Raw genomic sequence first — 56,319 nt, forward strand, 5'->3', positions numbered from 1 at the left:
CGGACGTGCTGGGCGTATGTTAGCTGCAGTTCTGAAACCAAGACAAGGAACGAGCCGAGGCATTGCCTTTCGAACTCCCGATGACGAAATGCAATTATCATGAGGCGCGAGTGGGCTGGGGAACTTGCAACTCTCAGATGCCAACGGAAACAGCAGATTCGGACGCGAATGCGGCTTGATACACCCTGTTTTTAGTAGGGTCTTGTTATTGAAAACTGGACTTTTTTCAGCGTCGCCCTCGTGGTAGAGTACGCGTCCGGCTTTAACGACACCTTTCATCAAGAAGGCTCCGGGCAGATGCCGACAACCTAGGCCAGAAGTAGAACAGCGCTGATATCACATGCTGGTCGATTGGGTTTATTGGCTGCATTAATCAGGAAATTACAGATTTACGTCTGGGGAGGGTGCGGTTGCATGGATTCCGTGCGCCGCCATCCGTGTTTTTACATTTACGAAACGAGTTATGGAGAACTGAATGCCACTAACTATCGGAGTGCCACGAGAGGTCTTTGCGGGAGAGAAGCGCGTTGCGACCGTCCCCGAAGTCGTCGAGAAATTGATCAAGCTGGGTTTCACGGTTGCCGTTGAATCAGGCGCCGGGGATGAGGCGAATTTCAGTGACGACGTTTACCGCGCCGCCGGTGCAGAGATCGTTGAAGGAGCGGCCAAATTGTGGGCCGCATCCGATATCGTCTTCAAGGTGCGCGAACCGAGCGCGGATGAAGTCGGCTTGATGCGTGAAGGGCAGACGTTGATCAGCTTCATCTGGCCGGCTCAGAACCCGGAATTGATGGAACAGCTGTCGGCCAAGAAAGTCAACGTGCTGGCCATCGATTCGCTGCCGCGCATGCTGAGCCGGGCTCAGAAGATGGACGCGTTAACCTCCATGGCCGGCGTCACCGGCTACCGCGCCGTTATCGAGGCGGCCAACGCCTTCGGCCGCTTCTTCAATGGTCAGATCACAGCTGCGGGCAAGGTTCCACCGGCCAAGGTATTCATCGCCGGTGCTGGCGTGGCCGGCCTCGCGGCAATCGGTACCGCCGTCGGATTGGGCGCCATCGTACGCGCCAACGACACGCGTGCCGAGGTGGCCGATCAGGTCATATCGATGGGCGGTGAATTCGTCAAGGTCGATTATGAGGAAGAAGGTTCCGGTGGTGGCGGTTACGCCAAGGTGATGAGCGAGGGCTTCCAGCAGGCTCAGCGCGAAATGTACGCCAAGCAGGCCAAGGAGGTGGACATCATCATCACCACCGCGTTGATTCCCGGCAAGCCCGCACCGAAGCTGATTACCGCCGAAATGGTTGAGAGCATGAAGCCAGGCAGCGTCATTGTTGACCTGGCGGCCGAGCGAGGTGGCAACTGCGAGCTGACCGAGCCCGGCCAGGTCGTCGTGAAACACGGCGTGACCATCGTCGGCTATACCGACCTGTCCTCGCGCCTGGCCAAGCAGTCTTCGACGCTGTATTCGACCAACCTGTTCCGTCTCGCCGAGGAGCTGTGCAAGACGCAAAGTGTAAAAGAAGACGGCACCATTGACATCAATATGGAAGACGAGGCCATCCGCGGCCTGACCGTAATCAAGAATGGCGAAGTCACTTGGCCGCCCCCGGCACCCAAGGTGGTTGCCGCTCCGCCGGCAGCAGCGAAACCAGCTGCGGCTGCACCGGCCGCGAAGAAAAGCGGTGGTCATGGCAAAGCAAGCGCCCCGGGATCAGCAACCAGTACCACCGTCATGTTCCTCGTTGCTGCGGTGCTGTTCTGGTTCGTCGGATCGAGCGCACCCCCCGCCTTCCTGGCGCACTTCACCGTCTTCGTACTGGGATGCTTTATCGGCTATATGGTGGTGTGGAATGTGACCCCTGCGCTGCATACGCCATTGATGAGCGTTACCAATGCGATCAGCAGCATCATCGCCATCGGCGCCTTGATCCAGATCGAACCCGGAGGCTGGATACGCTTGCTGGCGGTGGTGGGAGTTGCACTCACCGCGGTAAATATGTTCGGCGGCTTCGCCGTTACCCAGCGCATGCTGCAAATGTTCCGTAAATAAAGGGAGACACGAATGTCTGCTAGTCTAGCCACAGTCTCCTACATAGGAGCAACCATTCTCTTCATCCTCAGCCTTGGCGGGCTGTCCAATCCCGAGACTTCGCGTCGCGGCAATCTCTACGGCATGATCGGCATGGCTATCGCCGTTCTGGCGACGGTCTTCGGTCCGCGTGTCACGATGGGCGGCATTCCGTGGATTATCGCTGCCATGGTCGCGGGTGGCACCGTCGGTTTGTATGCGGCACGTACCGTGAAAATGACCCAGATGCCGGAGTTGGTTGCTCTGATGCATAGCCTGGTCGGCCTTGCCGCCTGCCTGGTCGGTTTCGCCAGCTATATCGACCCGTCATCGGCGATGCATTTGGTCGATGGGAACATGGTTCCGTTAAGCGAGGCCGAAAAAGCCATCCACGAGATCGAGATCTATGTCGGAATCCTGATTGGCGCCATTACCTTCTCGGGTTCGATCATCGCCTTCGGCAAACTCTCGGGCAAGATCGGCGGCAATCCCATGCTGCTGCCGGCACGCCACTTTATCAATCTTGCCGGTCTGCTCGTGGTGATCTATTTTGGACGCGAGTTCCTTCACGCCACGTCGATATCTGACGGCATGCTGTCGCTGGTCGTGATGACTTTCATCGCGCTGCTGTTCGGCGTCCACATGGTAATGGCCATCGGTGGTGCCGACATGCCGGTCGTGGTTTCCATGCTCAACAGCTATTCCGGCTGGGCCGCTGCTGCTACCGGCTTCATGCTGTCGAACGACCTGCTGATCGTCACCGGCGCACTGGTAGGTTCGAGCGGCGCCATTCTGTCCTACATCATGTGCGCTGCGATGAATCGCCACTTCATCAGTGTGATCGCAGGCGGCTTTGGTACCACCAGCGGCGCAGCGCCGGCGGCGGGTGCGGAACCTGCAGGCGAAGTGGTGTCGATCAGCAGTGCTGAAACCGCTGAACTGCTGAACGAAGCCAAGAATGTGATCATCATCCCGGGTTATGGCATGGCCGTTGCACAGGCCCAGCACACGGTGTATGAAATCACCAAGCACTTGCGTGAGAAGGGCGTCAATGTCCGTTTCGGTATTCACCCGGTTGCCGGGCGTATGCCAGGACACATGAATGTGTTGCTGGCCGAGGCCAAGGTTCCGTACGACATCGTGATGGAGATGGACGAACTCAACGACGACTTTCCGAAAACGGACGTGGCGATGGTGATCGGTGCCAACGACATTGTGAATCCGGGAGCGCAGGATGACCCGAACAGTCCGATTGCCGGCATGCCGGTACTTGAGGCCTGGAAGGCAAAGACATCCATCGTGATGAAGCGCAGCATGGCGTCGGGTTATGCCGGCGTCGACAATCCCTTGTTCTACAAGGAAAACAACCGTATGCTTTTCGGTGACGCCAAGAAGATGCTGGACGAGGTTCTGGTCGTCTTGAAGGGCTGATTGACTATATCGTCGGTTGCATATTAGGCTGCGACAGCACCCGTTTGCGCGGGTGCTGTCAAGCGTCTGAGATCGGTCGAGTTTTGCCCAAGAGGGTGGATACAGGGATCAAATGCTTTTCTTCAGGGGGTAGCATGGAGGTCAGGGAAGTACTGAAGGTCAAGAATTCTGCGATATTTGCAGCGCATCCGGAATCGCTCCTCTCCGAAGCTGTCATCATGATGGCCGAAAACGACATTGGCTCGGTTGTCGTGATGGATGACGGGAAACTGGTGGGAATGCTGACTTTCCGTGAGGTGCTTCAGGTTTTGGCCAAACGCCAGACCGAACGCCGTAGCGGCCCCACACCGCCAATTGCTGAGATACTGGTCAGCGAAGCCATGCACATCGACCCGGCCACGACCGAACCTTCGATGGATGTTGATGAATTGCGCCGACTGATGATCAACACCCATTCCCGTTACGTGCCGGTAATGGACGGCGACACCATGACCGCAGTCGTTTCATTCCATGATGTCGCAAAAGCAGTGCTTGAGGAGCGCAACTTCGAGAACAAGCTGCTGAAGGCTTATATCAAGGATTGGCCAGAGGAGTAGCTGCGCGTCAGCAGTACTGGTCCAACTGGTCTTTCACGTGTCTCCGACAGCAAACAAACGCCGGTGTTCCTTTATTGCATACCGGTCCGTCATTCCGGCAATGTAATCGGCTACCCTGCGAATCTGGAATGGGTCTCCGGCTGCCTGATACTGCGGCGGTAGTAAGCGTGTGTCGCTTGTGAAGGCTGAGAAAAGATCACGGATGATTCGTTGTGCTTTGCCGGTCATGCGCAAAACACGAAAATGTTGATAGAGGTGCCTGCGCAGGAACTGCTTGATCTCTAGTTGCGCTGCGTGTAAACCCTCCGAAAACCCGACCAGTGGCGTTCCCAGTCTTACGTCGCCGAGATCTTCCGGTTTCTGCCGGGCAATGTTACCGGCTGTCGTCTCGATAAGATCGCATACCAGAGCATTGATCATGCGGCGGATTGTTTCATGCACGAGTCGGCGCTCACCAAGGTTTGGATAAGAGGTTTTCACTTCAGCCAAATGGCTGGCGAACAGGCTGACGCCTTCCAATTGGTCGAACAAGATCAGACCTGAGCGCAATCCGTCATCAAGATCGTGGTTGTTGTACGCAATTTCGTCGGCAATATTGCATATCTGCCCTTCCAGTGAAGACTGCGTACGGTTTATGAAGCGCTCACCCAGTTCGCCAAGACGACGTGCCTTTTCCAGAGAACAATGCTTGATTATGCCTTCGCGTGTTTCGAAACATAAATTAAGCCCGTCAAAAGCAGCATAACGTTCTTCAAGCAGATCAACGATACGCAAACTTTGCAGGTTGTGCTCAAAGCCTCCGTGACCGCGCATGCATTCATTGAGCGCATCCTGTCCGGCGTGGCCGAACGGGGTATGACCAAGGTCATGCGCGAGAGAGATCGCCTCCGCCAGGTCCTCATTGAGGTCCAAAGCACGGGCGATGCATCTGGCGATCTGAGCCACTTCAAGGCTGTGAGTCAAGCGCGTCCTAAAAAGGTCGCCCTCGTGGTTGACGAATACCTGCGTCTTGTATTCCAACCGCCGAAAGGCGGTTGAATGCACGATGCGATCACGATCACGCTGGAACTCGTTGCGATGCGATGGCGGTTCGTCCGCGTGCTGACGACCCCGCGAGTTCGCAGCCGATACCGCATAAGGGGCGAGGTCAAACATCGGTGGAGCGTGAAGTGATGGCTTTGCCGATCTCTGTTGGCGACGCCATATCGCTGACCACGGCTTGTCCGATTTGCTTTAAGAGCACAAGCCGCAGTTTCCCGTCCTGAACTTTCTTGTCGTGTTGCATCAGTTCGAGATAACGATCTGCACCCATTGCAGGGCCAAAAACGGGCAATCCAGCGCGTTCGAACAGATTTTCAATACGCTTCAGGTCATCCAGGTCAATCCAGCCGAGCTGACGTGAAAGTTCCGCTGCCATCATGGTTCCCGCTGCTACCGCCTCGCCATGCAACCATTTGCCATACCCCATCCCCGTTTCAATCGCGTGTCCGAAAGTGTGGCCCAGGTTGAGCAATGCGCGCTCGCCGCGTTCATGCTCATCGGCAACGACAACTTCAGCCTTGTTTGCACACGAGCGGCAGATGGCATACTCCAGTGCCCGTGGCTCTCGTTCCAACAAGCGTTCGAGATTGGCTTCAAGCCAGACCAGAAACGGTAAATCCCTGATCAAACCGTACTTGATTACCTCTGCCAGTCCCGCCAGAAGCTCACGATCTGGCAAAGTATTCAGACAATCAGTATCGGCCAGTACAAGCTTTGGCTGATAAAAAGCACCAATCATGTTCTTGCCAAGTGGATGATTGATAGCCGTCTTGCCGCCAACGGAAGAATCGACCTGCGAAAGCAAGGTTGTAGGCACTTGAATAAACGGCATACCGCGCTGGTAGCAGGCTGCCGCAAAGCCTGCCATATCGCCGATCACGCCACCGCCCAGGCCAATCAACGTGCTTGATCGCTCACAACGCCGCTCAAGAAGGACATCGAAAATTGTATTCAACGTTTGCCAGTTCTTGTGCTGCTCGCCATCGGGCAGAATGATTTCAGCGATGTCAATACCGGCATTACGCAGAGGAGTCGAAAAACGCTCCAGGTAAAGCGGCGCTACAGTTGTATTCGTGACAATGGCAATTTTTGGCGAACGAAGAAAGGGGAGAAGAAGTCCGCCGTTCTCAAGAATGCCCTGCCCGACAAGAATCGGGTATTCCCGTGAGCCCAGCGCAACCGTCAGTGTTTCCATCGTTCCCCAACTTCCCTGGTTAATAGCTGCAAGACGCCGTGAGCATTGGTTCTGCTGCAGTCAACGACCAGATCCGCCACTTCCCGATAAAGCGGGTCACGCTGCGAGTAGAGTTCCTCCAGCTTGAGCAAGGGGTTAGCGACTTGCAGCAATGGCCGGTTGCGATCATGGGAAGTGCGCTCCCACAAAGTGTGTGGCAAAACGTTGAGATAAACGACGAAACCACTTGCCCTCAAGTTGGTCCGGTTCTCCGGATGCAACACTACACCTCCCCCGGTTGCGACGACACGATCACTCAAATGCGACAGGTCAGCGATCACTTGGGCTTCTCGCTTGCGAAAACCTTCTTCCCCTTCGATTTCAAAAACTGTCGGAATGCTGACTCCCGTACGCGCCTCAATCTCATGGTCTGAATCGATGAACCTGAGCCCCAGACGCTTGGCCAGCGACCGGCCAACGGTCGTCTTACCGGCTCCCATTAGGCCGACCAGATAGACATTCCCAGTGCCGTATTGTTTTTCCACGATTGCATTCTACAGTACCGGGTACGCTAAGAAACGACACAAAAAAGCCGGCATCAGCCGGCTCACTTGTCCTTATTGAAAGGGTCAGCGTACCGCGAGACTTTCTGCAACAATCCTCGGCGTAATGAAAACCAGCAACTCGGTCTTGTCATCAATCCATTCACGATTCTTGAACAGCCAGCCGATGTAAGGCAAATCTCCAAAGAACGGAATGCGCTGAGTGTTGTCACGAACTTCCTGAGTATAGATACCTCCGATTACCACGGTTCCACCATTTTCAACCAGCACTTCGGTCTTTACATGCTTGGTGTCGATGGCGACTCCGGCGCCGGTGGACAAGCGCGTATTTGGAGTGTCCTTGTTGATATCCAAGGTCATTGTGATCTTGCCGTCAGGTGTGATTTGGGGCTTGACCTTCAAAGACAGATTCGCCTTGCGGAAAGTAACACTGGTAGCACCAGAACTAGTCGCCTGCTGGTAGGGGATCTCAACGCCCTGTTCGATTATTGCTTCCACCTGATTGGCGGTCATCACACGCGGACTGGATATAACCTTGCCCTTTCCATCAGATTCTAATGCGGATATCTCGGCATTCAGGAACACTGTCTTGGCGGAATTAAACAGGATCATGGAAAAAACCCCCGCATTTCCAGCACGCGGAGTCGCTGGCAGATTTACGGAGAGCGATTCTGGAAATAGGGGAACCGTACTGATTTGGCCGGTATTGAAGCCAGTATCCGACAAGCTGCCACCGCCAAGCACATTGACTTTGCTACCGGTATTTCCCCCGCTCGTGTCGTTATATCCGAGACGGACCCCAAGATTCTTTGCAAAGCTATCACCCGCCTCGACGATTCTGGCTTCGATCATCACCTGTTTTACCGTCAAATCGACTTTCGCAATCAGCAGCCTGACGTCCTCCAGTCTGCTGGGTGTGTCCTGAACAAAAAGGATATTGGTACGCGCATCAACGACTGCACTTCCTCGTTTGGACAACATGCGCTGATTAGGATCGGTAAGCAATTTCTGAATTGCTTCCGCCTTCTGATAATTCAGCTGGTAGCTTTCGGTTCGCAACGGCTCCAGATCGCCGATCTGTGCCTTCGATTCAAATTCGAGTTTTTCCTTGGTGGCTATTTCTTCGCGGGGCGCAATCAGGATGACATTGCCGTTCTTCCGCATATCGAGGCCTTTTTGCTGGAGGATGATGTCCAGCGCCTGGTCCCACGGCACATCTTTCAGAATCAACGTGATCGACCCACCAACCGAATCACTGACAACCATATTCATACCGGTAAACTCGCCGATAACCTGCAACAGGCGCCGCACCTCGACGTTCTGGAAGTTCAGCGACAGCTTTTCCCCCTGATAGCCACCTCGTGAACCCTGCACCAGTTTATTGGGATTCTCGATGACCGGCTTGACTTCAATTACAAACTGATTATCTGTCTGGTATGCATTGTGTTCCCACAAACCGCGTGGGGTAATGGTCATTCGCGCATTGGCACCCTGTTGAATCGTGTTCAGTGAAACAACAGGCGTTGCGAAGTCGGTTACGTCCAGTCGCTTGCGCAATGCATCGGGAACACTGACTTTGACGAAATCAACGACCAGATTTTGCCCCTGCTGACGAATATCGATTCCCGCATTCGGGTCACTCAGATCGACCGTTATGCGTGCCTCGCCTTCCTTCCCACGACGAAATGCAATATCACGAATACTATTTGCGGCCTGTTCGGGATGAGTCTGGGAAAAGTGCTCAACTATAGGGACTCCACTCGCTTTTGCACTTGGAACCAAAGTCAGCAGCAGGCTGTTCCCATCGATTTTCGACTCGTAAGTCATCGCCTGATTGAGATTCAACACCAAGCGTGTGCGGTCTTCGGCCTGAACAATATTGGCGCTTTTCAAATCACCTTCGTTATAGGTTTGACTGTTCTTGCCGAGACCATTGACCGTGTTCGCAAAATCAAGGGCAATACGTGCCGGCTTGGCCACGCTGAAGCCGGGCGGCAAAGCGTTAAGCGGTTCCTTGAAAACCAGCTTCACGTTGAGCACACCGCCCTGTTGCGCGACGGTCATGGATTCGATTGAATTCGGCTTGGCTTCCTGTGCATTGACTGTGGCAATAGCCAGTAACAGCCCGCCGACAAAGCTGAGCAGGTAACGTTTAACTTGTTTCACTGTATTCCCTCCTGTCCCTGCAGCAATAGCGAGCTTTCTCTTTCAACCCAGTCTCCTGCAGAATCCTGAATCAGTTCCTTCAAAGTCAATTCAGATTCCAAAATCTTGGTGATCACCCCGAAATTCTGCCCCATATAATTCCCAACCCTCACCTGATACAAGGAGCCATCAACCAAAATGATGGCATACGATGTCTTCTTCCTGCTCATCACACCAACGTATTTCAGCGACTCCAGTGGGAAAGACTCCAATGGCTCACGTGCCCGATCCATGTCTGGCTGTAATCCACCGCCTCCGCCCTTCCTCTGATCCGGCCCGATCCTGGCTGGCTTGAATGGGTCCATTAGGTTGCCCACATCGTAAGGCACTGGTTCATAAGGCTTGACCTGTGGCAGGGGAGGGATGCTCCCTTTTGCATCTTTGGCAGCCTCATTCATCCACTGACGCAGATCCTCGTTATCCCCTCCGGAGCATGCCACCAAGGCAAGGCTAGCCAGTGCGACAGCGATAGTCTTCATTTCTTTTGACCTTTGGCGGCTTGAGCCGCTTTCTTTTTGGCGGCCAATTCCTCCTCGTCAAGGTAGCGGAACGTCTTGGTAATTGCGTCCATGACCAAACTCCCATCTTTAGTCTTAGGATCTGTAGTAATGGAGATGTTGTTCAGGGTTACGATCCTCGACAGCCTGCCGATATCTCCGGCAAAGGCGCCAAAGTCATGGTAGCTCCCGGTTATTCGAACATTGATGGGCAATTCAGCATAGAAATCCTTGCTGACTTCCTGGCCTGGCTTGAATAGTTCAAACTGCAGCCCGCGCCCCATTCCGGATTGGTTAATTTCGATCAGCAAGGACTCAACCTCGGATTTGTCGGGCAGTTGTTTCAGGAGGGCACCGAATGAACGGTCGATCTCACTTAATTGCTGGGTGTACAAGGCCAGATTAACCGACTGCTTCTTCTTCGCGACAAATTCATCCTTGAGCTTCAACTCATCCGCTTGCCGGGTCTCAAGAGTCTCCAACTGATCGTTCCATACAAACCACCAGCCTGCTACTAGTGCTGCAACGAAAATGCCAATCAATACCGCAATTCGTGGTGCGATGGGCCACGCGCCCACATCCTTGGGGTTCAGGTTCCGGAAGTCATCAAGAAACGCATTGATGTCAATTTTGGCCATGGAGGGGGCTTTCATTTCTTACCTCCATCATCAACAGGGGTTCGTTTCAGGGAGGCATTCAAAATGAATTCGTTCAGGCGTCGCTTGTCAACGACCGACGCCTTGATCTCGATTAACCGGGGCTTTTCAAGCCATGGAGAAGCCTCGATATTTCGCATCAATGTGGAAACTCGTGCACTGGATTGTGCATATCCTACAAGCGAGATATTGACACCCACCTGTTTTACCGAGCGCACGTACACACCCTCAGGCATTTGTTTTACAAGTTCACTTAACAGGCGCACGGCCTCAGCTCGGTCTTGCTGCAAGGACTCAATGATTTGCTTGCGCGCGAGCAAGGCCTGTGTTTGTTCTTTCAGGCGTTTGATCTGATCGATTTCTTTATCAAGAACGGCGATCTCCTGCTTAAGGAACGCGTTCTTGGCTTCTTGTGCAGTGATGTAGCCTGCGATAATCGAATAGACGAGAAAGACGACCAAACCGGCAAGGACTGAAACCAAGCCCAGTAGCCCATAAAACTGATCGCGTCGTGCCTTTCGCTTTTCTTCCCGATGCGGGAGGAGATTGATACGTATCATTCGTCAAACCTCCGCAGAGCGAGACCGCACGCAGCCATCAGCGACGATGCGTCCACCAGCAGGCTCTTGGCGCGCACCCGATCGCTCAAAACCATATTGGCGAAGGGGTTGGCAATAATTGTGTTGATTTGCGTCCGGGACGCTACCACTTCGTCTGCCCCCGGCAGGACAGCACATCCGCCAGCAAGCACAATGTGATTGATCTGATTAAATTGGGTCGACGTGAAGAAGAACTGTAATGCACGCGACACCTCCAAAGCCATGCTCTCCACGAACGGCTGAAGGAGTTCGGCTTCGTAGTTGTCCGGTAGATTGTTCCGCCGCTTCTCAGCCTCGGCCTCCTCAAAGTTCATGCCAAAAAGGCGGGCAATGTCCTGTGTCAGCTGATTTCCGCCAAACGCCTGTTCACGAACATAGAGTTGCTGGCCGTTGCGTAGTACGGTCAAGTTCATCACGTTGGCTCCAACGTCGACCAACGCAACGATTTGCCCGTTACCACCGTCAGGGAGTTGCTTTTCGATCAACTCAAAAGCGGAAAGCACGGCATAGGACTCGACGTCCATGACCACCGGTTTTAGACCGGCAGACTCCGCTACGGCAACTCGATCCTCAACTTTCTCCTTGCGTGACGCGGCAATCAGAACCTCGATTTCATCCGGGGAAGACGCTGCCGGGCCGACAACCTGAAAGTCGAGGTTTACTTCTTCAAGGGCAAACGGAATGTACTGGTTAGCCTCGGATTCAACCTGAACCCCCAGCTCTTCCTCACGCTGACCGGCGGCAACAATGATCTTCTTGGTAATCACATGTGAAGCCGGGAGCGCAATCGCGACATGCCTGGTCGAGGTCGCAAGCTTCTTCCAAGCCCGACGCACAGTCTCTGCAGCTGCTTCGAGATTGACAATATTGCCGTCAGCGACAGCATCTCTTGGGAGCACTTCAATTGTATACCGCTCAACGCGGTACCCGCTCTTGCCATCGCTCGCGAGTTCAACCATCTTGACAGCCGATGAGCTGATATCAAGACCGATCAGGGAGCGCGCCTTAGGATTAAAGATCGATAGATCGAGTTGCAAATTGCCACCCCCCGCCGAAAAAACCCTTGAATAATTTGTAGTTAGCGTGTTTACAGATAATCTACTTTAGATGCTAGCAACAAGTATCCGGCGTGTAAAGCCATTTTTTTTCGCTATTTTTGCTCTCTGCCACAGTACTTGAGGCAACGTTTATAATGTCGCGCTACGTCTTTACTCCCGGCCCCGACCTTGCCTAACGTTTCCCGCTGGATCATCTATCCTGTCCTTTTCATTGCTGGCCTTGCAGCGATGGTCATCGCCATGGCCGCCGTAGTTCTGATTCTGACCTACCCAAACCTGCCTTCGCTTGAAATCCTGACTGACTACCGGCCGAAAATTCCTCTACGTGTTTACACCGCTGAAGGTCAGCTGATTGGCGAGTTCGGCGAAGAACACCGTGAGGTTGTACGGTTTCAGGACGTCCCTGACGTGATGAAGCAGGCCATTCTGGCCGCCGAGGATGAGCGCTTCTACCAGCATCGCGGTGTAGACGTTCTGGGCATTGCACGTGCCGCATTGAGCAATTTGACCGGCGGGGGCAAACGGCAGGGCGCTTCGACCATTACGCAACAGGTTGCCAAGAACTTCTTCCTGTCATCGGAGAAAACTTACACCCGCAAGCTGTATGAAGCGTTGCTTTCCTTCAAGATAGAAAACAGCTTGAGCAAGGATCAGATCTTCGAGTTGTATATCAATCAGATTTTTCTTGGGCAGCGTGCCTATGGCTTCGGCGCCGCGGCCCAAATCTACTTTGGCAAGCCTTTGGCTGATCTGTCAATCGCCGAAGCCGCCATGCTGGCCGGACTACCTAAAGCGCCATCGGCGTTCAACCCGGTGGTCAACCCCAAGCGTGCCCGTTTGCGTCAGCAATATGTATTACGACGTATGCTCGAACTGGGATTCATCGATCCCAAGCAACACGAAGCCGCCATGAAACAGGCGCTGGTCGTCAAGCGCGATACCACTGTATATGCCGTTCACGCCGAATTTGTCGCTGAAATGGCGCGGCAGTTGGCTGCCGAGCGTTTCCCTGACGATGTCTACTCGCGCGGTCTGAGCGTCTATACGACGATCCTCAATGGCGATCAGGAAGCCGCCTATCGCAGCTTGCGGCGGGGTGTGTTTGATTATGATCGTCGTCATGGCTATCGTGGTGCCGAAGCCTATGTTGACATGTCGGGCATCAAGTCCGAACAGGATGAAGCACTGGACGAGGTGCTTCAGGACTTCCACGACTCGGAGGATTTGCATCCGGCCGTTGTTCTGCAAGCTGATGCCAAGCAGATCCGAGCCTACCGACGCGGCGGTGAGATCGTTACCATTGGCGGCGACGGCCTCAAGTTTGCCCTCCGCATGATGGACGACAAGGCGCCGCCGAACAAACGACTTCGACGTGGTGCAGTAATTCGTATCCAGAAGGATGACAACGGCAATTGGCGAATCACTCAGATGCCGGAGGTTGAGGCCGCCTTCCTGGCTACTGACCCCCGAAATGGTGCAATACGTGCTCTGGTGGGTGGTTTTGACTACAACCGCAACAAGTTCAACCATGCTACCCAGGCCTGGCGGCAGCCGGGATCGAGTTTCAAGCCATTCATTTATTCGGGTGCACTAGAAAAGGGCTTTACTCCGGCATCGATCATTGAAGACGCACCGATCAGCATCCCCGCCTCGGTCACGGGTAGCCAGGCCTGGGAACCGAAGAACTACGACGGCAAATACGCCGGGCCGATGCGGATGCGTACGGCACTGGCCAAATCCAAGAATATGGTTTCGATTCGCCTTCTGCAAGCCAGCGGAGTCAATTACATTCAAGACTACGCCACGCGATTTGGATTCGATGCCGACAAGCACCCTCCCTACCTGACCATGGCCCTTGGTGCTGGTGCGGCCACCCCCTGGCAGATGGTTGCCGCCTACTCTGTTTTCGCCAATGGAGGTTATCGGATCCAACCTTTTATCGTGCGTGATATCCGCGATGATAAGGGGCAGGTGCTGGCCGAGGCACAACCGATCACCGCCGGCGATGAATCGTTAAGAGCCATCGACCCACGCAATGCCTATCTGATGGACAGCATGCTACGAGACGTGACCATCTATGGTACGGGCGCGCGCGCGTCGGCCACACTCAAACGTCGTGATTTGGCGGGCAAGACTGGGACGACCAATGAATACGTCGATGCCTGGTTTTGCGGCTATCAACAAACCGTTGTCGGTTGTTCATGGATCGGTTTTGATCAGCCCAGGACACTGGGAAAAGGTGAGACCGGCGGCTCGGCAGCGCTGCCGACCTGGATCGGCTATATGGCCGTTGCGCTCAAAGATGTGCCCCAGACCTTCATGTCTCAACCTGATGGATTGGTTGCGCTCGAAATAGAAAACCCGGGCAAAGGCCCGGCCAGGGAATTCTTCTACAAGGAAAACGTTCCCCCAGTGATCGAAATCGAACCGCCCCAGGATCCAGACGATGTGCCGATCGATTGATCCGAGGGGCTAATTCAGCTGGACAGGTTCGCCGGCCTGTGCTGATACCAGTTTCGCTAGCGTAGCCATGAGGTCGGTACCGTCGCGTGTATCTCGCCAGTTTTGGCCGTCCCATCGATAGTGAAAGCCTCCCGAGCGGGCAGCAACCCAGAGTTCTTGAGCCGCGCCATGACGGTTGACGATGATCTTGCTACCGTCGGCAAATTCGATTTCGAATACGCCGGCACTGACCATTGCAAAATCGAGATCAGCGCCGCTGGACTCAAGTCCGTTCTCGATTCGTGTCAGCGCCAAATCGGCAAGTGTATTGAATTCGCTATCATTCATCTGTGCTACCATTTTCCATTTGCGGGTACTACAAACATGCGCCGATTTCTCACGCTCACCGTTCTGCTGGTTACGTCCGCTCTTGGCGCGTGCGGTACGCGAGGATCGCTGTATCTACCGCCGCCGCAATCCTATGCTCCCGATACGCCAGCACGCGTTTCCGCGTTATCGTTGCAGATCACGCCATCGCTGACCCATGCCGATCTTAGCACGGCAAAAGAACACGTTTGATGGATGCCTTTTCCCTGAGCAATGGGCAATTGCTGGCCGAATCCGTTCCGCTTGCCGACATTGCAGCGCGCTTTGGCACTCCGTGCTACGTGTACTCCCGCGCTGCACTTGAAGCCGCGCTCGATGAGTTCCAGCAGGAGTTGACTGGTATTGACTCGCTGGTCTGCTACGCGCTCAAAGCCAATTCCAGCCTGGCCGTACTCAACATCTTCGCGCGTCGTGGCGCCGGATTCGACATTGTTTCCATTGGCGAATTGCAGCGTGCTCTCGCGGCCGGTGCCGATCCGAAAAAGATTGTCTTCTCTGGCGTTGGCAAATCAGCCCCCGAAATGGCCTATGCGCTCGATACCGGCATTCTCTGCTTCAACGTCGAATCGGCGCCCGAGCTTGACCGACTCAATGAAGTGGCTGGCGGTCTAAAGAAGAAGGCGCCCATCAGCCTGCGCGTCAATCCGGATGTCGATGCCAAAACGCATCCTTACATTTCGACCGGCCTGAAGGAGAACAAGTTTGGCGTTGCGTACGAAGACGCCCTGGAGGTTTACCAGCACGCTGCCTGTTTGCCGAACCTTGAAATCACCGGTATCGACTGCCATATCGGGTCACAGTTGCTCGACCCGGCCCCCTTTGCCGAAGCACTCGACAAGCTCTTGCTGCTCATTGATCAGCTCGCCGCCAGAGGCATTCACCTGCACCATATCGACCTCGGCGGGGGCCTCGGCATCCGTTACAAGGACGAAGAAGCGCCCACCGTCAAGGACTATCTGCGGCCCTTGCTGCAAGCACTCAAGGATCGGAGCCTCAAGATACTCTTCGAGCCCGGACGTCGCCTGGTGGGAAACGCCGGAGTTCTGCTCACGCGGGTTGAATACCTCAAACCAGGCGAAGCGAAGAATTTTGCCATTGTCGACGCCGCGATGAATGACCTTGCCCGACCGGCACTCTACGATGCCTGGCATGACATCGTTGCGGTATCACCACGCAGTGTCGCTCCCCGCGACTGGGACATCGTCGGCCCAATTTGTGAATCGGGCGATTTTCTCGGTCGTAACCGGTCGCTGGCCATCGAGCCCGGCGACCTGCTCGCCGTCATGTCTGCCGGCGCCTACGGCATGGTCATGAGTTCGAACTACAACACCCGGCCGCGGGCCGCCGAGGTCATGGTTGATGGTACAGAAGTCCACCTGATACGCAGGCGCGAGACTGTTGAAGAGCTTTACGCTCACGAAACATTGTTACCGTGAAAACCGTCCGTATCACCTTCCGGTACGCCTTTCTTTCCGCCGGCCTGGTGATTCTGACTGCATGTTCGGAAGGCGATACGGAGAAAAAACCGCCGCCGCCCGTTCCCGTTATCGCCGTCAAGGCGACTGAACAGGATATTCCGGTAGGTTTACGAGTCGTTGGTCGGGCCGAAGCCTTTGCGAGCGTTGTCCTGAAATCACGCATCGATGGTCAGGTTGCCGAGGTGTTGTTCACCGAAGGCCAACACGTCAAGCAGGGTGATATCTTGATCCGGCTTGATCCCAGCGATTTTTCCGCCCGGCTCAGGCAGGCTGAGGCAAGCGTTGCCCGGGACGAATCCCTGGCCGCCAAGACACGCGCGGATACCCAGCGCTACATGGCGCTTAAGGATCGCAATTTTGTCTCCGCAGAGAAGGTCAACGAAATCCGCACCAATGAATCGGCCGCGGCTGCCAGCCTGCGCGCCAGCAAAGCCGCGGCGGAATTGGCGCGTCTGCAGCTCTCCTACGCCACCATTCGCGCTCCGTTCGATGGTGTAGTCGGCGCTCGGCTGGTCTTTCCTGGATCGTCGGTCAAGATCAACGACACGACCCTGGCCGTCGTTAACCGCGTACGGCCCTTGCTGGTCAGCTTCTCCGTGCCCGAGAAATACCTGCCTCAACTGAGAGCGGCGCTGGGTCACGGCACGGCAACACTTGACGGCCTGAGGATTGAAGTCAACGTGCCGCAAAACGATTCGCAACGCTTCGTGGGAAGAGTGCGCTTCCTTGACAACACCGTCGATAGCGCTACCGGCACCATCCAGATGAAGGCTGAATTGCCCAATGACGATGAAACGCTCACTCCGGGGCAATTCCTCAATGTCACACTGCTGCTCCAGACGCTAACGAAGGTCGTTGCCGTACCCGACGAAGCGATCCAGCAGGGCGCAAGCGGCAACGTTGTCTTTGTTGTCAAGGATGATGGAAGCGTCGAGGTTCGTCAGGTCGAAACCGCAGCTTCGGATGGCGGCATGACGGCAATCGGTAAAGGCCTGAATGTCGGCGAGACGGTCGTGACCGATGGCCAGTTACGGCTGGCGCCTGGAACGAGAGTCATCGTCAGGTATGCTGACGAACCTGGCTCGGCTGAAGCTTCGGGCAAGCCGGCAAATCACTAGGCGGTTGCCGCGTGAATCTTCCCGAACTCTGTATCCGTCGCCCGGTCATGACCACGCTGCTGATGGCAGCGTTCGTCATTTTCGGCATCATTGCCTACCGCGCACTGCCGGTTTCCGAGCTGCCCAGTGTCGATTTTCCGACCATCTCCGTCACTGCCGCACTCCCCGGTGCATCGCCGGAAACGATGGCCGCCGCTGTTGCCACGCCGCTGGAAGGCCAGTTCTCGACCATTGCCGGCCTCGATTCGATGAATTCAACCAGCGCTCAGGGCAGCACCTCAATCACCCTGCAGTTCACGCTTGATCGCAATATTGACGCCGCGGCCCAGGATGTCCAGTCCGCCATTGCCGTCGCGTTGCGCAAATTGCCGCCGAACATGCCGGCACCGCCCTCGTTCCGGAAGGTCAATCCGGCCGATTCACCCATTTACTACATTGCACTGGCCTCGCCGACGCTACCACTGCCGCTGGTCAACGAATATGCCGAGACGCAACTCGCCCAGCGCATATCAACGATCAGCGGCGTTGCGCAAGTACTGATTTACGGTTCGCAGAAATTTGCCGTAAGAATCCAGGCAAACCCCGACCAGCTCGCCGCACGGGGTCTGGGTATCGATGAACTTCATCAGGCCGTAGCACAGGCGAACGTCAATCAACCCGTTGGGCTTATCGACGGCGAACGCCGCACGTTTGCCATAAAGGACAACGGGCAACTCGATAACTCCGTCGCTTACCGACCGCTCATTGTCGCCTGGCGCAACGGTGCGCCGGTTCGACTGGAAGAAGTTGCCACGCCGATTGACAGTGTCGAAAACCTGCGCCTTGCCAGCTGGAACGTCGACAAGCGCGCCATTGTCCTCGCCATTCAGCGTCAGCCAGGCGCCAATACCATCGAAACCGTCGATTCGATCAAGCGCATCCTGCCCAGTTTTCAGGCAAAGCTGCCGGCGGCAATCAGCATGACCACCCTCTATGATCGAAGCGTCTCGATTCGCCATGCCATCGAAGATGTCCAGTTCACCCTGATTCTCGCGGGTTTTCTGGTCATCCTCGTGATCCTGCTCTTTCTGCGCAATCTCTACGCAACGCTCATCCCCGCGCTGGCGTTGCCCATCTCGGTGATCGGCACGTTCGCCGTGATGTCCATGCTCGGATTCAGTCTCGATAACCTCTCCTTGCTGGCGCTGACCCTGTCGGTCGGCTTTGTCGTTGACGACGCCATAGTCATGCTCGAAAACATCGTTCGCCACATCGAGCTGGGTGACTCTCCGATGCACGCCGCCATCAAGGGTTCGCGGGAGATTGGCTTTACCATCATTTCGATGACCGTCTCACTGGTCGCCGTGTTCATTCCGGTGCTGTTCATGGGCGGCATCGTCGGTCGGTTGTTGCACGAATTTGCCGTCACCATTTGCGCTGCCATTCTCGTATCCGGAGTGGTTTCGCTTACCCTCACGCCCATGATGTGCAGTCGTTATCTAAAGCCATCGAGAACCGAGGATCACGGCCGCCTTTTCCGTGCCTTCGAGCAATTCTTCGCAGCGCTGCTCGCCGGCTACGAGAAATCTCTGCGCCAGGCGATAGCGCACCCTCGGCTGGTTGTTGCCGGGTTTGTGGCCACCGCTGGTTTGAGTGGCCTGCTGTTCTCGATGGTACCCAAGGATTTCATCCCCAGCGGCGACAGCGGGCGAATCATTGCCTTTACCGAAGGCGCGCAAGATGCTTCTTTTGCCTCGATGGTCGAGCATCAGCGCGCTGTCGCCGCAATCGTTGCCGAGGATCCGAATATCCAGTCATTCATGTCGTCGATTGGCGGTGGCGGCATCCGACCGACGTCCAACACCGGCACCATCTTCATGATTCTCAAACCGAGTGGTGAGCGCACACTCTCTCCGGACGAGCTGATTGAGCAACTTCGACCCAGGCTGGCGACCGTGCCGGGCATCAAGGTCTATATGCAGAACCCACCGGTCATCCGCATCGGTGGCCTGATCACAGCCGCGCAATACCAATACACACTGCAAAGCACGGATCTGCACGAACTCTACCAATGGACGGAAACACTGCTCGGCCGGATTCGTCAGTTGCCGGGTTTTGTCGACGTGACCAGCAACCTCAACAACCACAGCCCGGTCGTCTCGCTTGATATCGACCGCGACAAAATCACAACACTCGGTCTCACCTTCAGTCAGGTCGAGGATGCCTTGCAGAGCGCCTTCAGTGCGAGGCAGATTTCAACCATTTATGGCACCGCCAATCAGTATCAGGTCATTCTCGAGGTCGCGCCCGAATTCCAGAGCGACCCATCGATGCTCTCCCGTCTGCACGTTCGCGCTTCAAGCGGCAAGTTGATCCCACTCGATACCATCGCCGGTATCAGTCGCAAGACACAAGCCCTGACGGTCAATCATCAGGGGCAACTGCCCGCAGTCACCCTGTCCTTCAACCTTCTGCCCGGCATCTCTCTGGGTGAGGCGGTTACGCGTATCAAGGCGCTCGAACAGGAATTGCGTATCCCGGCATCGCTCAACACCAGCCTGCAGGGCACCGCTCAGGCTTTTCAGGCTTCGTTGCAGGGGCTGGGTATTCTGCTGTTGATCGCCATTCTGGTCGTCTATATCGTCCTCGGCATCCTTTACGAGAGCTTCATCCACCCGCTAACCATACTCTCCGGGCTGCCTTCTGCCGCACTTGGCGCACTGATTACGCTCATGGTTTTCCGCGTCGATCTCAGCCTTTATGCGTTTGTCGGCATCATCATGCTGATCGGCATTGTCAAAAAGAACGCCATCATGATGATCGACTTCGCCCTCGATCAGCAGCGCAGTTCGCAACTTCCAGCGCATGAGACAATATTCAATGCCTGCCTGATCCGCTTTCGACCGATCATGATGACGACCATGGCCGCGCTGGTTGGCACGCTACCCATTGCCATCGGCTTCGGCGCCGGTGCCGATGTGCGTCGACCTCTGGGCCTTGCCGTCGTCGGCGGTCTGCTGCTTTCGCAATTCCTCACCCTTTACCTGACGCCGGTGATCTATGTCTACCTTGACCGATTCACGCCCAAGGGCACAGATTTGCCCGCAATGCCTGAAACTCGATGAATTCGGGCTTCCAACACTATGCCTGCACCTGAAAGACTGCCGCTCCCAAGCCTGCGTATCGACAAATGGCTGTGGGCCGCGCGCTTCTACAAGACACGCTCAATGGCCACGGAAGCCGTTCATTCCGGCCACGTCAAACTCAACGGGTGCGGCGTCAAACCGGCGCGCGAATTGCGCATTGGAGACACGCTCGGTATTACCGTTGGCGATACACTCTGGACGATCACGGTTTGCGGCTTGAACGATCAGCGCCGTCCGGCCAGCGAAGCACAGCAGCTCTATGCTGAGACACCGGAAAGTGCCGCACACCGCAACGCCGAGAGGGAATCCAAACGGCTCGCCCCCACCCCCGGTAGTGATCTGCGCGGTCGCCCGAGCAAGAAGGCACGACGGCAGATCAGGCGATTCAACGAAGAGTACTGAAGTGACGATTGTCGATGCGCCGGCTCACGGCTCTTTGTGCAATTCATCTCCGCCAAGCGCATAACGGCGCATCCGTGAAATCAGCAGCGGCGACAGCAGCAGAGAGACCACGATTACCGCGACCGCAAGCTGATAGTTTTCCTTCGAAATGATCATGGAAGACGCACCCACCGCAGCCAGCACAAAACTGAATTCACCGATCTGGGCCAGAATTGCGCCAGTGTAGAGACTGTCTCCCCAAGTCTCGCCGAGTATCTTGAATACCGTTGCATTTATCGCCATGTTTACCGTCAGCGCAATCAGCGCCAGAGAGAGGACTTTGCCCCAGTGGTGAAGAACGAAATCGATATCCACCAACATGCCGACGGAAACAAAGAACAGTGCGACAAACACTGTTTTGAATGGCTCAAGACTATGATGCACCCACTTCGCCTCCTTGGCTGCCGCAACCACGATGCCGGCGACGAAGGAACCCAAAGCCGAAGAAAGCGAAAAGAGTCCGGTCAGCAATGCCAGTCCGAAGCAGAGCAACATCGCACCGAACACCTGCAGTTCGTGATCCTTCTTGACCGCGTCGCCGATCAGGGGAATGCGGAAACCAGGCCGGATCACAATCCACGCGCAACAAGCGATCAGCAATATTCCGCCGATGACCTGCATGGTCATTTCCATCCTCGACACCTTCTCGCCACTGAGGATGCTGACAACGATCAGCATGGGAATGACGGCAATATCCTGGGCCAGAAGTACGTTCAAGGCATTCTGCCCGTGCCTTGTTTCAAGCTCCTTGCGGGCTTGCAGCAGATTCAGCACGACCGCCGTGCTGCTTAACGAGATGATGAAGCCGAGCAAAACGCACAGCACGAACGGCCAGTCAAAAAAGTGACCGATGGCGGTGGTCAGGGCGACGCTGACGACGATCTGCATGAATGTGCCAAGCAGGGCCACCCGCCACCTGGCGATCACCTTTTCCGGCGAGACCTCCATGCCGATGAAGAACATCAGCATCACGACGCCGAATTGACCAAGCCGGTCCAGCACCTGCTGATCGGTAATCGCCCCGAATAGCGACGGCCCAAGCATGATGCCGGCAATCAGGTAAGCGATTACATTGGGCTGACGCAGTTCGTGCATCAGCAGGCCAGCCAGGAGAATGGCCACGATGCTGCCAACCAGTTCTGGCATGAAGGGGTCCATGTGCATATGTAATCCTCAGTTGTTTCTTGTCTCGCTGGACGAAGGCCGTTTTCTTTGAGCCCTGGGAGGGGATTGTGCCGACCGGGGCCAGGACGTGAGCGTCGCGACTGCAGCAGCGGGATCATTTTCACCGCCATGTTGCAAGAGATTAAAAGTCTGGTCCCGGTCGATTGTACCGCGATGATTTTTTGCTGATCCATTTGACAGCGCTGAAAGGGCCACAGATACTCCGTATGTGGCGATTCAATGTCCTTTCGGTGTATTGCACTGGTTTGCGTGAACGTCGGCCCGCCAAGCGAAAATATCACGGCGCCGTGACGTTTCGATGAGGACTCGGGGATGGTGGCTTTCTATCATCGTTCATGCGAGCTCATTGCTTCGGGCTCGATTCCCAACCTGATACTTTTCACCAGGAGAGCCCCATGAACCTTATTTCTTCCACTTCTCTACGGCGGGCCGCTGGCATTGCGGCGCTCGTGCTCAGCGCCACAACCAGTGCGGCTCAGCTCAATATCCTCGTCAAGGTCGAAAACCTCGCACCCGCCAACAGCATCAGTTTCGCCCCACTGCACGTCGGTTTCAACAACGGCACTTTCGACTCCTTCAACAACGGTCAGGCGGCCACAGCAGCCATCATCTCGGTGGCGGAAGGCGGCAGTGGCTCGGCTTGGCAACCGGCGTTTGCGGCGGCCGATCCGTCGGCGACCCGGGGCACGATTGGCGGACTGCTGCAACCTGGGCAGACCAGCAGCTTTTCATTTCTGGTAGATACTGCGCTTAACCGTTTCTTCACCTTCGCCTCAATGGTCGTGCCAAGCAACGATTTTTTCATCGGCAACGATTCGCCAACGCAGTATCAGTTGTTCGACGCCTTTGGCACCCTGGTCATTGGATCGATCGTGCAGAAAGCCAGTGATATCTGGGATGCCGGATCCGAGCTGTTTGACCCGGCTGCCGCAGCCTTCGTCGGCAACAATGACTTGCGCACCGACCAGAACGGCGACGTCAGCTTCAATTTCGCCGAACTTGCCGGGTTCGACGGCCTGACCACGGCTACAGGCTACGTGTTCAACAGCGCGCTGACCGCCGATACTGACGTCTATCGTATTACGTTCCAGGCTGTTCCCGAGCCGGAAACCATTGCTTTGATGGTGGCTGGCTTATTGGCCGTCGCTTGGATCTCACGCCGTCGCCGCGGGCAGTCGTTCGAATCGGGTAGCGAATTGGTGTGAAGTCGAGCGCCGGATCTTCGACTCCTGCAGTGCTCCGGTGCCACTACCGTGTGGTGCCGGTTTCGCGGTGAACGAACAACTGCTGCTCGTCGAGGACGATGATGCCATTTCCGGCGCTCTGCGACTTCATCTGGAGGAAGCCGGCTATCGCCTGCATCGCGAATCCGACGGACTGCGCGCGATGGCGGCGATTGATCGCCAACGCTGGGACATGGTTCTGCTCGACTTGATGCTGCCTGGCGCCGACGGCTGGGAGGTCTGCCGTCACCTGCGCGCGCGCCACGCAGATGTGCCGGTGATTATGCTCAGCGCCCGCTCGGCCGAGGCACATCGTGTGCTGGGCCTGGAACTTGGTGCCGACGACTACTTGGCCAAACCGTTCTCGATGCTGGAACTGGTCGCGCGCGTGCGCGCCCTGTTGCGACGTATCGAACAGTTGCGTTCGTCGCCGGCTGCTGCATCCGAGGTCGGCTTCGGTCCCTTCCGGCTTGACACGTTGCGGCGCGAGCTCCTGCGCGGTAACGATACCGTGCCACTGACGTTGCGCGAATTCGACCTGCTGCATTTTCTGGTGCGCCACCCAGGACGCGCTTTCAGCCGCAACGAGTTATTGCAACGCGTGTGGGGTGCCGCTTTCGATGGCTACGAGCACACCGTGAACTCGCACATCAACAGGTTGCGCACCAAGATCGAGGACAACCCACGTGACCCGCACCGCATCGTCACTGTGTGGGGCGTTGGCTACCGCTTCGACGCGAATCCGTCATGATCGGCGGCCGCTCGTTCACCACCCGTCTGACGCTGGCGCTATCGCTGCTACTGCTTGCATATGGTGCTCTCGTTGGTCTTCTTGGGCGGCATGTTGCCGTGGAGTATGAGCACGAATCACTACAGCGGCTGTCGCATGGGCTGGCCAAGCACATCGTTGAACACTGGCCGGAAATTGCCGTGGCCGACCCTGACCAAGCGGATCGCGCCGCACGGGAGTCGCTGCTGTCCATGTTGATGGTGGTCAATCCGGGAATCCAGGTCTATGTGCTTGATGCTGACGGTCGTGTTCAGGCCTACATCGGCGATCCCGGCATGGTGCGTGAGAAACAGGTTGACCTCGGCGCGGTACGCAGCTTTCTGGCTGGCGCTGCCTTGCCATTGCGCGGTACCGACCCGATGGGCACAGGCATACCGCGCATCTTCAGTGCGGCGATGTTTCCCCCGCGTGCCGGCGATGTGCGTCCGCCCGGATACCTGTACGTCGTGCTTGACGGACAGGCCCGCGTTCATGTCGCCGGACAGTTGAGCCTGCGCCGGGTCTGGCAGGGGGCAGGACTCGTCGCGGCAGCTGGCTTGTTGGTGACGCTGTTGCTCGGATTTTTCGCCATGCACCGGCTGACCTTGCCCCTGCACCGTCTGGCCAATCGCATGCGCGACTACAGCGTGCGCACCCTGCAGGCAACTGCGGCTGGACGCAGCCAATCTCGAACTAACGGTGACGAGGTCAGCGCGATCGGTTCTGCGTTTGACGAGATGACGCAGCGTATCGAGGCGCAGACTGCTCGCGAACAGCAACAGGCCAGTGCGCATCGCGAGGTGATGGCCAGCGTTGCGCATGATATGCGGACCCCGCTCACGGCGCTTCATGGCCACCTCGAAGCGATGGCAGGACAGGCGCTCGTCGAACCGGAGCAGCGCGATCGCGTACTTGCTGCTGCATTGGCGCAGAGTGACAAAGTGCGTCGACTGTCGCAGCAGCTCTTCGAACTCGCTGCCCTGCAATCCACCGATCAGGTGCTGCACCGCGAGCGTTTCAGACTCGACGAGCTGGTGACGGATGCCGTGCAGAAGTACGATCTGGCCGATGGGCCAGCGCCCGTCACTCTGCGCGGTGCGCCCCCCGGACCTCTGGAATTCGAAGGCGACTTGCAGCTCATCGAGCGGGCGCTGACCAATCTGATCGACAACGCCATGCGGCACGCCCCGACCACCTCACCGATTCACGTCAGTGTCAGCCGGGACGGCGCGCAGGCCAATATTCTAATCGAGGACAACGGACCCGGGCTGCCGGACGAATTGTTCAGCCGCCTCGAACAGGGAAAGTCATTGCGCGACCCGCCGGTCAAACGCACCAGCGGCGGCATCGGTGGGCTGGGCCTGGCCATCGCACAACGCGTAGCGGCGCTGCACGGCGGCAGCCTGCAGCCGCTGCCTTCGCCACTCGGTGGCACCCGGCTTTGCCTGGCCTTGCCTCTGGCGGAATAATCCACCCCTAAAAATCGCAGATCGGACTGGAAAGACCGCTGTGGCGGCCGGCAATCTGCGGTATCTGGCCTTCATTTGACGGCAAACGTGGAAAGCGTTGCAGGCCGGCCGGGTCTTGACGTGCCGCTTGGCGGCGACGCATTCGCGGTACGTCACGCGCAACAGCGGGGCAAGCTTGTGATTGTCAGAATACGTTCTTTCGGATAGGTTGCGCTTGGCACTTGTCAATCGTGTCATGTGTCGTAGTCAAAAGGGGGAGCGATGACTGAATTCTCCGGTTTGACCTTGTCGGTGGATGACAACCGTCTCATTGCGTATATCAGCGCTTCCGAAGCACGTGCATTTCTCGAACCGGATTCCCTCCGAGCACTGCTGGCGGAAGCGGGTTTTGGAAGCTGGCATCTTTCCGAAGGGGCGTTGCAGGCACTGATCGAGCACTTCAATTCATCGACGAGCGAATTGAAATTGCCGATTGGTGAACGCAGCGATGCGAGTTTCAAGCTTGAGATGGCGCAGGATGCCATGCAGGTATGGGCGGATTTCATTCCCTCCTATGGTGGAATAGCACTCGATCCGAACGACGTATATCAGGCTCTCGAGGAAACCGGAGTTGTCGTTGGTATAGATTCGTCGGCGGTGAGTGCGGCCTGCGCGTCAGATTCGGCCGAGCGAATACTGGTGGCAGCCGGGCAACCGGCAGAAGACGGTATAGACGCTCATTTCGAGATGTTGGTGGCTGATACGCGCGATCGTACGCCGCAGGTGAGCGAGAACGGCTTGATTGACTTCCGCGAACTGGGAGCGATTCCAATGGTGACCGCCGAACAACCACTGATGCGACGCATTCCTCCGACGACCGGAACAGCGGGGCGCAATGTTCGTGGCGAAGTCATCGAACCCGTGCCAGGTCAGGATGCGCTGTTTGACGAAGGACTGATCGGCGCCTATGTCGACAAAGAAGATGCCAACCTGTTACGGGCAGTGTTCAGCGGTCAGCCGGTGCGCGCTGGCAATGGCGTGAACGTCGAGCAGGTTTTGAACATTAGCCATGTCAACATGGCTTCTGGAAATATAAGCTTTGACGGAACCGTAAACATCGAGGGCGATGTGTCACCGGGTATGAAAGTGCATGCGTCCGGCGATATCGTTGTTGGTGAGGTGGTTGATGGCGCCGAGCTGGATGCTGGAGGCGACATCCGCGTCGCTGGCGGAATAATTTCCCAGGCTCGCGTGCATGCAGGGGGTTCCGTTTCCGCGCGCTTTGTCGAAAGCGCGCATGTATTCTCCGGGACCATCATCGCTATCGATGATTCGGCTCTGCAAAGTGAGCTGCAGGCCAACAACCAGATTGTTGTTGGCGTCAGTTCGCCGCAGCGGGGACGTCTGGCCGGTGGATCGGCAAAGGCAATGATGTTGATAAAAACACCGATTCTTGGATCGCAGACTGGGGGCGTAACCCATCTCGTTCTTGGCGTTAATCCGGTGCTTGAAGCGCAATATCAGGACCTGTTGAAGGTCATCGAGAAGCAGCGGGAAGAGGAAAGCAAGCTTGAGATGCTGGTCAAGCACCTGACCAAGATCGGCGACAAGAACGGCATGCTGGAACGCGTCAAAGCGTCCTGGGAGCAGGCGATCAAAGCCTGGGCCCAACTCTTGCCGCAACGCGACGAACTCGAACGGCAACTGGCGCTAATCGCCGGTGCGCGGGTTGAAATCGGTTTGAACGTGGTGGGCGCCGTCGATATACTGTTTGGCAAGAAAGTATCGCGATTGCGCAAGACCTACGAAACGGGATCCTTTTCGATTGAAGGCGATCGCGTGCTCTTTACCGACCCGGAGGGCAACGTCTCGCCGGCCGCATAGAGGGCAATCGCGGCCAGCATCCTGTGGTATCTGGCCTTCATTTGACGGCAAACGCGGAAAGTGTCACAGGGCGGCTAGCACTTGGCGCGCAGCTTGGCGGCGATGTATTCACGGTGCGTCACGTGCAATAAAGAAGCCACCTTGCTGATCAAGTGGTTCTCGTGGCTGTCCAGATGGCCATCAGCGTAGGCGACCTGCCACATACTCTCGATCACGCGCACTTTCTCCTCGTGTGTGAAGCTGGCATTGATGCTGTTGGTAAAGCGGTGGTAGTCATAGGCGTCTTTGGCGGATTGCTCCGCGACTTCAAGCAGGCGGTCCGACTCGTCGTCCGCCAGCGCAAATTTTGCCTTCAGCGCCGCCAGTACGGCTGTGCGTTCGGCCGCTTCGATGGCCGGGTCCGCCCGCATGACTTCCACCAGCAGAACAGCGGTGGCGAGTTGCAGGGCATGTTCGCGCGCCCGCGGCGAGGAGTCGGGGGAATCACCGGTGAACGAGTCAAACAGGTCTTTGAGGGTTTTCAGCATGAAGGCATCTTGGAATTGGTTCAGTGGGGTTAAGGCATCTGATTGGCTGCCCGAGTCGAGACATGCCATGGGGTCCAAGTATCCGCAGCCGTAGCGCGCCGGTCAATGCCTGATGGCTTTGCCCGGTTCTGACCCGCTGCTTGAACGTAAAGATTGCTGTTGTCGAGTCCTGATTCGAACAGTATCTTGAAGATGACCCAATAAGCGCCATACTGAAGCTTTACCCTGCCTCACAAGGAGACCGCCATGAAGATTGTCAAACTTGTCGTTGCATTGACGCTCGCGTTGCTTGTCCCGGTGGCCTCGGCCGCCGACGGACTGGTTTCCGTCAAGAGCCCATACAGCGCCAAAGAGACGATGAATCGACTGGAAGAGCTGGTGAAAAAACGTGGCCTGAAAGTCTTCGCACGTATCGACCATGCCGCTGGCGCCGCATCGATAGGCAAATCACTCCGTCCCACTGAATTGCTGATCTTCGGCAACCCCCAGGGTGGGACGCCGTTCATGGAATGCGCGCAGTCCGCCGGTATCGACCTGCCGCTCAAGGCGCTGGTCTGGGAAGATGCCTCATCCCAGGTTTGGCTCTCCTACAACGCCCCGGCTTTCCTGGCCAAGCGGCACGATGTTGCAGCCTGTCCGGTCGTTGAAAATCTCAGCAAAGCTCTGGCAGGTATCGCGGAAGCTACCGTCGCCAAGTAGCCTGCTGGCGCTTGGACACGCGCCTCAAATACAGTCCGATTGCCAGGTGCGTTTCCGTTCGAACATGTCGTGATCGCTACGCTTGATCAACTCGTCGGCATTGTCCCCATCGTCGGGATAGAAAGCCATGCCTACCGAGCCACTCATCAGCACGGCTTCGGGGAGTGAAGATACGTCTACCGTTTGCAGGGGTTCGCGCAGCAACTCCTCGATGTTGTGCCTTATCTGCTCTGCAACCTGCCGCGATGGAATGTCATTGATCATCAGCAGGAATTCGTCCCCTGCATAGCGAGCCACCCGATCACAGGCGCGCGACGCCTTGAGCAGGCGATTGCCGATTTCCATCAGCACGCGGTCGCCTGCATCGTGACCAAATCGGTCGTTGATCAGTTTGAAATTGTTCAAGTCGACGAACAGCACTGCAAACGGCATCGAATCGCCGGTTCGACGGGCTTTCTCGATGCGGCTGCTGATGCTGCGGATCATCACATCCCGATTGCCGAGACCGGTCAGCAGATCCGTTCGCAGCCGATGCTGCATATGACGGAATGTGTTGGCCAGCACGCCTATTTCGTCGTTGCGGTGCACATCCAGCGGCACCTCCAGCCGTCCCTCACCCACGTCTTGCGCGGCCTGCGTGAGCCGTCTGATATCGCGGCCGACCCAGCCCAGGATGCTCAGGCCAATGGCCACCGCCGCAAGCGCGCCGAACACGCCAATCACCACTGTGCGCTGCACGTTGGCCGTAACACCCTGCATGAAATCGCTGCGTGGCACCGCAACCACAATAATCCAGTCCAGCCCGGCATCGTCTCGCACACGGTCCAGGGCAAGTTCCACCACCTGATCGTTCGGCCCGGCAAAGCGCTGGGTCAGCGCACGGTCGATCTTGTTGCCCGTAGCGGCAAAGCCGAGCACCTGCGCGTAGGCTGCGCGTTGAAGTTCGTTGTCGCTGTCGGACGCATTGATGCGGGCATTAGTGCCATCCGGATGGGGCATCGTGTTGGCGCTGCGCGACGAAGCAATCAACTTGCCGTCCGGCTCGATGATGAAGGCTACCGCGTTGTCGCTCAGGCTGAGTTTACGGACGAAGTCGTTGAGCCGTTTCAGCGACAAGTCTGTCGCCACCACTCCCTGCAATCCACCTTGTGCATCCAGCACGCGCCTTGCTCGAGTAGCCACCAACTCGGCAGTGGTGAAATCAATGTAGATCGACGTCCAGGTGTGCGAGAGATTATCTTCGCCCGACTTGTACCAAGGCCGCGCACGCGGCTCGTACATTTTTTGCTCTGTGGTCGGTTCGGACGGCACGCCATTGATGCCGCTAAAGCGGAATTTTTGGCGAGGTCGGTCAGCTTGGAGTTTGAGGCGCAATTCGGCATCTTGCACATTGAAGCGCCACAAACCAAAGAACTGGCCGTGGCGGTTTCCGTAGTAGACGTAATTGTTCGGGTCGATATGCAGCGAGGTCGCTATCCAGAAACGGGTGCGCAAAGCCGGGAGATCGGCGTCAATCGTGTCTGGTGCGGGCATGCCGTTGGGAAAAGCGGCCTCGAGCGCCGCGGCTGAGCCGACGACATGCCGGTCAACCGCCTGTCCGATCCTGGCCACCGTTTCCAGCAGCAGATGATGGGCTACCGTATCCACGGCCTGGCTGCCGGTACGGTAAGACAGAGCACCTATCAGCACGGCGACACCGAATACCAGAGCGATGTAGGGCAATGTCAGCCACTGGCGCAACGAAAGAAAGGAAAACAGCCTCATCGCAAACGGGAGAGATCGGGAAATGAAAGCAGGCTGTGGAGGCTAGCACAGCAGCACCAAAACAGGAAGATCGTATTACGTTTCGATTACACCCGGTGCGGCCAGCCCTCAGCCACTATTGACCCCCATCATAAGCTGCGACGGGCTGCCGAGCGACCCGCCAACCTGCCGAGAATGCTGGTCGAGCCCTTCTCACAGCACTGGCCTTGCGGGTTGTTCTGTCATAACCTGACTATACTGAGCCTGATAAATTCTGTTTACTTCCGTCTGTGAGGCCGCTCCGGTTTGAAGATTTTCTTGTCCTATGCTTCGAAGTATCGTGCCATCGCCGACGACCTGTGCTGTCGTCTTCAGGCCGTGGGGCACGAGGTTTTTTTCGACCGCGAGGACTTGCGGGCAGGGGCCAGCTTCGACGATCGCATCCGCAGCGCCATTGAAGACTGCGAGCTGTTCATTTTCCTGATCTCGCCGGAAGCGGTGGCTGCAGGCCACTACACGCGCACCGAGGTGAAGATCGCCAGCCGCAAATGGCCAACGCCCGGCTGGCACGTGTTGCCGGTGCAGGTGGCGGAGACGCCGCTGGCCGATATCCCCGCCTACCTGCGGGCACTGACCATCATGCAGGCGGAGGGCAACCTTGCTGCTGAAGTCGTGCTCGAAGTCGAGGACCGGGTTCGGGCTAACTCGGTGGAACCACAGCGTCCCGAGCCCAAGCCGCCGAATTTGGATTCGGCTCCGGATTCCGGGCCAGCGCCATCGGAACCCGCCGGAGTGCACTACCGTTCGATGCAGCTTCGCTTCGCACGCGATACTGCGGGCGGATACTCGATCGCTGTACCAGAGGCGCCCGGCGGCGGACGCGATGCCCAGTCTTTCGCTCTCGACACGCCGGCGCTGGAAAGCGCCCTTTGGTCCGGCGCGCAGCCCATTGTCGGCTCGGCGCGACGCTCGATGAACGATGCCGAGATTGACGCACTGCTTCCGGCAGCGACGAACGCCCGCGAAGTCGGTCAGGCCTTGTACGCCGCGCTTTTTGCTTCACCATTGCGCGCCTGTTTTGAAGAGAGCCTGCGCGCCATCGACCCGCAACGCGGCGAAGGCCTGCGCTTCGTCATCAACACCACCGATGCGCCCGATCTGGCGCGATTGCCATGGGAGTTTCTCTACAGCCCGGCCAAGGACGACTTCCTTTTCTCCGACCGCATGAAGCCGGTGGTGCGCTGGCTCGATGTGGACGAGCCTCCGCCCACCCTCGCGGTCAAGCCCCCGCTGCGCCTGCTGATCGCCATCGCTGCACCTGCCGACCGCCCCGGCCTGAAGGTTGGCGAAGAAATCGCCCGTCTTGACCATGCTCTTGACGAGCTGACCTCAAGCGGCAGGATCGAGACCGTACGACTTGACCACGCCACGCTGGAAAGCCTCGACAGCGCCCTGCTGCAGACGCGCCCCCACATATTGCATTTCATCGGTCATGGCGATTTCGTCGGTGACGAAGGTATGCTGGTGCTCGAATCGGACACCGTCCCCGGCACGGCCGATACCATTGCCGGGCGGCAGTTCGCGGTGCTGCTGCGCAATCATCTGACCTCGCTGCGGCTGGTCTTCCTCAATAGCTGCATGGGCGCCACGTCGTCGAGACGCGATCCCTTCGGCGGCGTGGCGCAAAGTCTCATCCGCCGTGGCATCCCGGCGGTGATCGCCATGCAGTTCCCGATTCCGGACAAGGCCGCGGTAGCGCTGGCCAGGCATTTCTATCGCTACCTTGCCGCCGGCCAGCCGGTCGATGCCGCCCTCACTTCGGCGCGCGCCTTTCTGTATGCGCGTGGCTTCGCGGTCGAATGGGGCGCGCCGGCCCTGCATATGCGCACACCCGACGGACGGCTCTTCGACCTCGCCGCCGCGCCGCGCACGCCAGCCGTCGCAAGGATGGCTCCGGCCGACGAACCGCAGTCTGCGGCTGCGCCGCCGCAATCCCCGCCAACGAGCGTAACGCTCTCGCAACCCGTTTCGGACGAGGGCAGCAAGCGCCGCAACGCACTCGCGGCAATCGTCGGTATCGCATTGCTCGGTACGGCAGCGCTGTGGTTTACGGCCTCAAAGGAATCGACACCGGAAGCGGATCAATTGCCCGGGCCGCCGGTGCTTGGCGCACCTGCACCGATGCCCGCACTGCCTGCACCAATTCAAGCCAGGCCAATCGATCAGGCAATGGCACGCCTGCAGGCCGGAGACAGCGCCGGCGCAGCCGAATTGCTTCTCGGAATCATCGGCCAGGATCAAGCGGCGCTCACCCGCGAGCGTCTCGGCGCGGCGCACGCGCCACTCGCGCAAACCCTAGGCGATGCTGCCGAACGCGCGTTCATCGCGGGCGACTTCGACCTTGGCCGCCGTCTTGTCGACCTTCTGGGTGCAATGTCGCCCTTCGACGCGGCACTCGACGCCCGCCTGCGCACTCAGATCGAACCGTGGCTGGCGGAAGCTGCGGTTGAAGAAATCGTCGTCGAAGCACCCGCTGCGGCAATCGCAGCAGCCGGTATCGACATCGGCGGGTTCATGGTCTACACCGTGCGCCGTGGTGACACCCTATGGGGCATCGCGCGCAGGCTGACCGGCGACGGCCGCAACTGGCCACAACTGCTGAGTGGCCACTACCGCGCGGTTGAAGTGGGTTTGGCCGTCGCTAGTCGGATTGCCGATCCCGCGCGCATCCGTCCCGGCCAGAATATCTTGGTACCGCTGAGCCCGTCGGCCGGCTTCCGAGCGGTCGAATATCATGTCGCCCGTGGCGAATCCCTCTCGGCCATCGCCTTGCGCATCTATGGCGACGCGCAAATGTGGCGGGCCATCTATCGCGACAACGAGCGGCAGTTGCCGAACCCCGACCTGATCGAGCCGGGACAGGTATTGATCCTGAGACCGCGGGTGCCGCAATGAGCCTGCAATCCGTACGTGATTTCTTTTCCGCCCGCAACATGGACATGTCCATCATCGAGCTGGAGGTCAGCACCGCCACCGTTGAACTCGCCGCGCAAGCCCACGGCGTGGAACCCGGCCGTATCGCCAAGACGCTCTCCTTTCGCTTGGGCGATGGTCGCGTCATCATTCTGGTGGCACGCGGCGACGCACGCATCGATAACCGGAAATTCAAGGCCGTCTTTGGTAAGGGAAAGATGTCACCGCCGGAAGAGGTTGTCGCGCTTACCGGTCACCCCGTCGGCGGCGTTTGTCCGTTTGGTCTGGCGCAGCCACTACCGATCTATCTGGACAAGTCATTGCAGGATTTCGATGAAGTATTGCCCGCTGCCGGCGCTATCCATACCGCTGTGCGGATCAGCCCGGCGCTACTGGCCGCAGTGACCGACGGCGAGTGGGTTGATGTCTGCCTGCTGCGCGGTCCCTGATTCCGCTGACTTGGCAATGACTATTCGGTCAAATTCGGACGATCCAGCCCACTCAAAGCCCCAACGCCTGGCGGGTCATGCGGTAACCTGACTCGATCAGCTGGTCGACGGTCTGTCGCGAAAAATCATAGTCTTTCGATGAAGGTTCGCCTTCGCTGTTTTCCCGGACAATGCGGGTGATTGTCATCGGCGCGTCTTCGCCCATCATTTCGATGAAACGTGGCCGATGCCGGAGGCGGGCAACGGTATCGGCAGGCATTTCGGCGACAATTTCATCGACCAGTTTCCGGAAGTCGCGAATCAGGTCGCGAGTCTTCACGTCGCTGCGGATGCGTTCGCAGTAGAGTATTTCGCTTTGCCTGGCCATGGCTTCCGCCAGATTGCCGGGCAAGGCAGTTCTCGTGCCGGGAAACAGGTCGATGATGAAGACGCGCTTGCCGGCAGAACCGCAGCGTTTCACCACTAGGTCCAACGGCGAATTGCTGACGATTCCCCCATCCCAATAGTGTTTGCCATCGATAGTCGTCCACGGGAATCCTGGCGGTAAACTGCCGCTGGCGATGATGTGTTCGGGGGTCAGGTCGTCAACGTAGCTGTCGAAAACAACGAGTTCGCTGGTCTGGATATCGACCGCACTCACCATCAGCCGGACCGGGCTCGATTTCAGCTTGCTGAAATCAACGTACTTTTCCAGCAGTTTAATCGCCGGCGTTGTGTCGTAAAGGCTGGACCAGTGGCTTGGCATCTGTTCCAGACTGAGCATCGGCATGAACCAGCGCGGCCTGAAGAACTGGGGAACGCCAAACATGGCGATCAGCCCGCAAGCGACCTGCTGGCGTAGACTCTCGTCCGGCAAGTCAGGCGACAGGGTGCTTATATCGTTCCAGAAAGACGCCAGTGCATCGGCGGCTCGATCGGGGTTGCCGGCAATGATTGCGCCATTGAAGGCGCCAATCGAGACGCCGGCGACCACATCCGGGCGAATGCCGGATTCTTCCAGCGCTCTCACTGCGCCACACTCGAATCCACCAAAGGCACCGCCGCCCTGCAGAATGTAGATCGTCTGGTTGGGGATATGACTCAGCTGGTAGTCTGGATCTGACAGACTCGGTTTGCTGGACTTGAGATTCACCCGATGCTTGATGAGAAGTTCAACAACCTTGGTCTCGTCCGTCGGCCTGCCGAGGGAAAAGAGGGCGCGGGGCACATCGTCCCGCAGATAGAAGGCTGCGAACGATCCGGCCTGTAAGGATCCACGCTCGACTTTTTCATCCCCGGATTCGAAAAGGCCCAGCAGGTTAAAGCTCAGATCGAACATCTGACTATAGAAATAGGGGACCTCGTCGTAGGGGAGGCGTTGGCCGAGCATGTTCCGGGCCGCCAGTTTTCCCTGCTTGATGGCATTGTCCCAGTGTTCGATACGGTGCTGCCGGTTGAAAACCGGGTCGAAAAAGTTCGCGACATCACCGGCAGCAAAAACATTGGGCTGCGTGGTTTGCAGAAAGCGATCGACCACAATACCGTCGCCAACCTCGATGCCGCTTCCCCGCAGGAAACCTGTTTCAGGGCTCACGCCGGCGCCGATCACCACCATATCGCAGGCAATGGTTCTGCCGGCCTGAGTCACCACCGCTTCAACTGCAGCTTCGCCTTGGAACATTGCCGGCGCGTCACCGACGATAACCTCGACCCCTTGCGCTTCGAAGGCGCGCTTGAAAAAGGACGACATCTCCGGATTGTGCAATTTATTGAGCAGCACCCCGCGCTCGATCAGGGTCACCGCCAGGCCTCTTTGCCGCAGTGACGCGGCAACCTCCAGGCCAATGAAGCTGCCGCCAATAACCACGGCATGCTGTCCCTTGTGCGCACTCGAACGGATGGATTCGGCATCGGTCAGCGAGTAAAGATGAAAAATGCCAGGAAGCGCCGCACCGGGCAGAGACAAACGGCAGGGCGATGCGCCGGTCGCGATCAGCAACTTCTGATAGTGGATCTTCTTTCCAGGCAAGGTGTGGAGCATCTGCCGCTTTGAATCAACTGCCGTGACGGGACTATCCAGGGCGAGATCAATGTCCAGTTCGCGGTACCTGGTCTGGCTAAGAATGAGCCGGGGCGGCGGCGCCCGCTCGGCAGTAATGGCAAGCTTCGATAGCGGTGGCCGTTGATAGGGGAGATGCCGTTCTGCTCCCAGGAGGAGAATGCCTCCCTCGGCGCCCTCGGCTCTCAAGGTTTCCACGGCCGTAGCACCGGCCAGCCCGCCACCGACGACGACAAAATCGAAACTCCGTGTCATGTATGAATTCTCGCTGATCTGCTTGCCGTGTCATTGGGGCGTAATGTCACCTGCGCACCAAGAATGGATCAGGGCTGCGCCTCCACCTCATCGAACATCAACCCGCTGCTTCCTTCTCCACGGCCAACCTCGCGTCGACGGCGGGTCCATATGTAGGTTGTTCCGTTACTGCTGCATGCCAGTACGCGCTCGCGCAGCAGGCGCACACCCTCGCGAGGGACCTCCTCCTCGCGGATGACGCCGCCGGGCGCGGGTAGCAGCAAGCCACGCGGAACCCTGGTAGACGGCGCAAGCAGCGCGAGCCGCAGCCGACGCGGTAGCCCGGATTCCAGCTCCAGCGGAAACCAGTGCGGCGGCGCGGCAGTCATCAGGCGATAGGCAAGTGCAGCGTCGGCCACCGGGGCACGCTCGGGCGCCGGTGGAGCGGTTTCCGCCCGTGGCTTGGCACGGCCATCTCCGCCTTCCGTCGCATACTCGATCGCCCAGACAAGATTCGCCATCTCGTCGCGCATGAGTCGAACGTCCTCGATCACCGGGCCGATGAGCGGATGACCAGCGACATGGGGCAGCACCAGCGCCGGCACGCGGCCGCCATCAGGTGTCGCCGGCGTCATGAAGCTCCAGCCTGGATCGTTAGCGCTCGGTGCGCGCGCGGCGCTTGCAATACGCGTGGCAAGGCCGAAATTATCCTCGACCTCGAGCGAGACAACCTCGGCTACGACACCGATCGGCATGCGTACCGGGACCATGAACATGTCGTTGGCGTAGACGAGGCCGAATTCCAGCAGCGCCATGCGCGCCAGATCGGCGGTCGAGGCATCGATGGCGCCCAGGTCGATGCCCGCATCCTCCATCTCGAAATATCGAGGGAGCGGCATGCCGCGGAATCGTACCGGCGTGGGGAGGGTTGTGATCGTCAATGACGCCGGCGGCGGCGCGTTCGCCGGAACGGCAACGGCGTCGAAGCTCGCCCAGCCCACTCGCCCACCGCGTTCGCTTTCCGCGACCAGCGCGTGCGACCAGCTTGGCGCGAGCAGGCGCGCACGATATTCGAAGCGCTCGGCGTCCCAGGCGTCATGACCGGCACCGGGTTCGGCATGTACGGCGGCCAGCCACTCGCGCCATGCCTGTAGCGCGGGCTTGAGCTGTGCGGCGTCGGTGTCGGAGAGCCCGAGCCGAGTCAACGTGCAGCCGGGCGCTCCGGCGTCGTCGTGGCAGGCCTTGCCGTCGGGCAGCCGTCCGGCTGCGACGCGCGCCAGCGCTACAGCCTGCGGATCGAGCAATGCCTCGTCGCCGGTCGGCACCGCCAGAGGATACTCGCGCGCGATTTCGCCGATCAGCGATATCAAGCCGGCTTCGCGCAGCCGGTGCACGAGCTCGCGCCCCACATCGATGCGTTGGCGCATCGTCCATCGCGACGCCGCCAGAGTGACCTCGCACTCGATCAGCATATCGAGCGGCGGTCCCGCCGGATCGAGCTGCACGCGCCGACCTGTAGCCAACTCAAGTTCCGCGAAGGCGTGGGTGCGTAGAGTCGCACTGGCCAGGACCGGTGTACCCGCGTCCTCGCCGTCGAACTCGCCCATCACCCATTGCCGGGCCAGCAACCAAGCCGGGTCGTGCACGGCCGCAGCCAGACCTGGCGTCAGGTCGTCGCCACGCGTGCGTGGCTCGATGCGAAGGTAGAGTGAGTTCATGGCGCTACCGGCGTCGTCCACAGATCGGCGAGGCTGTCGGTCCCGTCGCCGTCAAGCAGCAGCAAGGCAGGCAGCAGCGCGCCCGCGCGGGCGACCAGGTCGGGGTCGACGGCACGCAGCTTGGCAAGCGCGAGCGCCTCAAGTAAATGGGCGAGCACGTCATCCTCGGTCCAGGTTTCACGCGACGCCTCGGGCACGAGCAGCAGCATGGTGTTAGGTGCGGCTTGCGAGGCGGCGGGTGCGTCGAAGACGATCGCAGTGTCGAGCTCGGCTTGCGGTACGACCTCGTTCCAGGCGTCGATGAACAAGCCCGCGACATGCTTCGTATGCGCCAGGTCGAGCGTTGCGGTCTGTGCGACGACATAGGACGTCCGGGAGGGTGCGGTCGGGCCAGGCAAGGCAGTCCAGCGCTCGCCGGGCGCCAACGGGTGCTGCGCCACGGTGAGGACGTATGCCGAGCTCCGGGCACCGGAGAGTGCGTCGGCCTGGCCGAGTACCGCATCGAGGCGTGCCACCGGCTCGCGCACACTCGCCACCCGGGCGATGAAGGCGCGAATATCCGGTGGCGTCGCGGCAATCGGGGCCGCGAGGGCGATAGCGAGCATGGCGCCGTCGACTGCGAGTCGTGCAACGACGATGATTTCCGGTCCGGCAAGAACGCGCATGCGTTCGGCAACTGTTCGCGCCCGGTCGCCGGCCTCGGCAATGCGTCGGTCCAGCTCACGCAGTACCGACGCAACGGCTGCGGTGAGCGCACCAGCGCTGGGAATCGCGTCGATACCGAAGAGTTCGGCGGTCTCGAGCGCTTGCAAGCGCGCGGCGTCATTACCGGCAGCGGCGAGCGCGTCGCGTGCCGCCACGGCCTGCCCGTTTAGAGCCGAAAGCCGTCTATCGAGCTCATTATCCTGGTCGAGAGCAAGGCCCACAGTCTGGCCCAGCGCATCGAAATCGGCTGGCGCTAGAGCGCGCGCGCCACCGAGCATGCGGCGGAGCGTCGCAGCGAGCTCGATGACCTCGGCAAGGGACCAGTCGCCGGAACGGCCTGCGCGCTTGTCCTCGGGCTGCAGTGTCGGCGCGCCGACACTGGCGGCGGGACGTTGCGATTCAAGCAAGTCGAGAAGGCGCCGATCCAATATGGGCGTCTTCATCAGGACGATATCTATTGCGCCAAGTCCGCGCTGCGCCATCGCGTCCGCGAACAGTGCCGCAAGCGTTGTCGTCACCGGTATCGCCGTACCGTCCGCGAGCGCGAACGTCGCTCCGATCACGATTGACGACGGGTCGGGAAGCTGGCGTTCGAGCCAAGCCTCAAGCGCCGGTTCAGCCGACGCCCGCGGAGTTGCCATCCAATGGGAAATGCCCGCCTCGCCGGGCTCGAAGAGCGCCAGGACCTTGTGCGTCGTGGCGATGCCGCGCTGACCGATACGTGTGACCTCGATCTCGTCCGGCACGGCGACCGGTCCGCCCGAGAGCAGGTCGCTGGCGGCACCGGCGCGCATCGGCGTACCGGCGAGCATGTGGTGCACAGCCTCGGCGAGCAGAAGATCGGCAAGCGCATCGATCCGCTCTGCGGCGTCGTCGAGGATCGGCGCGATCGCGTTGCGGCCTGCGGTATCGAGCGAGGCGAGCCGTGCTGCGTCGGGTTGGCTGGCGCCGTCATAGCCGGCCAGGCGCAGCAACGCGAGGCCGTCGACGACGTTGTCCGCCGCAACGTTTTCCGCTTGCAGCCCGCTCGCCTCGCGCTTGTTGGCGACGAGCGGGGCTACGGCGCGCACGCGTGCGATCAGGGCCGGTGCTGTGCTCGCGAGCCGGCGCTCGATGCGATAGCCGAGCAACGCGCCCAGCGGCTGGCCAGCGCGCAGGCCTTCGAGCAGCTCCAGCGCGCCACGGACGCGGGCAGACGACAGGTCGACCGCAAACGCATTGCCGTGGCCCTGCACCCGATGCGCTTTGTCGGCGGAGAGCAGGACCGCAGCAGTCATCGCGTGCTGGGTGCTCGGGGCATGAACGTATCCCGCAATCTGCGACGCACTGCCGGAAGGAAAGGTGTCGAGCCAGCCGAAGGCGCCGACGACGATTCCCGGCTTGATGGGCGGTGCGCCGCCGACCGAGGTCGCGCCATCGCTGCGTAATTGGTCGAGTCCCGCGATGGCAAAGCCCGTATACCAAGCGTCCAGCCGGTGGGTGAGCAGCCCGAGCACGGCACCCAGCGCGGCCTCGAGGCGCGCCGGCGATAGCCGGGCGAGGCGGCCCATGTCTTCCCGCAGCTGCCAAAACTCGAAGGCAGCCGGTACCGGTTGGAGACCGTTGTCGAGCAGGAACGCGATGGTGTTGGTGGAATCGGATGGCGCGGGGGATCGCAGCCGAGCCTCCATCGTTCCGAGCGGTGCCAGCGGATCGTCGAAGATGGGCACGGGACGGCCATTGGCCAGTGCGTCGTCGATCATCCATTGTCGTGCAGCGCGATCAGCCGTGTGCAGGATCGCTTGACGCGCCAGCTCGTAGAGCAGGGTAAATGGGCGCGGTGGTCCACCAATGCCATCGAGCAGCTCGAGCGTCATCAACGGCACGGGCGCCACTGGATGCGGGTTGGTGAATTCTGGCCACCGCAACGCGCGGAGCTGTAACACCGCCGCTGCGTCGCCGACCATCGCCAAGGTGAGCGGTGCCACGTCGCTAAACAGGCCGGCCATGCCGATCGGGGTAATCGTTGGTGAAGGATCGCCGAGAGCCGCGAGCAGACCACGGACCTTCTGGTGCGCGGCAAAGGTTGTTTTGCGGTCGTGAATATCCATGCTCGGCAACACGGCCGAGAGCAGCGCCGGATCGAGCACGGCGCGGACACCGAGGCTGCGCACGTTGGCATCGAAGCGAAGAATCTCAAGCAGCCTCCGGCCAGGATTACTCATCACCGGATCGCTGCGGCGCGGTTCGGACACGCGCAGAATGTCGGCGAGCGCCGGCTCGAAGACGTGTGCGCGCAGCCGATCGAGCAGATCGAGAAGCGCCGCCGGCTCGGCATCAAGGCGGGCTCGATCGGCGATTCGCACCGGCAGTACGCCATAGGGCTGCGCTCCGATGCGCAGCGTGGCGAATGGGCCGGTGGCGCTCACTTGCTCGCGCATCACGCCGAGCGAATAAGCGATCGATTCCGGCGCGACCGAGGGTGCGAGCATTCGTTCGATGGCATCGGTTGTGGTCGATGCGAGCAGACTGCGCAGCAGGCGCTCATGACTCGCCAGGTCGTCATCCGAGCCGGCGAGCCGGCCGAACGTGCCAGGCGGCAGGCCGAGCGCGCGATCCAGGCGGAAGCCTGCTGTTTCAGCACCGTCGAAGCTGCGCGGCGGCCCTCCCGGTTCCCAAGATGTGCTGCGCCGCTGCGCGCGACCACGGTCGAGGCGATAGGCGAGTTCGTCGCGATAGAGGTGATCGGCATCCGGATGTGCGCGATACTCGGTCCGCTCCTCGCCGAGCGCGTTGGTCGGCGAGCCCGGGACCATTAACGATACGCCGTTGGTGCAGCGATGCGCATCGATCAGCCGCACGAATTCGCCTGACTGAGCCGACGGATTGATCGTTGCGCGAACGCCGACAGCGACGAGCCGCGTCACCCGCTCGCCCGGTGAGAGCGGGATTTCGAGGGCCATGCCAGCATCGAGCGCGGCCTTGAAATCATGCAGCCAGCGCGCACCACCACCGAGCGGTTGTCCCGAATCGGCATCGTCGCGCATTGGGTCGGCTCCAAGCACCAGCGGTTCGCGCACTAGGTTTGGCGTGACGCTGCGAATCGGCGCGTTGCCGGGATTCGTCCAGGCGAATGCAACGAAGCGATCAGGAAGCAATCGCGCGGTGGCAGCGCGCGTCCATCCGGACGGTCGTTGTACGTTCGTGCTGCCGGTCGCAAGCCACAGCGCGCGCAATGGCCCGACACGGCGCGCGAGTTCGCGCCAAACCGCTAGCCAGTCCCGTTCGTCGCGTCCGGATTCAATGCTGAGCAGGTAGTTTTTCTGCAGTTCACGCTCTTCGCGGGTAAGCGCCGGCTCGTGGCCGTCGGCATGGATATCGTCGGGATAAATCCGCACCAGGAGCCGATGCGGCCCCGACGCGTAGCGTGTTTCAAGCCGTACTGGCAGCAACAGAAGCGGCAAATCCGCGGCGACCAGATTGAAGCCAGGATCATTCCCCAGGCCTTGCAGGCGCGCCTTGTCGAGCTCGGCCCGCGCTGTTTCGAGCGCGGCGCGCGCGGCGTCGCGGTCGCCGTCTCGAGTTGCCGCGATGGACAGGGCGTCCGCCGCCGTCTGCAGCGCCGCGCGCGCGGTGGCAATTGCAGCGAGCGCGGCCGCAGACATCATGGCAGCGCCGCACCGATGTGGATCGACAACCGGAAGGGCCGCCGCACTGCGATCGCCGCGAGCGCATCGCTGGACGCCGACCAGCGTGGCTCGAATGCAAAGGTCGAGGGCCGCGTCTGCACTTTGCCGCCGAAACCGGAGGTTTCCAGTGTGGCGAGATCGATATGCCCGGTCGCGTTTGGCCGCAGCGATTCCCAGACGACATCGGACCAACTGGACCAGCGCGTCGCGTCCTCGGCACGGAGGTCGCCATCGGAGCCCGAAAAGCCGAAGCTTAGCTCGCGCGGTTGCTCCTGAATGACCAGGAAGTAGCCGTTGGGCGCCGCTGCCGTGCCACCTCTGGCGTCGTCCGGGGTGACGCGAAAACCGAGATAGACAAGGTCTTCGCCAAGATCTCCGCGGAAGACCGGGAATTCGCTCGATGGCCCGCCGATCATCGCATTGGGCGTACGTGCGCCGCCACCCGCCCTCGCCTTCTGCAGGAACATCGTAGCGTTCGGAAAGCGGCGGACAAGTTCTCCGCGAATGATCATCACGAGCTGCGCGGCCGCACCCCCGTCGGGATGTTCCCCCAGAGCGCTGTTGGTTCCCCAGGTGTGGATCGGCGCGATGTCGCTGACCGGCGCATTGACGCGGCCAGCGGTTGCCGTTGTGTCCCAGAAGCGTGCGAACACCGTGCCGCGCTGATCGGTCGGAAACCCGCGCCACAGTAGCTCGCGAGCCATCTCGTGATTGAGGCCGACCATGTAGGACTCGATGAAGGCGCGATTGGCGGCGATTGCGATGACGCTTTCGGGCGGTACGCTGTCGACCCCTGGCATCAACCATTGCGTGCCGAGCTCGATCAGCGGCAACACCATGGGTGTGTCGATCCGCGGAGCAGCGATCACGGGGGCCATGCGATCGGCTGGCTCCCAGACGCCTGCCGGAATCGCGAGCTGGCCAAGCACGCGCTTGGGAATCGTGCGGCGTGGGTCGAGCGAAGTCGCGAGGCGATCAGCGAGCGCGACCGGATCGAGTGCGACGCAGGCGGTTTGCGGTGCCCGGCGCGCCAGCTTCGCGGCAATCGCTGTGGCGGCATTTAACCGCGTGCGCAAGACCGATGGCAGCAATGGTATCGGGTCTGGTGCGGCGCCCTGTGTCCAGGCGGGCGGCAGATGTGCGGCCTGTGGTGTCGGGCGCGACAGAACGCGTGCCGTGCCCTGGGCAAGTGCACTGAGTACATGACCGATGCGTGGGGCGAGATCATTTGCCCGACGCAAACGCCGGCCGACCGGGCCCGTTGCGCGCATGGCCTTACGGAAGGCGCCCGACAACGCGCTCAGCGGAAGACAGGAGTTGCGTGCGAGCCCCCGCAGCGTGAACGCCGGATGGACGCGCACGCGCGCCGCACCGGGGCTGGCAAATGCAATTACGCTCCCGTCGCTCACCAACGGTGTCATCCGCCTTGCATAAATGCGGCTCGACGCCGCCACCGCCAGTTCGCCCTGGCGCAGGATCTGGTTGGCACGCAGTATCTCACCGGCCTGATCCCAGCAGGCAGCCATCAGTTCCTCCTGGCGCTCTTGAACGACTCGGGTTCCGAGGGCAGCGGCGATGCGGCGCACGGGATCACGATTGAGTTCGTCGAGCCAGGTTGCACCGGGTGCGCCGCGCGGGGCGCCAGCATGCCAGCGCCCGTAACGCGGCGGGCCGATGCGATTCGTCTGGTCGAGCAGGCTGCCGATCGCTTGCTCAAGGGCTGATGGAACGGCTGGACGGTTGGAATTCCTAGGGCCGAGCGCGCCATCGAGTGCGAGCGTATCCGGCGCCCCCGATGCTGCGATGCCGCCGCCGGGCGCGCTCACGTCAAGCGGCCGGGTGCCGATTCCTGTCAGGCCGGGGCGCGGCTGCAGCCGGCGCACCAGCGACTCAAAGCCAGTCTCCTCGCCGGTTGTGAATTCCCAGTAGTGATAGGTGGGGAGTTCGACCGGTCCGCTTGCGCCCCAGGCCGGCGTTAGTGCATTGGCCGCGACAATTTCCTGCCCCAGCCCCGCTCGCCGCCCCGCCTCGAAAGTTGGGACGACGCAGGCCCGGTAGCGGGTTTTCGGCTGCAGTCGCCTTGGGCAAAGCAGACGCGAGAGGGCACGCATCGGATCGTGTGCAATGAGCGCACCGACATCCTCCCCGGCTGAGATGCCGGAGACCTGTGCATGCGCCCAGGCATGCGTCTGGTCAAGCGGGGGAAGCTGGCTCGCATCATTCACGGAAAGGCGTGGTAGCGGCGTGCCTGGCGTCAGGGTGGCGGCACTCAACGGCACGACGACGAGCGCGATCCAAGGCCGCAGCGTGTCGTTGGATGCCGTGGGCGCGAAGGGCGTCATCAGCCAAGGCAGGCCAGGGAGGCGGAACTCGATTGCGCAGAGCTGGTCGGGATCGGCATCGAGCGCTTCGCGTACAGGCGTTTCGCGCACAATCTGGCGCCGGTCGATTGCGACGACGTCGCCGGGACCATAGAGCGCGAACGAAGGTCCGGCCATCGTGCGCTGGGTGGGCGTCGGTATTGTGGCCGGATCCGTCCACTGCTGCGTGTGTTCGATTGCGGCCGACACCGGCACGGCAGGTCTGGCGACGATGACGGCATCCCCTTCGCGCTGCGTGATCAGTGTGCCGACGCCGAGCCTGAGATGACGAAGGAAGCGGTAGCTCATCGCTCAAGCCGCCTCATGGATCGCGATTACGGTCGTCGCGTCCGCTGGCCGGCCGCCCAGCCGGCGATGATCTTGGGCCTCGGCAGCGCTGCCAACGGTGCCGCCCGGCACCGCGTCGAGGTGATCCGCGTTTGCTGCGCGCCAGCGCTCTCCCGGCACCGCGATAGCACGATCCTTCGGGCCATCGAACTGGAGGTCGCCACGGATGCCGTCATCGGCCATCGCCGCGATCAATCCGGTCGCCATCACGGGCTTTTTGCGGCGCCGTGTAATACGCGATGGACGCGCGATCTGGTCGATGACACGTTCCTCGTAGTCGATCGCGATGTGCGTACCGAGGAGCCCCGTGCGCGGATCGGCGGCAGGAAGCCGCATCGCCAGCGAAGTGGTTGCCTCGCCCCCGGCTTGCATGCGCTCGAAGGCGGGGCGCGCGAGCTTCTCGTCCTCACTCAGCGCCTCGTACTGGCCAGGAGCGAAGTCGTCCAGCAATGGCGCCGCTGTGTTGCTGCGGCCAGCGACGACGATTTCCTTCAGCACGAACATTGCCCCTCCACCTTCCGGCGTCGCAGAGCCGAAACGTGCGAGGCGCTTGCCGAAGGGCAGCAGACGCTGGTGCAGGGCGACGCCGCCCAGCGGATGGAGAAGGGCGGCGCCACTCGCCCCGGCATCGCGCAGGACAACCATGTCGGCCGCTTCGGGCGGTGGCAACGTGATCCAGGACTCCAACCGTGCGATCTCCTCTGTCAGCTTGGGCAACAGGTCGATCATCGGCAGCGTGGTTGGCTGCGGGTCGCCGGCGCGCGCCTCGAACGGAATGCGATGGCGGCCGAGGAAGACGACCTCGACAAAGCCTACGGCATGCCACGGCTTGGTGCCGCTCAGCGTTGCCATCAGCTGAGCCTGGATCAGTGGTCTTCCGCCGAGCGTGACCTCGATCGTGGCGCCGAGATCGACGATGAAACCGAAAGGATCGAGTTCGATCAGCGCGTCGAAGAAGATCATCGCTGCGGCACCGAGATCGCCGATGGCGGTCTGAACTTGCGCCGAAAGTTCAGCTCGAGCGCCGAACTGGATCGTGTTCGCCGTCAGCGCGAGATAGCTCTCGAGCCGGAAGCGCGGGTTCTCGCTGTCGGCGAGCGACAGCGAGAGGCGGCGCAGCACGGGAAATCCCGGCGGTGGCGTGAAGCGCGGATTGAAGCCGCCAGCCGCCAGCGCGAAGGCCTTGGTCGCACCCCAGCCCAGGCGCAGGGCCATGTCGCCGGTCAGCGTGAAGCCGGCCAGACGAGAGTCGACGAAAGACGCGTCGATGGACGCCTCGCTCTGATCGAAGTCGAGGATGCCAACGACGTCGAGGCGCAAATCGACGACTGCCGCGTTTTTGTCGGGCAGCACCGCGCGCATGCGTCCGAGCAGGACGAGGCGCAAGGGTGAGGGCAGTTCCAGAATCAGCGCCGCCTCGATCGTGATGAGTTGCGTCGGGCCCCAGCCGACTTTGACCATCGGTCCGAACACGAAGCGGCCCTCGGCCGGCGGGAATATCCGCTGCAAGGCGCCGATCAGGCTTGCTGCGTTGGCGAGGGGATCCTGCGGAAAGAGGATCCCCTCGATCGAGCGGTCGCGCACGCCGTCGCGCAACGGATCGAGCATCATCGTGCGGTTGATGCCGATCAGCCCGCCGATGCCATTGAGCGTGAAACCGAAGCCGAGCGGCATCGGCGGGAACTCGGCAGTAATGATCAGCAGCAGGGAGAAGCCCCTCTGTCCCGGCGGCAGTCCTGGCAATCGCGTCGTCAGCAGGGCGATGGCATTGAGCGCGATCTTTTTCTTGATCGAAAGCTGCACGATGCCGCCGTACTGCTCGGCGTCGTGGTCGAAAAAAAGGTAGCCGCCACCGGACACGGGGCCAGCGTCGATCTTGAGACCGACCCCCGTCGGCGGCTTGAAGCCGATGGTCAGATCGACCGGTCCGGCGTTGCCGGGGCGGAATTCGACCGCGAGCTGGAAGCCGATCTCGGTGACCTGGAAGCGCACCGGCCCGACCTTGCCGGAAAACACTGCCGCGGCAAAGGCGCGCAGTGTCGGTGTCGACTGGTTCGTCGCATCGGCGGCAAGCGCCACGCGCACAGCATCGACCTTGATCGGGCCAAGCGCGAGATCGGGCTTGACGGTCACGTCGAAGCCCGCACCACCACGGAAGCTCACCCCGCTACGGCTCGACCATCTCAGCCCAAGATCGATCGGCACGCGCAGGCCGCCGCCGGGCAGCATCTTGGCGAGAAACCCGTCGACCTTGCCGCCGCCAATCGCAATCGCCAGGCCGTCGAGATCCAGACTGAGCGCCACCTCGCTGTCAGCGGCTGCGGCATCGATCGCCAGCGCGACCGCCATGCCGCCCAGCTCGATACCAACCGCGCCGCCGACGTCGACCAAACGCCGCGGCGTCCGCGGGGCGTAGCGCAACGCTGCATCGAAATCGAGGGTCGGGGGTGCGGCACCAGCGCCTGGATAGCGCAAGGCGATCGCGTCCGGACGCATCACTACGCCGAAGCTCTGCGCGATGTTCGATGCCGCGCCGATCTCGAGCGACACATCGCTACTCAAGGGGATCGAGCGCTGCACCTGCGACGGGATCAGTGGCAGCAGGACCAAGCCACCGAGTTTGCCCGCCTCCGGAGGGAGCTCGAGCAATGACAGGCCGATCTCGACGTGCATTCCGGCCACCTCGGTGTCCACCAGTGGAATCCGCAGCATCATGCCCGGCATACCATCCGGGCCGGCGAAACTCCGCGCGAGGGGAACCGGGACCCGACCGAGCATTGCCGCCGGCCCGAGGGCGCGGATGATTTCGATGAGGTGGAAGGCGAGCCGGGGGAAGTCGATATCCGGCGTGCCCCAGCCGTATATGCGCCGCGGCGCGGCGAGCGGATCGCTGACCAGGGTTCCGAATTGGTTGTAATCGAGTCTACGCCGGATATGGCCGGGACGCGTGGCGGTCTCGTCGACATAGTCGATGACGAGAATGCCGAGCGTCTCGAGCGCCTGGCTCACGCCGGGCCAGGCAGCGACGAGATAATCGGTCAGCAACTGCTCGCCGAGACGCTCGCCGACTTCCGCAGCAAAGGTGGCGGGGTCGACTCCGACCGGTGCACCGGCGGAATCGACCGCGTCAATCGCCGTAACGAGGCTGCGCAGCGCTGTGAACGTCGCCTCGACGGTCTCTGGATCGGGATCGTCGATCAGGGCTTCGACGGCGATCGCCAGCTGCGCGGCATTGCCGCCGAGATCGACGAAGTCCTGCGGCAGCGATTCGACCGACCAGCCGAGCCGTAGCATAAAGCGGACGAAGGAGTCGAGATCGGCCGTCGCCTCGCGTAGTGGCGCGAAGGCGAGTGCGAGATGCTCAGCGATCGCGGCGAGGGTGTCGCGCTCACTCATAAGGGCGTGGCCCGGGGTAGCTCGGATCGTAGAGATCATCGAGCGCGCGATGTTTCGAAGGATCGATGCGATCGACCAACCAGTAGCGGCAAACGTGACAGAAAGGCCGATACTCGGCCGTATCCGCCGACAATATCGACTGTGTTCTGGGCTCTTCAATTGCGCCGCGCATCATGCAATCGCCCGCCGGGTGATAGGCGCCGCAATCGACTCCGAGACCGCCCTGGTAGAGGCCGACGATGTTGTGCCGGCGGAACGTTGCACGTTCCATTTCCGGCGTGCGGGTTAGTGTTGCGGGTAGATTACTCGGAAACTGTGGAGCGACGGGAGAACTAGCCGCCGTGCAGGGTCGCATCGGATTGTTCGCCGCAGCGTTCAGCGGGCCGCCGCTCTCGCCAATGTGCGCGAGGATTTCCGGGGCAACGAGTGGCTGCTCCCGCCTGGCCAGGGGTTCGCTGCCCGGACGCCGCAGCGGAAGCATCAACACTGGCGCAAGCCTGCTCGGGAGAACGTCGAAATCGTAGGTATCGGCCGGCGTGAAGTTCGGGTGGCACTCAAGCTGAACTTCGTCCCTGGTGATGTCAATGTCAATGATGCGCATCGCGGGTGAACTCCGGGTTCCGGTGGGTCCGAGTAGCGGGCGCTGCCGAATCTTGACTTGCATATCGAGAGCGAAGTCGCGAGCATGCTTTTTGCGCAATTGGACATGCACGGTCGTACCGACGATCTCTGGCCGTGCCACCAGTTCGCCGGCCGCGCGCAGGCGAGCCCACGCCGCCCAGACAATCTTTGAAGGCGAGATCCGTTGGTCGGTAGGGAGCGTCGTTGGAGCATCGTAAGGACCCAGCGGATCGCCGGAGCGCCGGAACAGCTCGTATCGCCATTGGCCGTTCGGGAACGCTTTGGGGGGATCCACCTGATCTGTTGGACGTTTGCCGCCGTACTCGTCCACGAGGCCGAAGACATGGCCGAGCTCATGCATGATCGGCAGCACCATGTTCGGAGACGCGCCGTGGGCCGGATTGACCATTGACGGTCGCAGCACGAAGGTCGCCCGTCCGGTTTGGCGCGCCGCCATCTCATCCTCAGTACCGTTGTAGCGCCAGAGCTTCGCCAGCACATGTTTCGGACCGAACACGGTATCCGTTACCGTCACCGCACCGAAACTCGACGCCCGGCTCAGCACGCAGACGAGGCCGGCGTCTTTGCCGCGCCGGACCGGCGACGGACGCTCCCATACCCGGCCCACCGGCAAGCGTTGTGGCGCCCCGCCGTCCTTGACGTCGCAATAAAGCGCGCCCACCAACGCTGCGATGTCGCCATCCTCGATCCGGCGACTATCCAATGACGGCGAATGAGGCGGCCTCCGACCCACAAAGGGGCGTCCCCCAGCCTGCACGGCGAAGAGCGTGTCGCGCGATTCGACGAGGCTACGACCCGCAAGCCGGCGCCAAGCGGCGAACATAGCTAGATCGATGTTGTTGAACTGTAACGGCAGCACGAAATCGTTCGCCAGCAGTGGCACCAGCCTTGTAAAGGCCGCGGAGTCGGACTCACCGACGCCGAAATCAACGAGGACCGGCAGTCCGAGGAACCGGATCAACCGCTCCAGCGTGAGTGCGCCGGCTGTATCTTCCAGATCCGTATCGGGCACCTCGTCCAGCTTGAACGGGGCATTCCCCAGGGGCGCCAAGTGCTCGCTCAGCAGCGTCGTGCCGCTTTCCTCCGATGCCAGGAATAGCCCCCAGAAATTGATCGACTCGCGCAGCAGCTTGAACGGCTGCATGTCCTCGCGCGAAACGATCGGGTCGGCAAGGCGTGCCACCAGCTCGCGGAAGCGCGCCTCCTCGCCCGCAATAAAGCCATCGGCGAGAAACAGGATGTTGGTCGCGGACTCAAAGTGCTGCGGTCCGGGTCCCGCGATGAAGCTTACCGGCCGCGGAAGGGGCCACGCCGCGGCTACATGCGCGCGCACCGGTGCTGACGGCGCGAATCCGGCGGGCAATGCTGGGTGGTTCAGCGTCGCCTGAATGTTGACGGGGCTTGGCGACGGCGTACCCGTGCTGCGCAACCGTCCCGATGTGGCGTCAACCTGGACACGCGCCGGGTTGGCGCTGGTCCACGTGAGGCCCAAGCCTTCGATCACGCTTGGCCACTCAGTGATGTCGGCGGCCACGCCATCGTCGAAATCAGCGAGCAGGCGGGGCGATGCGCCAGCACTGTGGGCGACGACGCGCATCTTCTCGGGTGTCGGCCACCACTTCCGGATCCGATCATGGATATGGATGCGGATGACCGCGAGCGCTGTTCTTGCGATGGGTGTCGCTGGCCCCGTGCTGCTGCTGTTGCTGCCACTATTACCGCCGCCCACTGTTACCTCAACGACTACCGGCACACCGAGGGCCGAGCGGTCGTCCCCGACCGGCATCTCTTCCGTGTCCTTGATGTACTCGACGATCTGAAGCTCCGCCCAGACGAGAAAGTTGCGCATCCGTCGCTGCCCGGTAGCCACGGGCAGCGCGATCACTCGGCCGGTTTCGAGCTCGAAGTCAATGCCGTTGCCGTGAACAAGCGTCTTGCCCTGTGCCGTCATCGTGTCGGGTCGCGTGCGCTTGAATTCAGGTTCGAGGGAGACGCTCCCCAGACCCACCGCCGTCTGGAGCGAGGGGGCCAAGGCTCCGATTGGCAAGGACAGTTCGTTGTCGATCGTCACCGTAAGGAGGTCACGCAACGGTAAAGTCGTCATCCCGCTGAGAACATGGATATCACATTCGAGTGACCATGCGAATCCGGTGACAACTGCCATCGCGTTTGAACTCAGCGGGAAATGACAGACACTCTACCGGCGCGGTGCGGGAAATTCAATGGGGCTTTTCCATGGCGTTCTGTGCCATTGAATTGCTGCCTCGAATTGAGCGTGTGGATCGCCCGGGATTTCACGGGCAAATGGCGACAGTTCTTAATTGCATCGCACACTAAAATTGCAGCGATCAGTCATGTGTTCCGACCAATTAAAGTCGAAAATTGAGGTCAAGAATCCATGCAGGTTGGAAGTCAGCTGATTATTATGGCGTTGAGTGGAATGTCGAAAACTGACCTGCCGCCAAACGACGAAAGCTCTCCGCAGTTGCATTTACAGTCGAAAACCAGCCGATGCGATTGCTGCGGTGTCCTTCAGGGTGGGTGCTACGTGGCATCAAGGCTCTTTCAGCCAGGTACGAAGCCGCTCAGTAATCTGCTTCATAGCCGGTGTCCACAATCGCCTGGAGAATATCGTCCGGGCTGACAAAGCGGCCATGCTCGACATGCGCTTCACCTTTTTCCAGCGATACCACAATCTGGCCGATGCTTGGCAGATCCTGAATCGCGTTGGCCACGGCACGCACGCATTCTTCGTTTTTCATTCCACTGATTCTGAAAATAGCGGTTTCCATGAAATCTCCTTGCTTGCCGTTCATTTTTTCTCGGTAGTACATTCCTCAATGCTACCCCAGCGCCCGGGACAGTATTTCCAGCGTGCCTTTTCAGCGCAAATGACCTGCTTGAAAAAGGCGAGTTGATTGCAAGCGGCCAGATCGGCACGCAAGGCTGTTTGCCAATTGCTGGAGGACTGGCGATTTTTAGCCACGACGGTGGTGTCGCTGGCAGCCTTTGGTTCTCGGGCTTGAACAGGCGGTTTTGCGCTGGGCACTTGCTCGGTTTTCTTTGACTCTTCAGTTTTTTGCTCGACAACTACCGGTGCTGTGGCGGATGGGCTAAGCACCGTGCTGCGGCTGTTGGCTACCGGCAGCGGGGTACTCGGGCGCAGCAGCAATCCGCCGGCGAGCAGCACCAGTGCGGCCAGTGGTATGCCGTAGCGCAGGGCGCGCGATCCGCTGCCGGGCGCCGATGCTGACGGAGGAACGGTCGTGATTTGCAGGGTGACATCAATAGAATTCCCGGCGGCAGGTTTTGCCGCTGCCATCGGCACGCTATCCACATGTTTTCTCTGCGGCATCAAGCCGGGGGCGCCACGATAGTTGCGCAGATCGGCGGCCATCTCGGCGGCTGTCTGATAGCGCTTGTCCGGGTCTTTGGCCAGGGCGCGGGCAACGATCCGGTCGAAACTGGCCGGCAGGCGCGGGTTGCAACTTGAGGGCAGGGGCGGCACGCTGTTCAGTACCTGATAGAGAACCGCGTTGAGGTTGTCGCCGCTAAAAGGCGGGTGCCCGGTCAGAATTTCGTAGAGCAGGGCGCCCAGTGAGAAAATGTCTGAACGGCCATCAGCCTTCTGCCCGGCGATCTGTTCCGGCGACATGTATTTCGGTGAGCCGAAAGCCGTGCCCGCTACCGTCTGCGAAGCGCTCGGCAGGAGGGCGACGCCGAAATCGGCGATCTTCACCGCAGCGTTGTCGAGCACCATGATGTTGGCCGGTTTGATGTCGCGATGCACGACATCGTTGGCGTGGGCAAAAGCCAGCCCGTCGGCGATCTCGGCGGCAATTTCGGCGATGCGCTCAGGTGCCAGTACCACGCCTGAATCGAGCATCTCGCGCAGTGATCGGCCAGAGAGAAACTCCATGGCGATGAAGGCCAGATCGTCACTGCGCCCGATATCGTGGATCGTCACAATATTCGGATGATTGAGTCGCCCGGCCGATTTCGCTTCACGAAAAAAGCGCAGCTCGAATTCCCCGGATTCTTCTGGCGTGAGGCCGGCGAAACTGATCGTCTTGATCGCCACGGTACGCTCGATCAGCGGATCGTGCGCCTGGTAAACGATACCCATGGCACCGCGCCCCAGCGTAGCGGTGATTCTGTAGCGACCTAGGTGCGTGAGTGGCATTGGCTGGATGAGCAGTATGTGTGCATGATGAAAGTGATGTGCCGCAAGCGCAGACTTCGATTTCGCCTGCAAAGGCGGTCAGGAATCCAGGGTGAGAATGCTAGAATTTGCATTCTGTTGTATTTCCCTTCGTCTTGCTACCCGGTCCCATATCTTGAAAACTGCAGCGTACCGTCTTGAAGCCGTCAGCCTGTCCGAATCCGGCCGGGTGCGCGCGGTCAATGAAGATGCGGCTGCCGTCGATCACGAGTACGGCATTGCCGTGGTCGCCGACGGCATGGGTGGCCATCGTGCCGGCGATGTGGCCAGCCGCATGGCGATTGATCGGGTGCTCGGGCGTCTGCGCGCCACGCTGGGGCGCTTCAGCGCAGGTGTGCCGCAGCCGGCAGCGCTGCCGCTGACCGAGCAGGCTATCGCCGAGGCGAACAGTGCGATCCATGCGGCCGCCCATCCACAGTCCGGACGCAGCGGCATGGGTACAACACTGGCGCTGGCCTTCTTCCACGGTGAGCAGGTGGCGCTCGCGCATGTGGGCGACTCACGTATCTATCGTCTGCGTAGCGGCCGGCTTCAATTGCTCACGCGTGATGATTCGCTGCTGCACGACCAGATCGAACTCGGTGTAATCGCCGCAGAAGATGCCGCTGATTCGCACAATCGCCATCTCGTCACGCAGGCGCTTGGCATCGCCCCGGCGGTGACGGTACATCTGCAGCAGGAAACGCTGCGCAGCGGCGATGTTTTCCTGTTGTGCACCGACGGCCTGAGCGATCTCGTTGACGAAAAGGATATCGAACTCATTGTCGATTCGCTGAAAACCAATCTGCCGCTGGCCGCCAGCCATCTGGCCCAGCTCGCCAACGACAATGGTGGTTACGACAACATCACCGTCGCCCTGGTGCGCGTATTGGCCGATGAGGCCGGAGCCGGCGCGAGGGGCTGGATCAGCCGCCTGCTCGGCCGGCTGATGCCCGGAAAAGCGGAGCGATAAACGTGGCCAAACTGATACTCACCCTGAACAGCAAAGTCCTCAACCAGTACTTCGTCGACAAGCCGTGCCTGACCATCGGGCGCGGGCCGGATAATGACATCGTGATCAACGATCCGTTGCTCAGCCGCGAGCATGCGCGCATTGTTACCGTCGGCAAGGATCAGATCGCCGAAGACCTGCAAAGCAGCAATGGCACCCTGCTCAACGGTAGCCCGTTGACCCGGCAAATCCTGCAGCACAGCGACGTCATCGAACTGGGCAGCTACCATCTGCGCTACATGAGTTCGGGCGTGGCGGCCGACGTCGAGCTTGAACGCACCATGCTGATCAAGGTGCTGCCGCGCCACCGTGCACCTGCGGAGAATGCGCCTGTCGTCTCCGTGCCGGTTGCGCGCACCGCCAGAGCGCGCTTGCCGGAGGGATGCATCAAGGTGCTGGCCGGATCGGGGCAGCACAACGCGGGCGAAAGTGTTCGTCTTGATCGCGTGGTTGTTACTTTCGGCATTCCCGGTGAGCAACTCATCGTCATCGCAAGGCGACCGCAAGGGTTTTTTCTCACACACGTCGAAGGCGCCCGATTGCCACTGCTGAACCAGCAGTCGATTGGCCGTGAGCCGCAGGCACTGCGCGACGGCGACCTGATCGAAGCCGCCGGCTACCGGCTCGAATTCCGGCTTGAACCACCAGCATAAAGATCTGGTCTGCAAGCCGCTTCAGGCGGCGATCTGGAGCGGCAGGCGTTCGATCGTTTCCAGGGTAACAGACACGGATTTCAGGATAGATCGGACGAACCTGTTGAGAAACTCACAATTTTGTTGCCTGAACACCCGCGACGGACTTTATTTGTCTCGCTCAATCATGGCCGACCTCTGACCCGAATCACTCGACAGTGACCGATTTTGCCAAATTACGCGGTTTATCGACGTCCGTCCCGCGTACCAGTGCGACGTGATAGGCCAGCAATTGCAGGGGAACGACGTGCAGCAGGGCTGAGAGCTGACCGTAATGTTCTGGCAGATGCATGACATGCAGTCCGTCGGCAGCGACCATTTCACCGTCGGCGTCGGCAAACACGTAAAGCTCGCCGCCTCGCGCTCGAACTTCCTGCAGGTTGGACTTCAGCTTCTCCAGCAGTGCGTCGTTGGGCGCCACCGCAATCACCGGCATGTTCTTGTCGACCAATGCCAGCGGTCCGTGCTTCAGCTCCCCGGCCGGATAGGCTTCGGCGTGGATGTAGCTGATTTCCTTGAGTTTGAGGGCGCCTTCAAGTGCGATCGGGTAGTGCCGTCCGCGCCCGAGGAAGAGGGCGTCCTGCTTCATGGCAAAGTGCTCGGACCATTCGCGGATCAGCGGTTCCAGTTCGAGCACCTTGGCTACCGCAACGGGCAGGTGACGCAATGCCTGCAATTCGGTGGCTTCGGCCTGCTCGGTGAGTCGGCCGCGTAGTTTGGCGAAGATCAGGGTCAACAGGTAGAGCGCGGCAAGCTGTGTGGTGAACGCTTTGGTCGATGCGACGCCGATTTCAGGGCCGGCGCGAGTGATGAAGCGCAGCGCGTTCTCGCGTACCAGCGACGACTCGGGAACGTTGCAGATGCACAGGGTATGCTTCATGCCGAGTGATTTTGCGTGGTGCAGTGCGGCCAGTGTGTCGGCCGTCTCACCCGACTGCGAGAGCGTGACGACCAGCGTTTGCGGGTCGGGAACGGATTCGCGGTATCGGTATTCGCTCGCCACCTCGACGTTGCACGAAATTCCGGCGATCGCTTCGAGCCAGTAACGGGCGACCAGGCCGGCATGGTAGCTGGTGCCGCAGGCGATGATCAGCACCTGCCGTACGTCTTTGAGGATCGACTCGGTGTCAGCGCCAAACAGTCCGGGCTGGATACTGCGCGCCGCGCCGAGCATCTCAAGCGTGTTGGATAGTGCGACCGGCTGTTCGAAGATTTCCTTCTGCATGTAATGACGATACTGGCCAAGCTCGACTGCATCGGCGGAAAGGTGCGACTCGGTCTCCACGCGCTCGACTGGCGAGCCGTCAACGCGGGTAATGCGGTAACTGTCGCGCGACAGCTCGGCACAGTCGCCATTCTCCAGATAGACGATACGGCGCGTTACCTGCAGCAGGGCGGACGCATCGGAAGCGGCATAGCTTCCGTCATCGGCCAGGCCAAGCAGCAGCGGGGAGCCTTCTCGGGCCACCACGACATGCTCGGGTTCGGATTCGCGCAGGACGGCGAGGGCATAAGCGCCCTGC

Annotated in this window: 39 protein-coding genes; 18 read left to right on the plus strand and 21 right to left on the minus strand. The window is 60.0% G+C overall.

Annotated features, from left to right (window positions below; all coding sequences use genetic code 11):
- Window positions 1-475 precede the first annotated feature (475 nt).
- From PROAA_RS13070 to PROAA_RS13080, 3 genes are all read left to right on the plus strand, one after another.
- A complete protein-coding gene (locus PROAA_RS13070; protein WP_186411760.1) occupies window positions 476-2,053 on the plus strand; it encodes a Re/Si-specific NAD(P)(+) transhydrogenase subunit alpha in 1,578 nt (525 codons plus the stop codon).
- A 12-nt stretch (window positions 2,054-2,065) separates the two neighbouring features.
- Window positions 2,066-3,502, plus strand: coding sequence for a Re/Si-specific NAD(P)(+) transhydrogenase subunit beta (gene pntB / locus PROAA_RS13075; protein WP_186411761.1), 1,437 nt, complete (start codon window positions 2,066-2,068; stop codon window positions 3,500-3,502).
- 134 nt (window positions 3,503-3,636) lie between these two features.
- A complete protein-coding gene (locus PROAA_RS13080; protein ID WP_186411762.1) occupies window positions 3,637-4,098 on the plus strand; it encodes a CBS domain-containing protein in 462 nt (153 codons plus the stop codon).
- Between the two features lie 33 nt (window positions 4,099-4,131).
- Here PROAA_RS13080 and PROAA_RS13085 read toward each other — a convergent pair whose 3' ends face one another.
- The 8 genes from PROAA_RS13085 to PROAA_RS13120 form a co-directional block, all read right to left on the minus strand.
- Entirely contained in the window at window positions 4,132-5,253 is a 1,122-nt protein-coding gene (locus PROAA_RS13085) for a deoxyguanosinetriphosphate triphosphohydrolase (RefSeq protein ID WP_186411763.1), read from the minus strand.
- Window positions 5,246-6,334 carry a 3-dehydroquinate synthase gene (aroB, locus tag PROAA_RS13090; protein WP_186411764.1) on the minus strand — a complete coding sequence of 363 codons (1,089 nt, stop codon included), beginning with the start codon at window positions 6,332-6,334 and terminating at the stop codon, window positions 5,246-5,248. Before aroB ends, PROAA_RS13085 begins: the two co-directional genes overlap by 8 nt.
- Window positions 6,322-6,858, minus strand: coding sequence for a shikimate kinase (locus PROAA_RS13095; RefSeq protein ID WP_186411765.1), 537 nt, complete (start codon window positions 6,856-6,858; stop codon window positions 6,322-6,324). The genes aroB and PROAA_RS13095 overlap by 13 nt, the downstream gene beginning before the upstream one ends.
- Window positions 6,859-6,942: 84 nt before the next feature.
- Window positions 6,943-9,042, minus strand: coding sequence for a type IV pilus secretin PilQ (locus PROAA_RS13100; RefSeq protein ID WP_186411766.1), 2,100 nt, complete (start codon window positions 9,040-9,042; stop codon window positions 6,943-6,945).
- The gene (locus PROAA_RS13105) at window positions 9,039-9,560 is read right to left on the minus strand and encodes a pilus assembly protein PilP (RefSeq protein ID WP_186411767.1); all 522 of its coding nucleotides are present in this window, start codon (window positions 9,558-9,560) and stop codon (window positions 9,039-9,041) included. Before PROAA_RS13105 ends, PROAA_RS13100 begins: the two co-directional genes overlap by 4 nt.
- Window positions 9,557-10,231 (minus strand): type IV pilus inner membrane component PilO, encoded by a 675-nt coding sequence (locus tag PROAA_RS13110; RefSeq protein ID WP_186411768.1) that lies wholly within the window; start codon window positions 10,229-10,231, stop codon window positions 9,557-9,559. The genes PROAA_RS13105 and PROAA_RS13110 overlap by 4 nt, the downstream gene beginning before the upstream one ends.
- On the minus strand, window positions 10,228-10,794 hold the full coding sequence (locus PROAA_RS13115; protein ID WP_186411769.1) for a PilN domain-containing protein: 567 nt from the start codon (window positions 10,792-10,794) through the stop codon (window positions 10,228-10,230). Before PROAA_RS13115 ends, PROAA_RS13110 begins: the two co-directional genes overlap by 4 nt.
- Window positions 10,791-11,870 carry a pilus assembly protein PilM gene (locus PROAA_RS13120; protein WP_222102266.1) on the minus strand — a complete coding sequence of 360 codons (1,080 nt, stop codon included), beginning with the start codon at window positions 11,868-11,870 and terminating at the stop codon, window positions 10,791-10,793. Before PROAA_RS13120 ends, PROAA_RS13115 begins: the two co-directional genes overlap by 4 nt.
- Before the next feature lie 249 nt (window positions 11,871-12,119).
- On the opposite strand from PROAA_RS13120, the gene PROAA_RS13125 reads away from it, so the two are divergent.
- Window positions 12,120-14,354, plus strand: a complete 2,235-nt coding sequence (locus tag PROAA_RS13125) for a penicillin-binding protein 1A (protein WP_186411795.1) — start codon at window positions 12,120-12,122, stop codon at window positions 14,352-14,354.
- A gap of 9 nt (window positions 14,355-14,363) precedes the next feature.
- Here the strand turns inward: PROAA_RS13125 and cyaY are convergent, their stop codons facing one another.
- Window positions 14,364-14,681, minus strand: coding sequence for an iron donor protein CyaY (gene cyaY, locus PROAA_RS13130; protein WP_186411770.1), 318 nt, complete (start codon window positions 14,679-14,681; stop codon window positions 14,364-14,366).
- 36 nt (window positions 14,682-14,717) lie between these two features.
- Here cyaY and lptM point away from each other — a divergent pair, with 36 nt between their 5' ends.
- The 5 genes from lptM to PROAA_RS13155 are packed head-to-tail and all read left to right on the plus strand — an operon-like array spanning window position 14,718 to window position 20,843.
- A complete protein-coding gene (gene lptM / locus PROAA_RS13135; protein ID WP_186411771.1) occupies window positions 14,718-14,912 on the plus strand; it encodes an LPS translocon maturation chaperone LptM in 195 nt (64 codons plus the stop codon).
- Window positions 14,912-16,156 (plus strand): diaminopimelate decarboxylase, encoded by a 1,245-nt coding sequence (gene lysA / locus PROAA_RS13140; RefSeq protein WP_186411772.1) that lies wholly within the window; start codon window positions 14,912-14,914, stop codon window positions 16,154-16,156. The genes lptM and lysA overlap by 1 nt, the downstream gene beginning before the upstream one ends.
- Window positions 16,153-17,316, plus strand: a complete 1,164-nt coding sequence (locus PROAA_RS13145; RefSeq protein ID WP_245664275.1) for an efflux RND transporter periplasmic adaptor subunit — start codon at window positions 16,153-16,155, stop codon at window positions 17,314-17,316. The genes lysA and PROAA_RS13145 overlap by 4 nt, the downstream gene beginning before the upstream one ends.
- Window positions 17,317-17,327: 11 nt before the next feature.
- The gene (locus tag PROAA_RS13150) at window positions 17,328-20,420 is read left to right on the plus strand and encodes an efflux RND transporter permease subunit (RefSeq protein ID WP_186411773.1); all 3,093 of its coding nucleotides are present in this window, start codon (window positions 17,328-17,330) and stop codon (window positions 20,418-20,420) included.
- Window positions 20,421-20,438: 18 nt separating this feature from the next.
- Window positions 20,439-20,843, plus strand: coding sequence for an RNA-binding S4 domain-containing protein (locus PROAA_RS13155; RefSeq protein ID WP_186411774.1), 405 nt, complete (start codon window positions 20,439-20,441; stop codon window positions 20,841-20,843).
- 24 nt (window positions 20,844-20,867) lie between these two features.
- On the opposite strand, the gene PROAA_RS13160 is transcribed toward PROAA_RS13155, so the two are convergent.
- A complete protein-coding gene (locus PROAA_RS13160; protein WP_222102267.1) occupies window positions 20,868-22,046 on the minus strand; it encodes a cation:proton antiporter in 1,179 nt (392 codons plus the stop codon).
- Between the two features lie 416 nt (window positions 22,047-22,462).
- Between PROAA_RS13160 and PROAA_RS13165 the strand changes: the two genes are divergently transcribed.
- From PROAA_RS13165 to PROAA_RS13180, 4 genes are all read left to right on the plus strand, one after another.
- Window positions 22,463-23,272: a spondin domain-containing protein gene (locus PROAA_RS13165; RefSeq protein ID WP_186411776.1), complete on the plus strand. Its 810-nt coding sequence runs from the start codon at window positions 22,463-22,465 to the stop codon at window positions 23,270-23,272.
- Between the two features lie 37 nt (window positions 23,273-23,309).
- Complete coding sequence (locus PROAA_RS13170; protein WP_222102268.1) at window positions 23,310-24,041, plus strand: response regulator transcription factor; 732 nt, start codon at window positions 23,310-23,312, stop codon at window positions 24,039-24,041.
- Entirely contained in the window at window positions 24,038-25,528 is a 1,491-nt protein-coding gene (locus PROAA_RS13175) for a HAMP domain-containing sensor histidine kinase (RefSeq protein ID WP_186411777.1), read from the plus strand. Before PROAA_RS13170 ends, PROAA_RS13175 begins: the two co-directional genes overlap by 4 nt.
- A 261-nt stretch (window positions 25,529-25,789) precedes the next feature.
- Entirely contained in the window at window positions 25,790-27,391 is a 1,602-nt protein-coding gene (locus tag PROAA_RS13180) for a flagellar assembly protein A (RefSeq protein ID WP_186411778.1), read from the plus strand.
- A gap of 74 nt (window positions 27,392-27,465) precedes the next feature.
- Here the strand turns inward: PROAA_RS13180 and PROAA_RS13185 are convergent, their stop codons facing one another.
- On the minus strand, window positions 27,466-27,918 hold the full coding sequence (locus PROAA_RS13185; protein WP_186411779.1) for a tellurite resistance TerB family protein: 453 nt from the start codon (window positions 27,916-27,918) through the stop codon (window positions 27,466-27,468).
- Between the two features lie 246 nt (window positions 27,919-28,164).
- Between PROAA_RS13185 and PROAA_RS13190 the strand changes: the two genes are divergently transcribed.
- Complete coding sequence (locus tag PROAA_RS13190; RefSeq protein WP_186411780.1) at window positions 28,165-28,617, plus strand: DUF302 domain-containing protein; 453 nt, start codon at window positions 28,165-28,167, stop codon at window positions 28,615-28,617.
- Between the two features lie 24 nt (window positions 28,618-28,641).
- On the opposite strand, the gene PROAA_RS13195 is transcribed toward PROAA_RS13190, so the two are convergent.
- Complete coding sequence (locus tag PROAA_RS13195) at window positions 28,642-30,381, minus strand: sensor domain-containing diguanylate cyclase (protein WP_186411781.1); 1,740 nt, start codon at window positions 30,379-30,381, stop codon at window positions 28,642-28,644.
- Between the two features lie 297 nt (window positions 30,382-30,678).
- On the opposite strand from PROAA_RS13195, the gene PROAA_RS13200 reads away from it, so the two are divergent.
- Both PROAA_RS13200 and PROAA_RS13205 read left to right on the plus strand, forming a co-directional pair.
- Entirely contained in the window at window positions 30,679-33,315 is a 2,637-nt protein-coding gene (locus tag PROAA_RS13200; RefSeq protein WP_186411782.1) for a CHAT domain-containing protein, read from the plus strand.
- Window positions 33,312-33,782 carry a YbaK/EbsC family protein gene (locus tag PROAA_RS13205; RefSeq protein ID WP_186411783.1) on the plus strand — a complete coding sequence of 157 codons (471 nt, stop codon included), beginning with the start codon at window positions 33,312-33,314 and terminating at the stop codon, window positions 33,780-33,782. The genes PROAA_RS13200 and PROAA_RS13205 overlap by 4 nt, the downstream gene beginning before the upstream one ends.
- Window positions 33,783-33,834: 52 nt before the next feature.
- Here the strand turns inward: PROAA_RS13205 and PROAA_RS13210 are convergent, their stop codons facing one another.
- The 8 genes from PROAA_RS13210 to PROAA_RS13245 all read right to left on the minus strand — a co-directional run bounded on the left by PROAA_RS13210 (window position 33,835) and on the right by PROAA_RS13245 (window position 53,074).
- Entirely contained in the window at window positions 33,835-36,075 is a 2,241-nt protein-coding gene (locus tag PROAA_RS13210) for an FAD-dependent oxidoreductase (RefSeq protein ID WP_186411784.1), read from the minus strand.
- 68 nt (window positions 36,076-36,143) lie between these two features.
- A complete protein-coding gene (locus PROAA_RS13215) occupies window positions 36,144-37,772 on the minus strand; it encodes a hypothetical protein (RefSeq protein ID WP_186411785.1) in 1,629 nt (542 codons plus the stop codon).
- Window positions 37,769-42,124 carry a hypothetical protein gene (locus PROAA_RS13220; RefSeq protein WP_186411786.1) on the minus strand — a complete coding sequence of 1,452 codons (4,356 nt, stop codon included), beginning with the start codon at window positions 42,122-42,124 and terminating at the stop codon, window positions 37,769-37,771. Before PROAA_RS13220 ends, PROAA_RS13215 begins: the two co-directional genes overlap by 4 nt.
- Complete coding sequence (locus PROAA_RS13225; RefSeq protein WP_186411787.1) at window positions 42,121-44,715, minus strand: hypothetical protein; 2,595 nt, start codon at window positions 44,713-44,715, stop codon at window positions 42,121-42,123. Before PROAA_RS13225 ends, PROAA_RS13220 begins: the two co-directional genes overlap by 4 nt.
- A 102-nt stretch (window positions 44,716-44,817) precedes the next feature.
- The gene (locus tag PROAA_RS13230) at window positions 44,818-48,249 is read right to left on the minus strand and encodes a DUF6603 domain-containing protein (protein ID WP_186411788.1); all 3,432 of its coding nucleotides are present in this window, start codon (window positions 48,247-48,249) and stop codon (window positions 44,818-44,820) included.
- On the minus strand, window positions 48,242-50,980 hold the full coding sequence (locus PROAA_RS13235) for a M64 family metallopeptidase (RefSeq protein ID WP_222102269.1): 2,739 nt from the start codon (window positions 50,978-50,980) through the stop codon (window positions 48,242-48,244). Before PROAA_RS13235 ends, PROAA_RS13230 begins: the two co-directional genes overlap by 8 nt.
- Before the next feature lie 496 nt (window positions 50,981-51,476).
- The gene (locus PROAA_RS13240) at window positions 51,477-51,707 is read right to left on the minus strand and encodes a heavy-metal-associated domain-containing protein (RefSeq protein ID WP_245664276.1); all 231 of its coding nucleotides are present in this window, start codon (window positions 51,705-51,707) and stop codon (window positions 51,477-51,479) included.
- Window positions 51,704-53,074 (minus strand): serine/threonine-protein kinase, encoded by a 1,371-nt coding sequence (locus tag PROAA_RS13245; protein ID WP_186411790.1) that lies wholly within the window; start codon window positions 53,072-53,074, stop codon window positions 51,704-51,706. Before PROAA_RS13245 ends, PROAA_RS13240 begins: the two co-directional genes overlap by 4 nt.
- Before the next feature lie 154 nt (window positions 53,075-53,228).
- On the opposite strand from PROAA_RS13245, the gene PROAA_RS13250 reads away from it, so the two are divergent.
- Together PROAA_RS13250 and PROAA_RS13255 are read left to right on the plus strand one after the other, a co-directional pair.
- A complete protein-coding gene (locus PROAA_RS13250) occupies window positions 53,229-54,065 on the plus strand; it encodes a PP2C family protein-serine/threonine phosphatase (protein ID WP_186411791.1) in 837 nt (278 codons plus the stop codon).
- A gap of 2 nt (window positions 54,066-54,067) precedes the next feature.
- Complete coding sequence (locus PROAA_RS13255; RefSeq protein ID WP_186411792.1) at window positions 54,068-54,757, plus strand: FHA domain-containing protein; 690 nt, start codon at window positions 54,068-54,070, stop codon at window positions 54,755-54,757.
- Window positions 54,758-54,944: 187 nt separating this feature from the next.
- Here PROAA_RS13255 and glmS read toward each other — a convergent pair.
- The coding region (gene glmS / locus PROAA_RS13260) for a glutamine--fructose-6-phosphate transaminase (isomerizing) (protein ID WP_186411793.1) at window positions 54,945-56,319 on the minus strand (1,375 nt) is incomplete at its 5' end.

The organism is Candidatus Propionivibrio aalborgensis (assembly GCF_900089945.1).
GTDB classification, from domain to species: Bacteria; Pseudomonadota; Gammaproteobacteria; order Burkholderiales; family Rhodocyclaceae; genus Propionivibrio; species Propionivibrio aalborgensis.

Coding starts and splice junctions, on each gene's coding strand:
- cyaY (WP_186411770.1), bottom strand. CDS start 14,681: ATGAATGATAGCGAATTCAATACACTTGCCGATTTGGCGCTGACACGA.
- aroB (WP_186411764.1), bottom strand. CDS start 6,334: ATGGAAACACTGACGGTTGCGCTGGGCTCACGGGAATACCCGATTCTT.
- lptM (WP_186411771.1), top strand. CDS start 14,718: ATGCGCCGATTTCTCACGCTCACCGTTCTGCTGGTTACGTCCGCTCTT.
- PROAA_RS13080 (WP_186411762.1), top strand. CDS start 3,637: ATGGAGGTCAGGGAAGTACTGAAGGTCAAGAATTCTGCGATATTTGCA.
- PROAA_RS13220 (WP_186411786.1), bottom strand. CDS start 42,124: ATGATGTCTGCGGCCGCGCTCGCTGCAATTGCCACCGCGCGCGCGGCG.
- PROAA_RS13175 (WP_186411777.1), top strand. CDS start 24,038: ATGATCGGCGGCCGCTCGTTCACCACCCGTCTGACGCTGGCGCTATCG.
- PROAA_RS13105 (WP_186411767.1), bottom strand. CDS start 9,560: ATGAAGACTATCGCTGTCGCACTGGCTAGCCTTGCCTTGGTGGCATGC.
- PROAA_RS13125 (WP_186411795.1), top strand. CDS start 12,120: ATGGTCATCGCCATGGCCGCCGTAGTTCTGATTCTGACCTACCCAAAC.
- PROAA_RS13155 (WP_186411774.1), top strand. CDS start 20,439: ATGCCTGCACCTGAAAGACTGCCGCTCCCAAGCCTGCGTATCGACAAA.
- PROAA_RS13070 (WP_186411760.1), top strand. CDS start 476: ATGCCACTAACTATCGGAGTGCCACGAGAGGTCTTTGCGGGAGAGAAG.
- PROAA_RS13160 (WP_222102267.1), bottom strand. CDS start 22,046: ATGCACATGGACCCCTTCATGCCAGAACTGGTTGGCAGCATCGTGGCC.
- PROAA_RS13230 (WP_186411788.1), bottom strand. CDS start 48,249: ATGAGTGAGCGCGACACCCTCGCCGCGATCGCTGAGCATCTCGCACTC.
- PROAA_RS13165 (WP_186411776.1), top strand. CDS start 22,463: ATGAACCTTATTTCTTCCACTTCTCTACGGCGGGCCGCTGGCATTGCG.
- PROAA_RS13180 (WP_186411778.1), top strand. CDS start 25,790: ATGACTGAATTCTCCGGTTTGACCTTGTCGGTGGATGACAACCGTCTC.
- PROAA_RS13085 (WP_186411763.1), bottom strand. CDS start 5,253: ATGTTTGACCTCGCCCCTTATGCGGTATCGGCTGCGAACTCGCGGGGT.
- PROAA_RS13110 (WP_186411768.1), bottom strand. CDS start 10,231: ATGAAAGCCCCCTCCATGGCCAAAATTGACATCAATGCGTTTCTTGAT.
- PROAA_RS13185 (WP_186411779.1), bottom strand. CDS start 27,918: ATGCTGAAAACCCTCAAAGACCTGTTTGACTCGTTCACCGGTGATTCC.
- PROAA_RS13190 (WP_186411780.1), top strand. CDS start 28,165: ATGAAGATTGTCAAACTTGTCGTTGCATTGACGCTCGCGTTGCTTGTC.
- PROAA_RS13245 (WP_186411790.1), bottom strand. CDS start 53,074: ATGCCACTCACGCACCTAGGTCGCTACAGAATCACCGCTACGCTGGGG.
- PROAA_RS13210 (WP_186411784.1), bottom strand. CDS start 36,075: ATGACACGGAGTTTCGATTTTGTCGTCGTCGGTGGCGGGCTGGCCGGT.
- PROAA_RS13115 (WP_186411769.1), bottom strand. CDS start 10,794: ATGATACGTATCAATCTCCTCCCGCATCGGGAAGAAAAGCGAAAGGCA.
- pntB (WP_186411761.1), top strand. CDS start 2,066: ATGTCTGCTAGTCTAGCCACAGTCTCCTACATAGGAGCAACCATTCTC.
- PROAA_RS13240 (WP_245664276.1), bottom strand. CDS start 51,707: ATGAACGGCAAGCAAGGAGATTTCATGGAAACCGCTATTTTCAGAATC.
- lysA (WP_186411772.1), top strand. CDS start 14,912: ATGGATGCCTTTTCCCTGAGCAATGGGCAATTGCTGGCCGAATCCGTT.
- PROAA_RS13215 (WP_186411785.1), bottom strand. CDS start 37,772: ATGAACTCACTCTACCTTCGCATCGAGCCACGCACGCGTGGCGACGAC.
- PROAA_RS13195 (WP_186411781.1), bottom strand. CDS start 30,381: ATGAGGCTGTTTTCCTTTCTTTCGTTGCGCCAGTGGCTGACATTGCCC.
- PROAA_RS13205 (WP_186411783.1), top strand. CDS start 33,312: ATGAGCCTGCAATCCGTACGTGATTTCTTTTCCGCCCGCAACATGGAC.